Genomic DNA, 54554 nt, shown 5'->3' with positions numbered 1-54554 from the left:
AGCCGCGCGTACCGCTGGTGTCCCTGCTGGCGCCGATCGCGCCGCTGCCCGGGGTGGCGATCGCGTGGAGCCGGCGGCACGATCCCGCCTGGGAGCTGATCGCCGGCACCCCCGCGGCCGGGTTCGCGCTGCTGCTCCGGCGTACGGCCGCGGTCCTGATCGTGATTGTCCCCGCGCTGGCCCTGGCCAGCAGCCGGACCGGCGTCTCCCTGGCCCTGACCCTCCTGCCGTGCCTGGCCTTCACGGCCGCGACCATCGCTCTCGGCGCCCTCATCGGCGTGCGTCGCGCCGCCGCCGGGCTCGGGATCGCCTGGACGCTGGCCGTGCTGGTGCCCGCCGTGCTCTCCGCGCACACACCGGCGGTCCTGCGGCCCGGCAGTTCCCTGGTGTGGGCGCTGCTCACCCTCGCGCTCGCCGGTCTCGCGGCGACCCGCGCCGCCGACTTCCGCCGGCTGTCCAGCCACAACTGAGGAGAATCGACATGCGTACGGTGAGCGCGGCCGAGACCGCCCCCACCACCTACCCCTGGGCGGTCGACGCCGAGGGGCTGACGGTGCGAGCCGGCCGGCACCTGGCCGTCGACGGTCTCGACCTGACCCTCGGCACCGGCGTCCACGGCCTGCTGGGCCCGAACGGCGCCGGCAAGACCACCCTGATGCGCGCGCTGGCGACGGTGGTGAAACCGGCCGGCGGGCGGCTGACCCTGCTCGGCGAGCCGGTCGGCGGGCGGGCCGACCTGCGCCGGGTGCGCCGCGGGATCGGCTACCTGCCGAAGCAGTTCGGCTTCTACCCGCGCTTCACGGTGCGCGAGTTCGTCGAGTACCTGGCGTGGCTCAAGGAGATGCCGAAGGCCGAGGTGCCGGGCGCGACGCAGCGGGCGATCGACCGGGTCGGGCTGACCGCCAAGGCGGACGCGCGGATGAAGACGCTCTCCGGCGGCATGCTGCGCCGGGCCGGGATCGCCCAGGCGATCGTGAACGACCCGGCGGTGCTGCTGCTCGACGAGCCCACCGTCGGGCTCGACCCCGAGCAGCGGCTCGACTTCCGCGAGCTGCTGCGCGACGTGGGCGTCGACAGCTGCGTCGTGGTCTCCACCCACCTGGTCGAGGACGTGGTGGCGGCGTGCTCCGACGTGGTCCTGATCAACGAGGGCCGGCTCGTGCACCAGGGCACCCCGAACGATCTGGCGGCCCAGGGCGGCGACGGCGACGCCGGCGACAGCCCGGCCGAACGCGGCTACTCGGCGCTGCTGCGCAAGCACCGGGCGGGGGAGGGCCGGTGACCCGCGCCTTCCGCATCGAGCTGCGCCGGTCGGCGGCGCTCGGATCGGCCCTGATCCTGCTGGTCGTCGGCGTGCTGGTGCTGTTCTTCGCCGGCGAGACGTCGTTCACCACCGGCTGGATGCAGCTGGCCATGTCGCAGCGGCTCTTCCTGGCCCTGCTGTGGCCGCTGGCGCTCGCGGCCGGCGCCTGGCAGGCCCGCCGCGAGACCCGGTCGAACGTCGCGGAGCTGTTCGCCACCACCCCGCGCCCGCGGGCACAGCGCACGCTGCCGACGCTCGGCGCGATGGGCGCCGGGGTCGTCGCCGGCTACCTGGCGATGGCGCTCGTCGGCGGCCTGTGGATCGTCCGGACCGCCCGCTACTTCCCGGTCCAGGTCATCGCCGTCACGGCCGTCGGCCTGCTGGCGCTGATCGCGGCCGTCTGGCTCGGCCTGGCACTCGGCCGCCTGCTGCCGTCGCCGGCGACCGCTCCCGCGCTCGGCGTCGCCGGCCTGGGGCTGCTGCTGGTCATCCCCGGCGCGACCCGCCCCCGCGGGTGGCTGGCGCTGGTGTTCTCGCCGATCTACGAGATGAACCTGCCCGACGCCTACACGACCGTGCCCGGCCGGGTCAGCTTCGCGCAGGCGATCTGGCTGTTCGCCCTGGCCCTGGCCGCCGTGCTGCTGTTCGCGGGCCACGGCTGGCGGACGCGGGTGGCGGCGGTGCTGCCGGTGGTGCTCGGCGCCGCGCTGGCGATCGCCGCCATGCCGCACCACAAGCGGGTCGTCATCGACGCGATCGACCCGGTCGCGCGGGAACTGGTGTGCGAGCCGCAGGTCTGCGTCAGCCGGGTGCACCGAGGGCTGCTCGGCGAGGTGGCCCCGCCGGCCCGGGAGGGGCTGAGGGTCTTGGCGAAGCTTCCGGCGGCGCCGGCCGAGGTGCATGAGGACACCACGACGTACGGGCCGACGATGTACCCGCCGTGGCACGACGACGTCGTGTTGCTGCGGGTGAGGACCGACGCGAGCGCCCACCTCGACAACCGGGGCGGGACGGTGGCGGAGGTGGTCGCCGGCGCGTTCGCCAGCAAGCCCGACTGCGACCGCTTCGCCGGCCCCGCCGAGCGGCTCGCGGCGGCCTACTGGCTGATCGGGTCCGAGCCGGTGGCCCGCGGCGACTACGACCCGGCGGCGATCGGCGAGGCCGTCCGGCTGTGGCAGGGCCTGCGCCAACTGCCCGAGGGCGAGGCGCTGGCCAAGGTGGCGGCCCTGCGCCGGGCCGCGCTCACGTGCACGGTCGAGCCGGGGCAGCTGGCCCGATGAGGTGGCTCACGCTCTACCTGCGCTCCCGCCGCGCGCCGCTGGCGCTGGCCGTGACGATTATCGGCTCGGCGACGATGTGGACCCTGTGGTCGGTCTTCTCCGACAGCCGCGAGGTGGCGGTGGAGCTGGTCGTCCTGACCGTGCTGCTCCTCGTGACCACGCTGACCGCCACGCTCGGCGGCCCCGACGACGCGCTCGAGCGGACCGCGGCGCTGCCCTGGCCGCCGCGACGGGCCGCGCACGTGCTGGCGGCGTTCCTGGTCGTGGCCGGGCTGCCGCTGGTCACCCTGGCGACCGGGGCACGTTTCGGCCCGGCGTGGCTGGTGCTGCGGGATGCGGCCGGGCTGATCGGGCTGACCGCGCTGGGCGCCGCGACGATCGGGGTGGCGAAGGCGTGGTTCGTCCCGCTGGGCTGGACGCTCGCGGCCACCCTCTTTCCGCAGTCCGAGCCGGTGGTCGCCCGGATCCTGACGTGGCAGACCCAGCCCCGGGCGAGCACGGCCGCGGCGGTGACGGCCGGGTTGCTCGCCGTCGGCGGGCTCGTCGCGTACGCGGTCGCCGGCCCGGCCCGGCGCGCCCCCGCCGAGGCCGGCCAGCCGTAACGCCCCAGCGGGGTCGCTGCTCCTCGGCGCGGTGACGCCGGTCCGCGCGGCCCGTCCCTAGGGGGCGGCGTTCAACAGGTCGAGGGCGCTGTGCTGGCAACTGTGGTTGGTGCCGCGGAACGGTCCGGCCCAATGCGACCCGTACGCGTCGATGGTGTCGCGGTCGTTGGCGTAGGCGCTGTCGGCGTTGCGCCGCAGGTAGGCGTCGTAGGCCCCGCCGGTCGCCGCGTTCAGCGCGCCGAGCCCGCGGATCGCGGCACCCTTGAAGGACACCCCGTCGCCGGCGCAGGCGTCCGGCTCGTTGGGTTCGCGCAGGATGCCGCCGGGCGACAGATAGCCACCGGCGGTCATCGCGTCGCCGATCCGCCGTGCGGTCGCGAGCAGTCCGGAGTCACCGGTCAGCCGATTCAGCTCGACCAGCGCGTTGATCAATGCACCCTGGTTGTACGTCCAGGTGACGTCGCCGTTGTTCGCGCACGTGGCCAGGTCGATCCCGTCGTTGACCAGGTTGCCGCTGTTGAGCATGCCGGTGCTCCGGAACCAGGCCCATCCCGCCTGCGCCCGTTGCCGGTAGACGGTGTCGCCCCCGATACGCCGGCTGAGCGCGGCGTTGAGGTGGATGTAGAGGCTGTTCGGGATGGCGTTCTTCACGCCGCGGGCCGTGCTCCAGTAGACGCCGCCACCGCACCGCGAGTCCCAGTAGCTGTGCATCCAGTCCGCGTCGGCGCGGGCCGTGTTCAGGTACCGGCTGTCGCCCGTCAGGTCGTAGGCGGCCACCCACGCCAGGCCCCACCAGCCGGTGTCGTCGAGGTACTCGTTGCGGAACTGGCCCTGGTGGGTGCCGACCTGCTTGTCGTACGTGCTCGCGATCGCGTACCGGTAGCTGTTCATGCCGCTGCGCCGGATGTTGTCGATGATCGCGGTGAGCGCGTTGGCCCCGGTCCACCAGCCGTCGGTGTCGAACAACCCGGTGCCGCGGTCGAAGCGCATCATCAGCGCGGTCGCCGCCGCCGTACGCCGGTCCCACGCGTTCCACGTGCTGCGCGTCCACGCCGTGCAGACGATCTCCGGACGGTCTCCCGCCTTCCCGCAGGCGCGCAGCGCCCCCACCCCGTTGCTGCCCCAGTCATCCACATTGAACTGGCCGGTGCGCCGGCCGGTTGACCCGGAGGGAATCGTGCCGTCGCCGAGCTTCGAGCCGCCCGCCCAGCTCCGCCCGCCGTCGAACGACCGGTCCATCCACACCTCGTCGCCCGGCGACCCGTTCTCCACCGAGCCCCACGCCATCGCGTCCGTGTCGTTGACGTGCATCCGGAAGGTCCGCCCGTACAGCCCGGCGCTCACCGGGACCCGGTCCGCCGGCGCGAGCCCCGCGTCCCGCCCGTCGCAATACCTGTTGCAGATCGCGGCCGCCGCCTGCACCGCCGGCGCCGCGCCCACCTGCGAGATGACGGTCATCGCGATCGCCAGCGCGGCGGCGGAGAGCCTTGTCCTCATGAAGTAAACAAAGCTTCGATATTTGAGCTTGTCAATGAAACGTGCCCGTAAGGGCAGCTCACTCCGCCTCCGGGAGCAGCTTGCGCAGCAGTCGGTCGAGCGTCTCGCGCTCCCGCCGGGTCAGCGGCGCGAGCAGATCGGTCTCGTCCCGGTTCTCGGCCTTCGCGTGCCGTTCGAACGCCTCGTGCCCGGCGTCGGTGAGCCGCACTTCGACCCGGCGGCGGTCGGCGTTGTCGTGGGTCCGGACCAGCAGCCCCGCCTCCTCGAGCGGCGCCAGCCGCGCCGACAGCGCCCCGCGGGTCAGCCCCAGCTCGTCGGCCAGCCGCGACGGGCTGGTCGCGTAGGGCGCGCCCTGCCGGCGCAGCGTCAGCAGGATCTTGTACTGCCAGAGCTTCAGCCCGCTCCCGGCGAGCGCCCGCTTCCGCGACTGGGTCAGGTAACGCGACGCCGCCGCCAGCCGCACCGTGATCGCCTCGGCGAGCGGATCCAGCCATTCGAGCTCCCGCGTCCACGTCTGCACATGCCGATCGACCGATCCCCGCACGCCCGCTCCCCAGGTAGTTTTCTTGTGGATAGTTTTTCTGAAAACTACCGTCCCGGCCATGACGAATTTCCAAGCTTTGCGGGACGGGGCGGCTTTGCGGGACGAGGCGGCTTTGCGGGACGGGGCGGCTTTGCGGGACGAGGCGGTGGCGTCGGCCCTGGAGCTGGCGAACGGCGGCCGCTGGGAACGGGCGCTGGCCCTGCTGGACGCCATGGATCGCGACGTCCCGAGCGCCCTCGCGGCCGCCGAGGTGGCGCTGGACCAGGACTGGTGGGCCGGCACCGACACGGCCGGGGAGCGGCTGGCCGAGGCCGAGAGGGCTGGCGCACACGGCTGGGCGCTGGACTTCCTGCGCCTGCGCCACGACTACCTGCGGCTGATCCACCCGGCGGGCGAGACGTTCCAGCCCGGCCCGTGGGGCAAGGACCCGGAGGCCATCGCCGCGATCGAACGCCAGGGCGAGCTGCTGCGCCGCACGGCCCCGGGCCGGATCGAGGCCGGCTGGGCCGAGATGTACCTCGGACTCATCGCCGACAACGTGCGCGCCGATCGCGAGGCCGCCCCGCCCCACTACGAGGCCGCCCTGGCCGCCTCCGGCAAGGACGCTCCCGCGGCGTCCGCCGGCGGCAAGGTGTCCGGCGGCGCTGCGTCCGGCGGCGCTGCGTCCGGTGGTGTTGCGTCCGGTGGTGTTGCGTCCAGTGGTGTTGCGTCCGGTGGTGTTGCGTCCGGCGGCGACGCCCTGCTCGCCCGCGAGGCGTTGCGGCATCTCGGCGACCACGATCACGACCGCGGCGACCACGCCCTGGCGCTCGACCGGTGGCGCCGGGCCACCGCGCTGGGCGCCGGGGCGGGCCGGGTGACGGGCACGCTCTCCCAGCAATTGCTGCTGGCAGTGCTGGCCCGCGACGCCGGCGACGAGGCCGGCGCCGTGGCCCTGGCCACCGAGATCGAGCGCTGGGCGGATGCCCTCGGCGCCACCCGGATCCGCGACAACGCAACCGCCTTCCTCGCCGGCGTCGACCCCACGGCCGCGCCGGAAGACGCCGCATCGTAGGCGCCCCGGAAGACGCCGGATCGTGGGCGCCCCGGAGGACGCCGAATCGTGGGCCCCCGCAAGAGGCTGCGGCGTAGGAGCGGCAGCGTCGGTAGGGACCGTGGGCCTTGATGGGGTGGGGCGCCGATGGGGTGGGGCGCCGATGGAGTGACGGCACTGATTGGCCGACGAGAATGCGGCTGCGAAAACCATTCTGGAACCGTCGGTGCAAGACGTGGGTAGCCGTTGCGTACAGCGAGCGGCGGATCGCGCGTGGAATGGCTCGCCCGGCCTGCCGGAGAATCGCTTTCCGCGCGAGCCGGAACAGCCCGGTGTGTTTCCCACCGTAAAACACGAGCTTGCGCGAGCACCCGCCGAGGTTGCGGTGTCCGCATCAGCTTGCTCCGGCTCCGTCTGCTCCGGCTTGATCTGCTCGGCGTCGGCTTGCTCGGCGTCGGCTTGCTCGGCGTCAGCTTGCTGCGCATCGGTCTGCTCCGGTTCAGCCTGCACCACCACGCTTTGCGCCGGTTCAAGTGGGACCGCCGGATGGTTGTGCGCCGGCTCGGGGGTTCCGGACGGGGACGCCCGCGTGTCCCGGTGGTGCCACCTGGCGGCCAACTCCTCGTCGCTGGGAAGGTGGCCGTAAATGGACCGCAGTTTCCGGGTATGGCGTTGCGTCAATCCCCACGCGCGATGTCGCTGATGTTCCCGGCGGAATTCCTCGGCCTCGGCGGAATAGTTGCGGCGCTTCGTCGTGTCGCGCATCGTGGCTAATTGTTTCGAGGTGAACAACTGCAGCTGCCGCATGAATCATTCTCTCGCATGCCTACACCGCCTGGCCACTATTCGATCACCTCGATGTGCGGCTGTTTTGAGGCCGATTGGTGAACTGAGAGGAGGCAGAAACGCGCCCGGTCATGCCGGTGTCATCGCGCGCCGGCTGGCCTGGCATCCACTGTCCGTGTCGGTCGGCCGATGATCGCCAGGGCGGTTCCGGAGGCGCCTCACCGTTGTGCCGTAGTGAACGTGCCGGATGGGTTTCGGCGACGACGGCGGGTTGGTGGCCGTTGCGGCTGCGGCACGCTCGCGCATGGGCGAGACTGTCGGCGGGCGTCGCCGGCGTCGCGCTCGACCGGCTTGGCCGCACGTTCGCCGGCGGATCCCCGACCGGGCCGCGCTCTCGAGGGACACGGATGACAATCGAAGCACTCGGCGCCAACCAGCCCGAGACGTTCTATCGTGGCGCCGGGGGGATCGCCGCGTTCCGCAACGTGCCGGCGCTACCCGATCGGCCCGAGGACTGGGTGGGGTCGACGACCAGCCGGTTCGGGCTCGCGCCGTCCGGGCTCTCCACGCTGGCCGACGGGCGGGTGCTGGCCGACGCGATCGCCGCCGATCCGCGGTGGTGGCTCGGGCCGGATCGCGCCGACGCCGGCGTGCTGGTCAAGCTGCTCGACGCCGGCCAGCGCCTGCCCCTGCACGTCCATCCGGATCGCCGGTTCGCACGGGCGCACCTGGCCTCGCCGTACGGGAAAACCGAAGCGTGGGTGATCGTCTCAGCGCGCCCCGGCGCGTACGTCCATCTCGGTTTTGCCCGTGATGTCGTCGCCGAAGAGCTGGCCGGATGGGTGCGCATGCAGGATGCGGCGGGCATGCTGGCGGCGACCAACCGGATCCCGGTGACGGCCGGTGACGCGATCCTCTGCCCGGCCGGCCTGCCGCACGCGATCGGCGACGGGATCCTGCTGGTCGAGGTGCAGGAGCCGACCGATTTCTCGGTGCTGCTGGAGTACGCGGAGTTCGGCCTGCCGGACGGCCACCTCGGTCTCGGCTACGACCTGGCCCTGCAATGCGTCGACCGGGGCGCCTGGACGCCGGCGCGCCTCGACGGACTGCGGGGCACGCCGGACCGCCTGCTGCCGGCGGCCGCGGACGAGTTCTTCCGGGCCTCGCGCCACCGCGGCGGCGATCGGCTGGCGCAGGGCTTCGGCGTGGTGGTCGCGGTGGCGGGGGAGGGCCGGCTCGGCGACCGGCCGGTCCGGCGCGGGGACACCTTGCTGATTCCGTACGCGGCGGGCCCGCTCGCCCTGGACGGCCCGGTCGAGGCGATCCGCCTGAGCGCCGCCTGACCGGCCGTTCCTCGCTGTCGTCCGCTGCTCGGCGCCGGTCGCGATCGCCCGCGACGTCTCGGTCACGACGCCCGCGCGTGGCGGCGGCGGGCTCGCTGGCGACAGGTCGGGCCGCAGTAGCTGGCGGGCCGGCCGGTGGCCCGTGCGCGTAACCGTGCGCCGCACTCGAGGCAACGCCGCGCGCCCGGCGCCGCGGTTTCGTGATCCGGACGGGTGGCGCCGTCACGAAACTCGGCGTGTTTCGTGACGCGGGGACGCAGGCCGTCCAGCAGCGTCCACACCAGCTGTCGGCCGCGGGCCGGGTCGCGGTGGGCCGATCCGAGCGCCGCGCCGCCGATCAGCACCGCGGTCAGGTCGTCGGTCCGCACGTCGGGCCGGATCGCGCCGGCCTGTTTCGCGTGCTGCAGCAGGCGTTCCAGAGCCTCGCCGAACCGGTGTACCGCGGCGCCCAGCGTGGCGTGCGGCCAGCTGCGGTCGGCGGCGAGCGCGTCGCAGACCAGTTTGCGGCCGGCCGACCTCTCGATGACTTCCAGCATCAGCCCGAACAGCGCGTCGCCCGGCCGGGCCCGGAGCGACCATCGATCGGCCGCGGCCACGAAGCTCGCCACGTGCTCGGCGAGCACCGCCTCCAGCAGGACCTCCCGGCTCGGGAAGTGCCGGTACACCGTGCCCGCGCCGACACCGGCGCGCTGAGCGATCCGGCCGAGCGGCACCTCCGGCCCCTCCTCGGCGAACAACTGCATCGCCGCCCGCAGCACGGCCGCCCGGTTGCGGAGGGCATCCGACCGGCGGAGAGCGCGCGTGTCACGGAAGCCTTCCGGCGGCGGCGAAACGGGAGAAGCATTCCGCATCGTGCCAGTATCCACCACCTCCGGAACGGATGTCCCATGACCAACCCTCCGATCCTCGTCACCGGCGCCACCGGCAAGCAGGGCGGCGCCACCGCGCGGCGGCTGCTCGCCGAAGGCCGGCCGGTACGGGCTCTCGTCCGTGACCCGGCTGCCCCGGCGGCGGCCGAGCTGGCCGCCGCGGGCGCCGCCCTGGTGACCGGCGACTTCGACGATCCGGCGAGCCTGCCGGCCGCGTTCGCGGGCGCCGCCGCCGTTTTCGCGGTGCCGCCGGTGGCGTTCGGCCCGGGCGGACCGCTCACCGAGCTCGAGGCGGCCCGCGGCCGGGCGCTGATCGACGCGGCGGCGGGAGCGGGCATCGATCAGGTCGTGTTCAGCACCGTCGCCTCGACATCGGCGCACTCTCCCGGCTCGGCGGGCAAGGCGCTGATCGAGCAGTACCTGCGCGACCACATCGCGCGGCCCACCGTGCTGCGCCCGGTCCGGTTCATGACCAACTATCTGGGCGCCGGAGTGGCCGGCATCGAGGGCATCTCCGGCGGCGTGCACCGGCACCTCTTCCCGCCGGACGAGCCGATGCAGGTCATCGCCCTGGAGGACGTCGCGGAGTTCGCCGCGCTCGCGTTCGCCGACCCGGCTCGGTTCGCTGGGCGCACGCTGGAACTGGCCGGCGACCAGCCGACCCCGGTCCAGGCCGCCGCCGAGATCACCCGCGCCACCGGCATCCCGGTCCGATACGAGCAGCTCACCGACGACGAGGCCGCCGCGCTGGGCCCGGTCATCGCCGACACCAGGAAGCGCTGGCTGGCCGGATATCGCTGGCACGCCGACATCGAGGCGCTGCGGGTCATCCACCCCGGCCTGCGCACCCTCGCCGACTGGCTGACCGAGTCGGGCGCCGCCGCGATCCGCGCGCACCTGGGCCACGCCGGCCCGCCCGCCGGCCGGCGTGCGTGATCGGCCGGCGTGCGTGGCCGGCCGGCGTGCGTGATCGGCCGGCGTGCGTGGCCGGCCGGCGTGCGTGATCGGCCGGGGGAGCGGCCGCCGGGATATGGTGTCGGCATGAGCGTTCCGTCGGCGCACCAGCCCGCGTGACGAGTCCGCGGAGGTTCATGAGCATCGATTTCGCGCCGGCCCAGCGGTCGCGCCTGGGGATCGAGTGGGAGCTCGCCTGCGTCGACCGGCGCAGCGGCGAGCTGTCCCCGGCGGGCCCGGAGCTGCTGGCCAAGCTCGGCACCTCCGACGCCTTCCCGCACGTGACCAGCGAGCTGCTCACCAACACGGTCGAGCTGGTCAGCGCGCCGCACCCACGGGTACGCGACGCCGTCGCCGACCTCACCCGGCTGGCCGAGCGGGTGAGCGAGCTGGCCGAGCCGATGGGCGTCGACCTGATCTCGTCGGGCACCCACCCGTTCGCCCAGTGGTTCCAGCAGCACGTGACGCCGGGCAAGCCGCGTTACGCCACGCTGATCGACCGCACCCGGTGGTGGGGCCGGCAGATGCTGATCTGGGGCGTGCACGTGCACGTCGGGGTCGAGGACCGCCGCAAGGTGTTCCCGATCATCGACGGCCTGCTTACGTACCTGCCGCACTTCCAGGCGCTCAGCGCGTCGAGCCCGTTCTGGGGCGGGGAGAACACCGGGTACGCGTCCAACCGGGCGCTGATGTTCCAGCAACTCCCGACCGCCGGCCTGCCCCCGCAGTTCACCGAGTGGGAGCAGTTCGAGTCCATGGTGGCCGACCTGCGGCACATCGGCGTCATCGAGGACCTCGGCGAGCTGCGCTGGGACATCCGCCCCTCGCCACGGCTGGGCACGATCGAGGTGCGTACGTTCGACGGCATCCCCACCACGCGCGAGATCGGCGCGGTCGCGGCCCTGACCCAGTGCCTGGTCGAGCGCTTCTCCCGGGATCTCGACGCCGGCCGCGAGATCCCGCAGATGCAGCCGTGGTTCGTCCGCGAGAACAAGTGGCGCACGGCCCGCTACGGCATGGACGCGATCATCATCCAGAACGCCTCCGGCGACGAGCTGCTGGTCACCGAGGATCTCGGCCGGCTGCTGCCGGCGCTGGCGCCGATCGCCGAGTCGCTCGGCTGCGCGCAGGAGCTGGAGCATCTGCGCGACATCGCCCGGTGCGGCGCGAGCTACCAGCGTCAGCTGCGCGTGGCCGCCGCGAACGACGGAAGTCTCAAGGCCGTCGTCGCGTCCCTCGTGCACGAGCTGCGCGAGGGGCGGCCGACCTGATGCCGGAGTTGCCGGAGGTCGAGTTCGCAAGATCGGTCATCGAGCGCGCTGCTCTGGGCCGGTTGATCGCCGACGTGGATGACTCCGACACGTACGTGTGCCGCCCGCACCGCCCGGGTGACATCCGTGCCGCCCTGGCCGGCCACCAGCTCACCGCGGCCCACCGGCGCGGCAAGACCATGTGGTGCGACACCTCCGGCGGCCCCGTGCTCGGCATCCACCTGGGCATGTCGGGCAAGATCGTCATCGCCGACCCCGGCGGCCACGAGATCGACGGCGGCGACTACTGGGAGGGCCGGCGCGTCGCCGGCGACTATCGCTGGGCCCGCTTCACGCTCGCCTTCGCCGACGGCGGCCGGCTCATGCTCGTCGACCCGCGCCGCCTCGGCCGGATCCGCTTGGACCCGGCGCTCGACGCCCTCGGCCCGGACGCGACGACCATCACCGACGAGGCCTTCCGCCGCGCCGTCACCGGCGGCACCGCGCCGGTCAAGGCCCGGCTCATGGATCAGCACCTGATCGCCGGCATCGGCAACCTGCTGGCCGACGAGATCCTGTGGCAGGCGCGCGTGCACCCGGCCCGCCCCGGCGACGAGCTCACCCGCCCGCAGGCGAAGCGGCTGCTCGGCGCCACCCGGGAGGCCGTGGCCGCCGCCCTGCGCGACGGCGGGGTGCACACCCTCACGATCATCGCCCAGCGCCGCCCGGACGGCCGCTGCCCCCGCGATGGCGCCCCGATGACCCACGGCACGGTCGCCGGCCGGACCACGTGGTGGTGCCCGGCCGAACAGCGCTAGGAACGCCCGCAGGGCCGCGGATCAGGGGCGCCAGGCCGCCACGACGTCGTCGGGACCCCAGACGACGTCGACCGCGCCGGCCGGAATGTCCGCGCCCGAGCGGGTGACGGCGAGCAATCCGGCGGCGTCGTCGAAGCCGGGGACCTGACGGGCGCCGTCCCGCAGGTGGTGCAGGTCGTGGCTGTCGAACGGCGTACCCAGCCATTTCACCGAGCCACAGAAGTGGATCCGCGACGCGACCGGCGCACGGTCGGCGCCGACCAGGTCGATCTCGGGGTTGAACTGCCGGTTCCACCAGCCGCCGACGACCTGGGCGTCCGGCCAGGGCAGCGCCCCGGTGACGGTGGCCTGCTCCGCCGACGTACGGATCAACGGCTCGACGGCTCGGCCCCGCCAGCTGCTCCACCGATTCTGAAACAGCGCGTATCCGGCGTCGGGGCGGCCGCGCAGAACGAGATTGTGAACGTCGCGCATGATGGCCAGGTAGAGGCGCAGGTTGCTGTCGGCGACCCGGTAGAGGACCGGTTTGCCGCTACTGGTCGACAGTGGCTGGTCGGCCGCCAGGACCTGCTTGTCCTCGGTGAGTTGGCGCAGCAGCGGGGACAGCGTCCCGGACCTGACCGGACCACCGCGGCCGCCGGCGATGCCGGCGATGTTCGCGAACGCGCGGGCGTCTCCACCGACGGCCTCGAAGACCCGCCGGGCGACGTCCGGATTGGGGAACTCCGCGGCCAGGGACTGCTCGGGCACCGTGAACAGTGGCGAGGCCGGATCGGCGCACTCCTCGCGGAGGTGGTCGGCGGCGCGGGCGCCGGCCGGCCAGCGCAACAGGATGCCGGGGAGGCCGCCGGTGATCAGGTGCGCGTCGATGGCGTCGGAACCCGCCAGCCCGGCCGCGTCGGCCGTCTCCGCGAGGTTGAGCGGCCCGAGGACGAGGTTGTCGGCACGGCCGTAGAACGGCTGGTCGTACGCGGTGAAGCGGCGCATCATGTGCAGGTCGCTGCCGAGAAGCAGCAGCAGGACCGGCCGGCGCGAGAGCAGGCGGTCCCACACCACCTGCAGCTGCGCGTCGAACGTCTCGTCCTGTTCGGCGAGCCAGGGCAATTCGTCGAGCACGACGATGCAGGGCCGGTCCGGCAGCGATCCGGCCAGAATGCGAAGCATGTCGCCCCAGCCCCCGGGCGGCGAGGTGCTGGGCAGCAGCGCGTGGTCGTTCGGCAGATCCGACTCGGCCAGAGTCGCGAGGAACTGGGCCGTCGACTCGGTCGCCGACGCGCCTTTCACCGCGGTGAAGTACACATAGGGCAGGCCGGAACGATCGCAGAGTTCCTGGACCAGGCGCGACTTGCCGACCTGGCGACGGCCGCGCAGCGCGACGGCGAGACCCGTCCCGGTCCGCCTGATGTGCTCTATCCGTTTTGCCAGGAGCGACAGCTCGGCACCTCGGCCGACGAACACGGGTCCTCCGGAGGTAGACGGCATCTAGGTAGATTCAGTCTACCTAGACCCGGGGCCCGGCAGGTCAGACCCGGAAGCGGGACACCACCGACTGCAGCTCCGCCGACATCTGGGCCAGCTCCTGGGCCGACCGCTGGGTCTCGGCCACCGTGGCGGTCGTGGTGCGGGCGGCCTCGGCGACGCTTGCGATGTTGTCCGAGATGCTCGCGGAGCCGGTGGAGGCCTCGCTGATGGAGCGGCTCATCTCGTTGGTCGTGGCGGTCTGCTCCTCGACCGCGGAGGCGATGGTGGTCTGGTAGTCGTTGATCTGGGCGATGATCTCGGAGATCCGGCCGATCGCGGCCACCGCGCCGCCGGTGTCGGCCTGGATGGCCTCCACCCGCTGGGAGATGTCGCCGGTGGCTTTCGCCGTCTCCTGGGCGAGGTCCTTGACCTCGCTGGCCACCACGGCGAAACCCTTGCCGGACTCGCCGGCCCGGGCGGCCTCGATGGTGGCGTTCAGCGCGAGCAGATTGGTCTGCTCGGCGATCGCGGTGATGACCCGGACCACGTTGCCGATCTCGGCCGACGACTCGCCGAGCTTGGCGACGCTCGCGTTGGTGGCGGCGGCCTCGGTGACCGCCTGCGAGGCGACCCCGGCCGCGTCGTTGGCCGACTGGGAGATGTCGCGGATCGCCGACCCCATCTGCTCGGTGCCGGCGGCCACCGTCTGCACGCTGCGCGCCACGTCCTCGGACGCGGCGGCGAGCAGGCCGGTCTGGGCCGAGGTGTCCTGGGCGTTGCCGGCGATCGCCTCGGCCGACGTCGACAGCTGCCGGGACGACTCGGCGAGCGTCCGCGACGAGCCGGTCAGCGCCGCGACGGTCTCCCGGATCGCGGTCGTGGCCTGGTTGACCGAGTGTGCCATCAGCCCGACCTCGTCGCGCCCGACGGCGGCGGCGTGCCTGGTCAGGTCGCCGCCGGCGATGGCGTCGAGCACGTCGCGGACGCCGGCCAGCCGGCGCGAGATGCCGCGACCGATCACCAGCGCCAGCGTGACCGCGACGATGACCCCGGCCAGCACCAGGATGATGATCAGCCGCCGGGCGTCGACCGCGTTCGCGTGCGCCTCGGTGCTGTCCACCGCGGCCTGCGAGCGCTCGAGATCCATCAGCTTGTCGACGGCGGTGTTCATCGTGTTCTCGGCGTCGCCCCACACCTGGTACTGCTCGGCGACGGTGGTGGGCAGGGTGACCCCGGCCGGCGGCGCCTCTTTGAACATCAGGAAGTTGACCAGCGCCTTGTACTGGGTCCAGGCGGCGCCGAAGGCCGCGGTCTGGGTCTGCCAGGTCTCCGACGGGTCGGGGGCGGAGACGTACTGCTGGCCGGCGGTGTCGACGGCGGCCTGCCCGTCCCTGGTCTGCTTGGCGTAGTCGGTCTTCTCGGCGGCCGACTGGGCGCCCTGGTAGAGGAAGAGCGCACGGTACATGTCCGACATGCCGTTCTGCACGCCGACGAGCGCGTCGAGCCGCGTGATGTTGTCGCTCTTGAGGCCCTGCACGCGTACGTCCAGCGAGCCCAGCCGCGCCCAGGCGACGCCGGCGGTCACCACGGCCACCAGCGCGACCACGGCCACCGCTAGAACGATCTTGGCGCTGACCCGCATGTCGTTGAGGCGGCCGTTCATGGTGCTCCCTGGGCGTTCGCGGAGTGATGCAATTTCCCGTTCGGCCGGATCACAAAGTTGCTGAGCGGTTGCCGGCCGGCCCGGCCTCTCGTGCGAAGAAGGCGGCCAGGCGTACGGCCAGCCCGGCCGGGTTCTGCAGGTGCATCAGGTGGTTCGCGCCCGGCAGCACGAACGGCTCCGCCCGCGGAAGCCAGGAGCGCAGCAGGGCGTGCCGCTCGGCGAAGGCCGCACTGACGTCCGCGCTGCGCTCGCCGAGCACGAGCAGGACCGGCCGGGTGACCGCCCCGGCCTCGGCCGGACCGAAGGACCACGCCCGCACCGCCGGGAGCTCCTGCCCGAAGAACGTGCCGGCGTCGGCCGCCGCGCGGTCGATCGCGCCCGGCAGGACGGCGTCGAAGACCTCGCGGTAGCGCGGGCCGCAGACGCCACGCATCCAGATGTCGACTGCCTCCGGCCGGTTGCCCGCGGCAAAGGACCGCAGGGCGTCCCCGGCGAACGAGCCGCTCGGCACGGCGAGCAACGCGGTCTCCAGCAGCGCCAGGCTGTGCACCACCTCGGGATGGTCGATCGCGAGCTGCAGCGCGATCACCGCGCTGGACGAGTGCCCGACGAGATGCGCCCGCTCGACGCCCAGGTGGCGCAGCAGCGCCCGGCAATGCTCGGCCATCCGCGCGACCGTGACCGCCCCCTCGACCGGATCGCTGCCGCCGTACCCGGGCCGATGACAGCGGATCAACCGGTACGCGCCGGCCAGCGCCGGCTCGGCCATCAGGCCGGCGAACCAGTCCGCGCACACGCCGGCGTGCAGCAGCACGACCGGCGGCCCGGCTCCGCGCTCCTCGTACGCGATCTCCCCGCCGTCGATCCGGATCCGGCGCACCTGATCACCCCACCCGCAGCCGGACCAGCAGCCAGGGGAACCGCCAGCGTCCGGGACCGCCGGGCGGGGCCGTGTTCTCGGCGGCGAGCAGGCCGACCAGGTCGCGGTCGAACGCGGCCCGGGCGTCGTCGCCGAGGGCGGCGCGCGTCGCCATCACCGGCGCGAATGAGGAACGGTAGAGGTCGGCCAGCTCGGCCGGCGTGCCGGTGAAGGCATATTCGACCACCCGCTGCTCGGTGTGCACCGGCAGGCCCGCGAACAGCGCGCCGACCTGGGCCGGATCGCCCCACCGCGTCGGCGGCGGGCCGGCCGGCGGCTCGGGCGCGTACCGGGCGAGCAGGGCGAAGAACCGGCCCACCCCGCCGTCCGGCGTCCAGTTGGCCATCGCCACCAGGCCGCCCGGGCGGCACACCCGGGTGAGCTCGCGTGCCGTCGCCTCCTGACCGGCGGCGAACATCGCCCCGACCGCGGAGAGCACCACATCGAACTCGCCGTCGGCGAACGGCAGGTCGGTCGCGTCGCCCTCGACCCACTTGATCGGCAGATCGCCCGCCGCGCGCCGGCCGGCGTCCAGCAGTTCCGGGGTGATGTCCACGGCGGTGACCTCCGCCCCCGCCCGCGCGGCCGGGACGGCCACGTTGCCGGTGCCGGCCGCCACGTCGAGGACCCGGTCGCCGGGCCGCAGCTCCGCCGCGGCGACCAGATCGCGGCCCATGTCCGTGATGAGCTCGGCGACCCGAGCGTAGTTTCCCAATTCCCACATGCGACCAGGCTGCTCCCCGGACGCCGGGGCGCGAGGTTCGAAGAATGGACTTTCCTCGGCCGCCGACCGGCCGGACGATGGGTCATGCGCAGCTACGGACAGTACTGCCCGGTCGCGCTCGGCGCGGAGGTCTTCGCGGAGCGCTGGACCCCGATCATCCTGCGCAACCTGCACCTGGGATGCGAGCGCTTCGCGGAGATCCTCGAGGGCGCGCCCGGCCTGCCCCGCAGCGTGCTGGCGGCCCGCCTGCGCACGCTCTGCCGGTACGGCGTCGTCCGGCAGACCGGGTCCGGCCGGCGCACCCGCTACGTGCTCACCGACTGCGGCCACGAGCTCGCCGAGGTGTGTTTCGCGCTCGGCGTCTGGGGCGCCCGCTGGCTGGAGGTGCGGCCCGAGGACCAGGACCCGTACCTGGCCCTATGGACCGTCTCGCGGATGATCGACCCCGGCTCGCTGCCCCGCGACCGCGTGGTGGTGCGCTTCGACCTCACCGGAGTGCGCGGTCCGCACCGGTACTGGCTGGTCGCCGCGCGCAGCGGCAACGAGGTGTGCGTCGAGCCGCCGGGTTACGCCGAGGACGGCGTGGTCACGACCGACACCGCCGCCCTGGTCGGCTGGTATGCCGGGGAGCTCCCGCTGGGCGCGGCGCAGCGGACCGGCCGGATGACCGTCAGCGGCCCGCGCTGGCTCGAACGGGAGCTGGCCCGCTGGGGACGGCTCAGCCCATACGCCGGCGTCGAGAAGCGCCGGCCCGAACGGCAACGGGGCTGATCCGGCCCACCCGCCCGGGTGGTGGACCAGCAAAGCACCCGGGTGCGACAATTCCCGCCGGTTGTCCACAGTCGGGTTTCCTGCGCGCGGTTTTTTCAGCCGGCGGCGCGGGGATTTCAGCGGGCCTTCGAGCGGCCGGCCGCCGGCGGCCTCGGCCGGGTCCGCGGGGGCAGCCTTTCGGGCAGCCGTTGTCCGCGGCCTTGTCGGCGCGGGTGCATCGGCCGATGCTGGGTGCCGGTCGCCGGTGCGGCCGTGGCCCACAGGGGGGCGGATCGGAAGGGGCCGGTGAAGGTCGCGGTGAGGCCGAGATGACGTACGGGCTGGGCGTGGACCTCGGAACCACGTGGACGGCGGCCGCGGTCCGGCGTGGCGACGCGGTGGAGGTTCTGCGACTCGGCGGGCGGCGGCCCGAGATCCCGTCGGTGGTCTACCTGCCGACCGGCGGTCCGGTGCTGGTCGGCGAGCCGGCCGCGCGCCGCGGCGAGGAGGATCCCGGCCGGCTGGCCCGCGAGTTCAAGCGGCGGGTCGGCGACCCCGTGCCGTTGCTGGTGGGCGGCTCGCCCTATCCGGCGCACGCGCTGCTCGCCCGGCAGATCGAGCACGTGCTCGCGGTGGCCACGGCCGCCGAGCAGGGTCCGCCCGGGTCGGTGGTGCTCACCTGCCCGGCGAACTGGGGACCCTACAAGCGCGACCTGCTGGAGCAGGCCGCGCGTCTGGCCGACGCGCCGCGGGTGGTGCTGCGCAGCGAACCGGAGGCGGCTGCTGTCTCGTACGCGGCGAGCGAGCACATGGCCGCCGGCGACGTGGTGGCCGTGTACGACCTGGGCGGCGGCACCTTCGACGCGGCCGTGCTGCGCCGCACCGCCGCCGGGTTCCAGCTGCTCGGCACGCCGGAGGGGATCGAGCAGCTCGGCGGCGCCGACTTCGACGAGGCGGTCTTCGACCACGTGACCCGGCTCCTGCCGCCCGACCGGCTGACCGGGGACGACGCCGAGCTGCTGCCGGCACTCACCCGGCTGCGGCGCGACTGCGTGGACGCCAAGGAGGCGCTCTCCTTCGACACCGAGGTGATGATCCCGGTGGCGCTGCCCGGCCTGCACACCCGGGTACGCCTGACCCGCCGTGAGTTCGAGGAGATGATCGCCCCGGCGTTGCAGGAGACGGTGCGGGCGCTGGGCCGCGCGCTGCGCTCGGCCGGCGTGGCGCCCGAGCAGCTGCGGGTGATCCTGCTGGCCGGCGGCTCGTCGCGGATCCCGCTGGCCGGAGCGCTGGTGGGTGAGGCGTTCGGGCGCCCGGTCGTGGTCGACCCCGACCCGGAACACAGCATCGCCCTCGGCGCCGCCCGCCTGACCGGCTCCCTGCCTGCCCCGGCCCCGGCCGCACCGACCCGGAATGCGCCGACTTCAGCCGCACCGACTCCGGCTGCGTCCGCCCAGGGTGCATCGCATCCGGCTGCGTCCGCCCCGGGCGCACCGCCTCGGGGCCTGCGCGCCCAGCCGCCGCGCACCCAGGCTGTTCCCGGCCAGACAGTGTCTGCCCAGTCCGCTCCGCCCACCCCGGGCACCACCGCCGGGGCTCCCCGTGCCTCGGCCGCACCCGCAACGGTGCCGGTGGTCTCCCCGAGACCGCTGACATCGCCATCGCCGCCCGTGCCGCCGACCGAGCCGGCCACGCCCGTGTCGTCGTCGCCCCAGCGGCCACCGGCCGGACCGTCGTCGTCGCTGCCGTCGCCCCCGCCGTCCGCGGCCTCAACGCCATCGCCCCCGCCGTCCGCGGCCTCTGCGCCGTCGATCCAGCCGTCCCCAGCCTCAGTGCCGTCGACGCCGCCGTCCCCAGCCTCAGTGCCGTCTCCCCCGTCGTCGCTGCCGCGGTCGGGTGGGACGCCGGCGACGCAGCCCCTCGCGATGGGGCGGGCCACGCCGGCCGAGGCCACCGAGGCGCTGCCGGGCGGGCCCGGCGCACAGCAGCGGCGGCGCCGGAGCCGCATCCTGGTCGCCGCCGCGGCCGTACTGCTGATCGCCGTCGCCGTGCCGGTCACCGTCCGGCTGCTGCGTGACGACGGCGGCCGGGCCGGGGCGCAATCGCCGCCGGCCGTCAGCGCCAGTGCGCCGGCCTGCGGCTTCACCGAGGATTTCGCCGGCACCACGGTGGACAGCGCCTGGGAGCGCAACCGCGCGGATCTGCCCATCGCGGTCAGTGGCGGCACGGCCGAGCTGGACGCCCCGGACGGGACGGACATCTTCCAGTCCAACATCACCGCGCCGATGCTGCTGCGGCCGGTCGCCGGCGACTTCGTCCTGGAAACCACCGTGGAGGTGTCCCCGGCGGTGTTCTACCAGGCCGCCGGCCTGTTGCTGTGGAACGGCCCGACCAGCTACGTGCGGATCGAGCGCGGCTTCGGCGGCGGCAGCGGGACGATCAGCTTCGAGTACCGCGACGGCGGCCCGCATCAGCGGGTGCACGGGCCGCTGCCCAACCAGAATCCGATCAAGACCGAGGCCACCCGGATGGTCCTGCGGATGGTCCGGTCGGGCGGCCGGGTCGTCGGCTCCTGGCGGCCCATCGACAAGCCCGGTTTCGCCGAGCTGGGCAACGTCCCGATGACGCTGCCGCAGACGGTGCGGGTCGGCGTCTCCGCCCTCAACCGGGCCCAGTTCGGGGCGAAGCCCATCCCGTTCCAGGCCCGGTTCGAGCGGATCGCCGTCACCTGCTGACCGCGCTGTCCGGACAGCGGGGCGGCGGTCAGATCGCTTGCGGGAAGTCGAAGAACCGGCCGGGGTCGTACGCCCGCTTGACCGCCCGCAGGCGGCGGTGGTTGCCCGCGTGGTACGCCGCCGCCCAGTCGTCGAGGGCGGGGTCGGGGAAGTTGGGATAGACTCGCCCCGACCCGTCGGCGTGGGCGACCGCCCAGGAGCGGTCCACCCACGGGTCGTCCGGGCCGGCCACGTGCTCGAGGAGGAACCGCTCGCCGCGGTGGGCGAACGCGGTGGCGTCCTCGGCAACCCGGTTGTAGGCGCCGCCCATGGCGGTGAAGGTGAGCCGCCGGCGGCCGTCCAACCCCGTCAGCAGCGACGCGATGGTGGCGTCGGACAGGCCGCGCGAGAAGAACTCGGAGCGGGTCCGCTGGGGCGGCTCGGGCGGGCCGGCGAAGGTCTGCTTCAAGCGGTGATAGGGCAACCCGCCGCGCAGCTCGAAGGGCTGATCGGTGAACTCCCGCAGCACCTGCCGAGTCTTCGCCTCGTCCAGAGTGGACGCGCCGAACAGGACGGCCCCGGACGACTCGACGGTGAGGTTGAGGGTGAGCTCGTCGGGCGCGTCCGGCGCCCACGCCTGCCATGCGCGTACGAGATCATCCAGCACGGCCGCCGGCCGGCGTGCCTCGATCCGGGTGGTCAGCGGTTCCGCGACCGTGTCGAACCGCAGGGCGGTGACCACCCCGAACTGGCCTCCGCCCGCCCCGCGCAGCGCCCAGAACAGGTCCGGATCCCGGTCGTGGTCGCAGTCCACCACGCTGCCGTCGGCCAGCACGACCCGCGCGCCGGCGAGGCGATCGCAGGTCAGGCCGTGCGTGCGGCCGAGCAGGCCGATCCCGCCGCCGAGGGTGAGGCCGGTGATGCCGACGGTGGGACCGCAGCCGGCGGGCAACGTCCGGCCGTACGCGTGCAGGCCCTCGTACACCTCGCGGAGGCGCGCGCCGGCGCCGATCTCGGCGGGGGAGACGCTGTGCAGGCCGGACAGGTCGAGCACGATGCCGTCCGTCGACGACCGGCCGGCGAAGCAATGCCCGCCGCCGCGCGGGACCAGGCGTTCCCCGGTGGACCGGGCGTAGGCCAGCGCGCCGGCCACGTCGGCGTCCGAGCGGCACAGCACCACGAACCGGGGCCGCACGTCGCGGTGGGGCGTGCCGGCCGGGCGGCGGACCGCGTCGTAGTCGGGCGACGCCGGCGTGAGCACCTGGCCGTCCGGCACAAGAAAAGGCACGGGTACGAGGCTACGAACGGCGGGGACGCCGGGTCTTGAACGAAACGCGCGCGGACGGGCCGGCACGGTTACGTGCGGCGGGACGCCCGGTCTTGACCGAAACGCGCGAGGAAAGGCTGGTACGAGGCGGAGTGGTCGTGGCCGCAGGCGCAGCGGTCGACCGTGCCGCCGAGCAGCTGGGTCGGTGTCTGGCCGGTCAGGCGCAGGCACTCGCGGCTGAGGTGCGCCTGGTCCGCGTACCCGACGTCGACCGCCAGGCCCGCCACGCCGTCCGCGCCGGGCCGGCCCGACGCCGCCGCGCCGGCCTGGGCCAGCGCGAGGAAACCCTGGAACCGCAGCGTCCGCTGCAGCACCTTCGGGCTCACCCCGACTGCCTGCAGGCAACGGCGGCGCAGCTGGCTGCCGGAGAGCGCCAGGTGACCGGCCAGCGCGTCGATGTGGACCGCACGCCACGGCATCAGCGCCCGCACGGCCGCGCGGACCAGCGGATCCACCGGGGCAGCGCGGCGATACTCGCGCAGCAGGTGGGATTGCAGGGCGAGCAGCGCCCGCTCGGGTGTCTCGGCCCGGGCCATCGCCTCCACCAGGCGGTCGGCCGTGCGTCCCCACAGTTCGGCCAGGCTCAGCCGCTGGTCGACCAGGTCGTCGAGCATCGCCGGCAGCGGCGGCGCTGTCCCGGGCAGGAACCGCACCCCGACGATCGTGGTGCGCGGCGGGATCACCTCGACCTCGGGGCCGGTCAGCGGGCCGACCAGCTGCGCAGCGCCGCCGATCGGGAAATGGATCTCGACCCCGCCGGTCGGCAGGTTGCGCTGCACCTGCGCCGCCGCGCCGGTGCGCTGGATCCAGACGGTCCGCACCACGCCGGCCAGGCCGGGCCGCGGTGGCCGCTCGATGTAGGAGTCCATCAGGCGATCACGGTAGCCGGATTTCTGCGATCCGGGGACAGCGCCCGGGACAGCAGCGGCCCGACCAGCGCCAGCGTCGCCGTCACGCCGAGGCCGGAGATGATCAGCAGCCAGCGGCCGCCGACCGCGCCGAGCAGCGCGCCACACGAGCACGGAGGCTGATCCGGCGATATTCGCTTGGCGACCCGGGCCCGGGGAAATACGTTGCCGCGCATGACCCTTCGCATCGAGCAGGCGCAGGACCGGGACGCCGTGGCTGCCCTGCACCGGGCCGCGTTCGGCGGCGAGCACGGCGACACCGTGGCCCGGCTCGTGGACGCCCTGCGCCGCGACGACCCCGGCGCCCTCTCGCTCGTGTGGGAGGAGCCGGGGCAGGTCGTGGGCCACGTCATGGTCAGCCGGGCGCTGCTCGACGCGGCCCGGCGGCTCGTGCCGGTCCGGACGCTGAGCCCGCTCGCCGTCCGGCCGGGGTGGCAACGCCGCGGCCTCGGCTCGGCACTGGTCCGGGCCGCCCTGAGCCGGAGCGACGAGCAGGGCGTCCCGCTGGTGTTCCTGGAGGGCGATCCGGCCTACTACGCCCGCCTGGGCTTCCTCCCGGCGGTCGAGCAGGGCTTCCGCAAACCGTCGCTGCGGATCCCCGACCCGGCGTTCCAGGTCGTCCGGCTGTCCGCCTGCGAGCCCTGGATGACCGGCACCTTCGTCTATCCGGACGCCTTCTGGGAGCACGACTCCGTCGGGCTGCGCGACGCGGACTGAGCCAAGACTGAGCTAGGCGTGCAGCGTCGGCCGATAGACCAGCTCCTGGGTGCGGCCGTCGAGCGTCCGGCTCTCGAGCAGCTCGAGGTCGAAGTCCTCGGCGCCGCGGAAGATCGGGCTCGAGCCGGTCCGCCCGGTGATGACCGGGAAGAGCGTCACGTAGACGCGGTCGACCAGCCCGGCGGCCATCAGCGCCCGGTTCATCGCCAGGCTGCCGTGCGAGCGCAGCGGCACGTCCGACTCCTGCTTGAGCCGCGCGACGACGTCGACGGCGTCGCCCCGGACGAGGGTCGCGTCCGGCCAGTCGAGCTCCCCCTCCAGCGTGTTCGACACGACCGTGGCCGGCAGCTGGTGCAGCCGGGTCACCCAGGCGTCGTGCACGGTCGGCTCGTCGCCGGCGGCCAGCAGGTGGGTGAAGTCCCGGTACGTGTTGGCGCCGAGCACCATCCGCTGCGGCTCGCTGTAGACGGCGAGGCGGTGCTCGAGCAGCTCGGGCCCTTGCTTGCCCCAGTAGCCGCCCCAGCCGCTGACGGCCGTGCCGAACCCGTCGAGGCTGGTGAAGAAGTCGAAGGTGTAGGTGGCGGTCATCGTTCTCTCCTCCGGTCGGGTACGAACAGGCAGACCACCGGCGGAACCGGAACTGAGCGGTCCCCGAGCTATCTTGCATGACAGGCGCAGAGCGAGGGTCCGGCTGACGATGACTTTGATCGACCTTGGCGACCTCGCCGGGGCCGCCGCCGAGCCGGCCGCCCCGGTGAATCTGCCGCGGCTGCGCCGGCTGGCGCTGACCGTGGCCGCCGTGGCCGGCCTGCTGGCCCTGGCGGCTTCCGCGGGACCGCCGCCGGCGCTGGTACGCCCCGTGTGGGCGGCCGCGTTCGGGCCCGGCGACACCATGGCGCTGGACGGCCGGACGGTGTACCTCAATCGCGCCGGCGCCGCGGGCCGGCTCGCGGTGAGCGCCTACGACCTGGGCACCGGCGAGCTGAGATGGAGCACGCCCGACGATGCCGAGGTCGCCGACTACGGCGTGCTCCCGGCCGGGGACGTGGTGCTGGTGCCCACCGCCGACCCCGGGTCCGGGCGCGGCACGGTCGCGGTCGACGCGGCCACCGGCGCCCCGCTGTGGCGGTCGGCGGGCGACGCCACGCCGTCGGTGGCCCGCGGGGACGCGCTGCTCGCCCGGACGGATCAGTTCGGGGTGACCACCGAGCTGCGCCTGGTCGGGCTGCGCGACGGCCGCGAGCGGTGGCGGCGCGCGATCGCGCCGGCCACGCAGTGGACGACGCTCGCCGAGGACGGCCGGCCCACGACGATCGTCGCGGTCACCAAGACGGGCGACGTGACCGTGTACGGGTACGCGGACGGCGCGGTGCGGCACCGGGGCCGCATCCCCTGGAACGGGGTGTACTCGTCGACGCTCTTCCCGGCCGACCCGTACCTGGTGGTGGTGCGCACGGCGTCCGCGCAGACCGTCGCGACCGTCTACCGCGCCGCCGACCTCGCCCCGCTGTGGCGGTCCGACGAGCTGATCGGGTACGTCACCGGCTGCGGCGAGCTGATCTGCACGGCGGGCGTGCGGGGCGTGGTCGGCCGCGAGCCGGCCACCGGCCGCGAGGTCTGGCGGCGCACCGACATGAACTTCGTGTGGAACCTCGGCGCCGGGCGCCTGCTGCTCTCGCCCGCCGCCAACCTGGCCTCGGCGACGACGGTGCTGGTCGACACCGCCACCGGCCGGACGATCGGCCGCCCGTTCGGCGGGCAGCAAGCGTTCTCGGCCGACGGCGCCGGCTCGTTGCTGCTGCTCCGCGGGACGCGTACGCCGCCGTATCGCACCGCGGTGAACCGCCTCGACCTGGCCACCGGCCGGCAGACCGTGCTCGGCACCGTCGACCGGTTCGCCGCACAGGACTGCCGGGGAGCGCCCGGCTACCTGCTCTGCCCGCGCGGGGACACGCTGACCGTCACCGCCGTGGCCGCCGCGCGATAGAGCCGCACACGGGGCCGCGCGGTCATTTGCCCAGGGCGGTCATCTGCACTGGGCCGTCATTTGAGCAGGGCGGCGATCGCGGAGTCGTCGAGGGCGGCCAGCAGCGCGGCGGGGTCGTCGTAGACCGCGACGGCGCCGGCCTCGGTCAGCTCGTCGGCCGAGGTGCCGCCGCAGGTCAGGCCGATGCATGGGATGTCCAGGCGGCCGGCGGCCTGCACGTCCCAGACCGAGTCGCCGACGAAGACCGCGGCGTGCGGGTCGACGTCGGACTGGTCGAGGGCGGCCTGCAGGATGTCCGGCGCGGGCTTGCTCTGCTCGGCGTCGGAGGACGACGTGGCGGCCGTGATCACCTCGTCCGCGCCGATCACCCGGCGCAGCTGCTCGAGCTCCGGCTCCTTGGCCGACGAGGCGAGCACGACGGCGAGGCCGCGGTCGGCGATGGCCCGCAGCAGGTCGGCCGCCCCGGGCAGCGGGCGCAGCCGCTCCCACCAGGCGCCGTAGAGAACGTCGTGCGCGGTGGTGGACTCGTCGTCCTTGTCGCGGTCGCGCGATTCGCCGAGCAGGTGGTCGAGCAGCTTGTCGGAGCCCATCCCGATGCCCCGGTGGATCGTCGCCATCGGGACGTCCACGCCGCGCTGGCGCAGCGCCTCCCACCAGGCGACCGCGTGCAGGTACGTGGTGTCGACCAGGGTGCCGTCGACGTCGAGGAGAACACCGGATCTCATCGCCGCGGAGTACCCCGCGATCACGAGCGCGAACCGCTCAGACCCCGATCGCCGCCCCGGCGCGATGATCGGACGAGCCGGTCCGCGGGCGTCAGGCGGCGGCTTTGCGGTGGATCGTGTAGTGCAGCACCAGGAAGGGCAGACCGAACAGCGAGAACGCGTGCTCGGCCCGCAACTGCCCGCCCTCGGCGTGGACGTCGAGCTGCTCGGCGAAGCCGTGCACGGCCAGGGTGGTCAGCTCGCGCGTCGCCGGGTCGATGTAGCTCAGGTAGTGGCCGGGGTGCGGCAGGTCGCTGCGGCTGCTCAGCACCAGCCCGCCGCCGGGGCGGGGCTGGGGGAGCAGGGTGGCGGTGAAGTTGCCCTGCGGCACCGGGAACCCGACGCTGACGTAGCCCCGGCCCTCGTGCCGGTAGGTGGTGTAGACACCGACGTAGATCGGCTCGTCGGTGTCGGCGAAGGAGCGGATCCAGCCGCGTACGCCGATCAGGCCGCTGCCCTCCGGGGTGATCGTGTCGATGCGGCTGCGGACGCCGCGCAGGGTCTCGCGCTGGTTCATCGGGACGTTGGCCTGGCCCACCGGGCGGGCCACGAGCGTGCGGTAGAGCAGGTAGCCGGGGCGCACCCAGAGCCGCCACTCGGGGACGATGTCGAGGCGGAACCGGGTGGTGTGCTCGTAGAACTCGCGCACCAGGGGATCGACCGCCGCGGGGTCGAACTGCGGACCGGCCAGGTCGTCCAGGGAGGCGACGATCCCGACGTCCTGAGCGTCGGCCTCGTACGTCCCGCCCAGCACCTCGGCCAGCCCGCGTACGTAATCGGTGCCGACGTAGCGGGTGCGCGCCTCCAGCGGGACCACGAAGGGCAGCTCCGCGGCCGGGACCTGCTCGGCCAGCAGGCCCACCTGCGGGTCGCGGAACAGCACCGCGGACAGCGCGCGGACGCCGACCACGGCGCTCGCCGCGACGGCGGCCGGCGGCGCGGACGGGCCCGCCGCCCGGCGCCAGGCGGCTCCCACGGCCGCGCCCACGACCGGACCGAGCGCCACCTTCTGCGGGCGCAGGCCGAGCGCGCCTGCAACCGACCCGGCGGCCAGGCCCACCGCCACCGGGCCGGCCTTGGTGAGCCGGCCGCCGAGCCAGCCGGCCTGCGCCGCCAGCGCGCCGCTCATCACCACCCGCGACCACCAGGCCGGGATCTCGCCGGGCCGCTGCCGTGCCCGCGCCACCGCCTCGGTCGCGGCCAGCGCGGCCGCGCCGGCGAGCGCGCCGGCCGTCGCCGCCCCGGCGCCCCGGCGACCGGTGAGCGCGGCGCCGGACAGCGCCCCCACGGCCGCGGCGAAAGCGATGCCGGATGCGCGTTTGCCACTCGTCATGGGCGCACGCTAACAGGAGCCCGCGGGCGGAACTCAGAGCGTGCGCAGCGCCTCCGTCGGGGAGAGCCGGGCGGCGCGCAGGGCCGGATAGAGCCCCGCGCAACCGCCGATCAGAACGGCGGCTGCCAGGCCCGCGCCGACCGCGTACGCCGGGACGAGGGTCTGCCAGCCGCGGGCGGCGGCCATCGCGTACGTGACGGCCGTGCCGAGCACGACGCCGGCGAGGCCGCCGGCCGCGCCCAGCAGGACCGACTCGACCAGGAACTGGACGGCGACGTGGCCGCGGGTGGCGCCCAGGGCCCGGCGCAGGCCGATCTCGCCGCGCCGCTCGAGCACCGAGATGACCAGCACGTTGGCGATGCCGATGCCGCCGACCAGCAGCGCCACCCCGCCGAGACCGAGCAGCAGGACGGTGGTGCCGCCGGTGACGGCCAGCCGGGCGGTGAGCGCCTCGGACGGGCGGCTCACCGCGACCTCCTCCGGGTGCTCGGGGGCGGCGGCGCGGGCCAGCATGGCGGCGACCTCGGTGGTGCGGTCGGTCCGGGCGCGTACGAAGATCCGGGTGGGGTGGCCCTGGTAGCCGAAGTCCTGGGCGGCGATGGGCGCCCCGATGAACGCGGCGGTGTCCAGCTCGGGCGCCAGGTCCACCGGCGCCATCACGCCGACCACGGTGTACCAGCGGTCGCCGACCCGGATCCGGGGGCTGCCGTCGACGTCGCCGATGCCCAGGACGGTGGCGGCGTAGTTGCCGAGCACGACCGCCGGGTAGCGGACCAGCGCGGCGTCCAGGAACCGGCCGTGCACCAGCGTGCCGTCGAGGGTGGCGAGCAGGGTGGGGTCGGTGACGCGCACCGACAGGCCGCCGGTGCGGCCGGCCGGGATCCGGTCGCTGCGATAGACGTGGACCGGCAGGGCCGCGGTGGCGGCGGCGGAGAGGACATTTTCCGTACGGGCGACGGCCGGTCCCGCGGTGTCCGGCAACTCGGCCTCCCCGCCGCGCAGGGTCTTGCCGTTCGCGACGGTCAGCAGGTTGGTGCCGACCCGGTCGATCCGGGCCAGCACGTCGGCCTGGCTCGAGCGGGTCACGCCGAGCACCGCGACCATGGCCGCGATCCCGATGGCGACCCCGAGCACCGACAGGGCGGCCCGGCCCGGCCGGGACCGCAGGCCCACCGTGCTCACCGGCAGCAGGTCGGCGAGGCGCAGCCGCGATCGGAGGGCAGCGGGGCTCATCGTTCCTCCTTGACGACCCGGCCGTCGCGGATCTCGATGCGCCGGCGCATGGCCGCCGCGATCCGCTCGTCGTGCGTGATCACGACGATGGTGACGCCGTCCGCGTTGAGCTCGTGCAGCAGCGCGACCACCCCCTGCCCGGCGACCGAGTCCAGGTTGCCGGTGGGCTCGTCGGCCAGCACCACGGCGGGCCGGCCGACCAGGGCGCGGGCGATCGCCACCCGCTGCCGTTCCCCGCCGGACAGGTGCGCGGCCGGGAAGCCGGCGCGATGGGCGAGGCCGACCCGATCGAGGGCGTCGGCGGCGGCCCGGCGGCGCTCGGCGGCCGGCACCCCGCGGTAGAGCAGGCCGGTCGCCACGTTCTCCGCCGCGCTCAGCCGGTCGAGCAGCATGAACTGCTGGAAGATCACGCCGAGCCGGTGCGCGCGGACGCCGGCGAGCTGCCGGTCCCGCAGGCTCTCGACCGGCTGCCCGGCGATGCGCACCGAGCCGGCCGACGGGCGGTCCAGGCCGGCCGCGAGATTGAGCAGCGTGGTCTTGCCCGATCCGGACGGCCCGACGACGGCGACCAGCTCGCCGCGGCGGATGGTGACGCTGACGCCGCGCAGCGACTCGACCGGCGGGGTGCCGGGGTAGACCTTGCGCACGTCGATCAGTTCCAGGACCTCGGTCATGCGGCCGGCACCTCCACGGACTGGCCCTCGGTGAGACCGCTGACGATCTCCACCCGCCCGGTGCCCTGGTCGAAGCGGCCGGGCTCGACCGGGACGAGGGCGCCGCCGGCCAGCCGCACCTGATATCCGCCGCCCGGCCGCGCGAGGAGGGCGGCGATCGGGGCCAGCAGCACGCCGGACCGGGTGCCGACGATGACGTCGACGGTGACCGGGACCTGGTCGAGGGCGAAACCGCGGGGCAGGCGGACGGTGACGGTCACCGGGACGGTGGCCGCGTTCGGGTCGCCCGGCCCGTCGGACGAGCCGCCGGTCGGCGCGGTCGCGACCCGGCCGATCGCGGCCACCCGTCCGGGGATCGGCTCGACGTCCGGCAGGGAGACCTCGACCTTGTCGTTCACGTGCAGCGTGGCGGCCTGTGCGGTGTCGACCTGCGCCACCACCGCGCGGTTCGTCGACGTGCCGGTGAGCACGGTGGTGCCGGGCGCCACCGCCGCGCCGGCGCGGACCTGCTGCGCGGTGACCCGGATCGTGGCCGGCAGGAAGACGACCTGGCCCAGGGCGAGCCGGCCGGTGCGCCGGTAGGACGGCCGCCCCCAGGAGGCCTCCCAGCGGCGGATCGCGGCGGCGGTGGCGGCGCTGAAGTGGCGGTCCACGGTGATCCGGCGGTGCGGGTCGAAACCGAGGGCGACCAGGTTGGTCTCCAGCTGGCGCACGTCGGGACCGTCGCTCATGCCGTACCCGAAATCTCGAAAGGCCGGGACGGCACCCAGCAGAAGCCGGACCGGCGCGTCGGAGACGCGGAAGAGGACGCCGCCGCGGCCGATCGCGGCGCCCGGCGCCGGCGCCGACGTGAGAATGCCGGGCGCGCCCTGGTAGTCGGCCGAGTACGACCCGGTGTACCGGAGCATGCCGCTGAGCTGGGTGGTCTGGGTGAGCGTGCCGCGAGCCACGGTGGCGGTCCCGGTGGAGATCTCGGCGGCCGGCGCATCGGCGGCGGTGGGCTGGGCGCGGGCGGCGTAGGCGACACCGGCGGCCAGCGGCGCGGTCACCGCGATGGCGACCACGGTGATCGCGCCGCGCCGCCGGCTCACTTCTTCACCCCGGAACCACCGGTGATCTTGACGCCGCCGCTCCAGATGCTCTTGCAGGCCTCTTCGGCCTGGTCGCGCAGGTTGGCGGGGATGCCGTTGGCGAGCGGCGTGCCGCTGAGGTCGAACTCGCCGGCCTGGTTGGGGTCGGGGAAGTCGGGGAGGCCGTGCGCCCGGACGCACTTCGCGAACTCGGCGAGCTTGCGCAGGTCGTCGGCGGAAACCTGCTCCTTGGGGCGGAACGCGTTCGGCGGGTACCGGTCCTCGATCGGCTGGCACGCGTCGATGACCGACTGGCGGTTGCGGAGGTCCTCCTTCCAGTTGTAGCCGTCCGACGCCGCGAACTGCAGGTAGCCGTCGGTGCTGAGCTCCGCGTCCGGCATCCGGGTCAGGCCGTGGTCGCGCAGGCATTTGACCCATTCCTGGCCGAGGCTCAGCAGCTGCTGGCGGTCCGTTCCGGCGGACGCCGTGGTGGCCGGCGCGCCGGGGTCGTCGCCGGCGTCGCAGCCGGCGAGACCGAGGCCGGCGGCAAAGATCGCGATGAGAAGCACGGTGGGCGATTTCATGCATTCACCGTCGCGATCGGGACGGCCCGGCTCGTCCCACCACGGTCGGGACTTCGGGCGGCGGCGGCACTTCCGAAGTAGTACCTGGGTCTGACGCTTCCGGCGGCCTCGGTTCCTACGATGGGCGCATGTCCCGGTTCACGCGGCGCCGCCTGCTGACCGACGCCGCCCTGGCGCTGGGCCTGCTCGCGCTGACCCTGGGGCCGCAGCTCGTGACGGGCGCGCTGGCCGAGAAGAAGACGGCCGAGAGCCTGATCCCGGTGTCCTCGGGCTGGTGGCTGTTCTCCGGGCTGATCCTGGCCGGCCTGCTGATCAGGCAGCACCGCCCGGTCCCCGCGCTGGTGCTGGTCGCGGCCGGGGCGTTCGGGCACCTGGTGATGCAGACCAAGCTCCAGCTGCTCGACCTGGCGTTGCCGCTGGTGCTGTACACGGTGGCGGCGGCCGCCCGGCGGCGGCGCCTCGCGCTCGCCCTCCTCGGGCTGACGCTGATCCTGACCTATTTCGCCATGCTCGCCGGCCGGCTCGGGGTGCAAGACCAGGAAAAGCGGGCGGCGGCCGAGAAGGAGGGACAGACCGTCGAGAAGCAGGGGCAGATCCTCGACAAGCAGGCCCAGATCCTCGACAAGCAGGCCCAGATCCTGGCGGAGCAGGGGCAGCTTCCCGCCGGGGACAAGGGATCGCCGCCCGGGGTGGTGATCACGGCCGACGTCCTGGCCGACACCGGCCAGGCGGTGCTGGAGGTCTGGCTGCTGTCGATCGCGGCGTTCGCGGTCGGCGACGGCATGCGCAGCCGCCGCGCGCACCTGGCCGCCGTCGAGCAGCGCACCGCCGACCTGGCCCGGGAGGAGCGGCAGCGGGCGGCGCTCGCGGTGGCGGCCGAGCGGGCCCGGATCACGCGGGAGCTGCACGACGTGGTGGCGCACGGCATCTCGGTGATGGTGGTGCAGGCCCAGGGGGCGGCGGCCGCGCTGGAACGGCATCCCGACCGCTCGGCCGACGCCCTGCGGCACGTGATCGACACCGGGCGGTCGTCGTTGGCCGAGATGCGCCGGCTGCTGGCCGCCGGCCGCACCGACCCGGTTTCTCTTGTCGCCGAGCCGGCCTCTCCCGCGGCCGGGCTCGGCTCTCCTCCGGCCGGGCCGGGCTCTCCCGCTGACGGGCTGGGTTCTCCTGCTGACGGGCTGGGTTCTCCTGCTGACGGGCTGGGTTCTCCTGCGGCCGGGTCGGTCTCTCCCGCTGCTGGCCTGAGTTCTCCTGCTGACGGGTCGGTCTCTCCTGCTGACGGGTCGGTCTCTTCTGCGGCCGGGCCGGTTGCCGCCGCCGGGGTGGCCGGCGACGCTCGGCTCGCGCCGTTGCCCGGCGTCGGCGACGTGCCCGCGCTGGTCGATCGGTTGCGCTCGGCCGGCATGCGGATCGAGCTGGTCATCGAGGGCGTGCCCGAGACGGTCCCGGCGGCGGTCGACCTGTCGGCGTACCGGATCGTCCAGGAGGCCCTGACCAACACGCTCAAGCACGCCGGGGCGGGCGCCGCGGCGCGGGTCCTGCTCGAGTTCCGCCCCGACCGGATTCGGGTGGAGGTCGCCGACGACGGCGTGGGGCTCACCGGTGCGGCCGACGGGCGGGGCAACGGCTTGCGCGGCATCGCGGAGCGCGTCGCCATGCTGGGCGGCGCCCTCGAGACCGGACCGAGGGACGCCGGCACGGGATTCCGGGTGGCGGCCACGCTGCCGCTGGCGGCGGTTCCGGCGGGGTCATGACGCTGCGAGTCGTGCTGGTGGACGACCAGACCCTGGTGCGCACCGGCTTCCGGCTCGTGCTCGACGAGACCGACGACATCGAGGTGGTGGGCGAGGCGGCCGACGGCTTCCAGGCCCTCGATGTGGTGGCCCGCACCCGGCCCGACGTGGTGCTGATGGACGTACGCATGCCCGGCCTCGACGGCATCGAGGCCACCCGCCGCATCCGGACCGGCCCGCACCCCGCCAAGGTCATCATCCTCACCACGTTCGACCTGGACGAGTACGTGCTGTCCGGCTTGCGCGCCGGGGCCAGCGGTTTCCTGCTCAAGGACGCCCTGGCCGCCGACCTGGTCAATGCCGTACGCGTGGTAGTCGCCGGCGAGGCCGTCGCGGCACCCAGTGTGACCCGCCGCCTGTTCGCGCACTACCTGGGCCGCTCGCCCGCCCCGCCGCCGGCCGACGAGCGCCTGGCCGCCCTCACCGGACGCGAGCGCGAGATCCTGACACTGGTCACGCGTGGCCTGTCCAACGCCGAGATCGCCGTGGCACTCTCGCTGGCCGAGAGCACGGTGAAGACGCACCTGGGCCGGATCCTGGCCAAGCTGGACCTGCGCGACCGCGTGCAGGCGGTGATCCTGGGCTACGAGTGCGGCCTCGCCAAGTAGCCCGTGCACCGCGACTCGCTCCGTTACGTGCACCCCCACTTGCTCCGTCGTCACATGCAGCGCGGCTCACGCCTTTCGCTGCATCGCGGCTCGCGCCAGTGCACCGCGGCTCACCGTGCCCGCCGCACAGCGACTCACTCGTCCAGTTGCATCGCGACGGCCCGCACCGGGGCGCCGTCCGCGTTCTCCAAGGCGATCGGAAGGCAGGACACCAGCGGATCGGGGAAGTCGACCAGCTCCAGGTTGCGAAAGTTCTCCCCGATCACCCCACCGGCCGCCGCGATGAGGAGGTGCACGGGGAAGCCCGCGCCCGGGTGCGTCGCGTCCGGCGTCTCGTCGATGCTGATCGCGTCGAGGCAGAAGGTGCGCACCCCAAGGTCGAGCATCCGCCGGCACGCCTCGGCGTCGAGGTAGGGGTGGTCGAAGTAGGCGGCCGTGCCATAGTGTGCCGCCCAGCCGGTGCAGATCAGCGCGAGGACGCCCAGCCTCAGCCGCCCCGCGTGCGGCGCGATGCGGCGCCAGGTGATGGGTTCCCGCGCGCCCACCCCGCGTACGTCGAGGAGCACCCCCGGCCCGGTGAACAACTCCAGGCCCAGCTCGTGCAGCCGAGGCGCATCGTCGCGGAAGTGGTAGGGAGCGTCGACGTGCGTGCCGGTCTGCGACCCCAGCTCGAGGTGCAGCAGGTTGAACCCGTCCTCCGGCACGGTCGCGTGGACGGCCAGCCGGGGCACCGGGTCGCCCGGATAGACCTGCGTATCCGCCCCGACCGGCACGGACAGGTCGACGATGCGGCGCACGCGCATGTTGCCCCCAAACAGAACGTCCAGCGCTCCGGCGGCGCAGGCGCCGTAACCATTCCCGCCGCAACAGGAATCCGGTGCCCACGTCGGAAACCATAGCCGCCCCGGGATTCGTAGCCGCGACAGGAATCCATAGTGCTGCCCCCGCGCCGAATTGCCCAGAAACGGCGAATTCCGGCCGCCCGCACGAAACGCCGTGCCGACAAAATGAATGCGCGGCAACCTCCGGCCACGCACGGGAAGCGCGACCGGCGGGGAGGGCGGCACGGCTGGCGGTGCCGACCCGGCCGGCGGTGCCGATACGGCCGGCGGCGCTACCGGCGGCGGGACTGGTGGTGCGACCGGCGGCGCGGGCTGGGTCGGAGGCTGGTCCGGGGATGCGCCTCGGGCCGCCCGGCGGGGGCCGATCCCCTTGAGCATCTCGCGCACCTCGTCGCTGCTGTGCTGCCGGCGCAGCTTGCGCGCATGCCGTTGAAGCAGGCCCCAATCCCGGTGCCGCGCATGCTCGCGGCGGAACTCTTCTTTCTCCGGCGAATAACGCCGCGACCCCGTGCGATCGCGCATTTCCGCCAATTGAGACCTGGTGAAGAGCTCCAGCTGCCGCATACCGAATTATCCCACCCGGAAGAATGCGGCGGTAAGCCCGAACAGGCGTTCGATCATGCCATTTCAAAAACGAGTGGCACCGCTGAGCGCGACGGGCCGCACTCACCGCGACCGGGCACCGCCGGGCCGTACGGCCGCGGCCATCCGCTGAGCGCGACGGGCCGCACCCACCGCGACCGGGCAGCTCCGGGCCATGGCTGCTCCGCTTGACCACCACAACGCGGGCGCCGGACAACATGGCCGCCGGGCAACCCGGTCGCCGAGGCGGCGGGCTTGTCCCTATCAGCGGGCCCGGACGCCGCTGCTGGCGGGCGTCGGCGCCGCGGTGACCGGAGAAGACGCGCTCGCCGAATTGAGCCCAGGCGCCCGCCCGGACGATCAACCCAGCCGGTTGCGCAGGAAATGGAGGGCGCGTTCCTCGTCCTGGATGGCGCCGCCCTCGTGCCCGTTGTACTCCCAGACCTGCATCTCCCGCTCGCCGCCGTAGGCGTGGAAGGCGCCGTAGACCGTGGACGACGGGCAGGTGGCGTCGCGCAGCGCGACCGAGAACAGGGCGGGCGCGGTGGCGCGCGGGGCGAAGTTGACGCCGTCGAAGTACGTGAGGGTGCGGTGTACCCGGTCGATCTCGTCGCGGTGGACCTTGAGGTAGTCGATGATCTCGCGGTAGGGGTACTCGTCGGTCACCTGCAGGGCGCGCGGGAAGTCGCACAGGAACGGCACGAACGCCACCACCGCGGCCACATCCGGGCGCAGCGCGGCCGTGGCCAGTGCGGTGCCGCCGCCCTGACTGCCGCCGAGGACGGCCACCCGCGAGGCGTCGATGGCGTCGATGGCGCGGGCCGCGTCGACGGCGCGCGCCGCGTCGGTGAAGAAGCGGCGGTAGTAGTACGTGGCCGGGTCGAGCACGCCACGGGTCATGACGCCCGGCACCTGCGGCGAGGCGGGCGCGTCGTCCGGGGTGTCGCCGAGGCTCCAGGACGAGCCTTGCCCGCGGGTGTCCATCTGGAAATGGGCGAAACCGGCGGAGGCCCACAGCAGGTTCTCCAGGGCGTGCCCGCGACCGCCGCCGTACCCCACGTACTGCACGACGGCGGGCAGCGGCCCGGTGGCGCCGGCGGGGACCCGCAGCCAAGCACGTACGTCCTGGCCGGCGTACCCGCGGAAGGTGACGTCGTAGGTGGTGATGGTGGTCAGCCCGGTCGCCACCTCGCGCAGCCGCACGTCGATGTCGTGCCCGGCCGCCTCGGCCAGGGTCTTGGCCCAGAACGCGTCGAAGTCGGCCGGCGCGGTCTGCGAGCTGCGGTACGCCGCCAGCTGGTCGGGCAGAAGGTCGACGATCATTCCGGAAGCGTAACCGGGCCCGCCCCGATCGATACCGCGGGACACCACGCGGATCCGGGGCGGACTACGCTCGCCCGCATGGAGCTGGACACCACCCGGGCGCACGTCGCGCGGGTGTATGACTACTGGCTCGGCGGCAAGGACAACTTCGAGGCCGACCGGGCGTATGGCGATGACCTGGAGCGCCGGGTGCCGGCCATCCGGGTCGCCGCCCGGATGAATCGGCTGTTCCTCGGCCGGGCCGTGCGGTACCTGGCGACCGAGAGGGGCATCCGGCAGTTCCTCGACATCGGGACGGGCCTGCCGACCGCCGGGAACACGCACCAGGTCGCGCAGGAGGTCGCGCCGGAATCGCGAGTGGTCTACACCGACAACGACCCGCTGGTGCTGGTGCACGCGCGGGCCCTGCTGACCAGCTCGCGCGAGGGCCGGACGGCGTACATCAACGCCGACGTGCGCGATCCGGAGGCCATCCTGCGGGCGCCGGAGCTGGCGGCGACGCTCGACCTGAAGCAACCGGTCGCGGTGCTGCTGGTGGCCGTGCTGCACCTGGTGAGCGCGGACGAGGTGGCGTACCCGGCGATCGAGGCGATCGTGGGCGCGCTGCCACCGGGGAGCTACCTGGTGATCACGCACGCCACCGGCGACTTCTGGCCGCCCGAGCAGGTGGCGGCGGCGGACGCGACGAACCGGGCGCACAACGTGGACTTCCGGTTCCGGGACAGGGCGGAGGTGGCCCGGTTCTTCGACGGGCTGGAGATCGTCGAGCCGGGCATCGTGCCGGTCGCCGAGTGGCGGCCCGACGGCGGCCCGACCGCGGATCGGCGGGACGCGAACATCTGGGCGGCGGTCGGCCGGGTGCCGTGACGGCCGACGGACGTCGTTACTCGGCGCAGTCGAGGAGCAGCTCGAGCAGGTGGTGGTAGGTCCGGCCGGTCGCGCGGGTCAGGCCGATCTCGCACGTGCGGTTGACCGAGGCATGGGCGGCGAAGTCGCCGCGACGGACCGCTTCGGCCTCCTCGCGGGTGGCGGACGCGGTCAGCTCCGGGTGCAGCAGGCCGCGGTCGCCGGCGAAGGCGCAGCACTGCCAGCCGTCGGGGATCTCGGCGCGGTCGGCGATCGCCGAGGCGATGCGGCCGATGGCGTCGTCCAGGCCGAGGCGCGTCGAGCTGCAGGTGGGGTGCAGCGCCAGCGACGGCAGGCGACGGGTGATGGTCAGGCGCGGGAGCACGTTGCCGGCGACCCAGGCGACGGCGTCGATCGCCTCGATGCCCATCCGGTGGAAGCCCTCGGTGCAGGAGGCGGCGTCGGTGATCACGGGCAGCTCCGCGCCGGCGAGGGTGTCCACGACCCGGGCGCGCATGACCTCGTAGCCGTCGGGCAGGCCCTTCGAGGACCACGGGGTGCCGCAACAGAGGCCGGCGATGCCGTCGGGCACGGTCAGGCGGAGGCCGGCGCGGGTCGCGAGCCGCTGGACGGCCGCCAGCACGCCGGGTCCGCCGTCCGCGGGGGCGAACATCGTGCTGAGGCACGACGGGAGATAGAGGGCGTCGGCTTGCGCCGACAGCCGAGGGCGGCGTGGGGTTCCGCCCGGCGGCAGGTCACGGGTCCAATTTGGTACGCCCGGAGCACGCGTGGCCGCCTCGGCCAGCGAGGGTGGGGCGGCCGAGGCGGCGGAGAGCGCCACGCCCAGGGCGCGGGTGGTGGCCGGCCAGTGCCGCGCGGCCGACTTCCAGAGCCGCTGGGTGGCGCGGCCGTTCGCCTCGGCGCGCAGGCGCTTGGTCAGGTCGCCGGTGTCGATGAGCACCGGGCAGGCGGTGGCGCACATGCCGTCGACCGCGCAGGTGTCCACGGCGTCGTACTGGTATTCGCGTGCCAGCTCGGCGGCCACCGCGGGATCGCGGGCGGCGGCGAGCTCGCGGCGCAGCACGATGCGCTGGCGCGGGGTGGTGGTCAGGTCGCGGCTCGGGCAGACCGGCTCGCAGTATCCGCATTCGACGCAGTGGTCGACCTCGGGCTCGACGGTGACCACCGGCTTGAGGTGGCGCAGGTGGGCCCGGGGGTCGTCGGTGAGCAGGACGCCGGGGTTCAGCAGGCCGTCCGGGTCGCAGGCGCGCTTGATCGCGAGCATGACCTCGTACAGCTCGTCGCCGTACTGGCGGCGGACGAAGGGCGCCATCACCCGGCCGGTGCCGTGCTCGGCCTTGAGGGTGCCGCCACGGGCCAGGACGGCGTCGACCATCTCCTCGGTGAAGTCGGCGTAGCGCTGGACCTGGTCGCCGGCGCCGAAGCGCTCGTTGAGCATGAAGTGCAGGTTGCCGTCCTTGGCGTGGCCGAAGATGACGCTGCGCTCGTAGTCGTGCCGGTCGAAGAGCCGGGTGAGTTCGTCGCAGAGGTCGGCCAGCACGGGCACCGGCACGGCGACATCCTCGAGGAGGGCGACGGTGCCGCTGGGGCGGTTGCCGGCGACGGTGGCGTAGAGGCCCTTGCGGATGTGCCACAGGGCGGCGCGGCCGGCCGGGTCGCGGTTCAGCCGGGCGGGCAGGTTCCACGCGTCGAAGATCTGCTGGGCCGCGCTCTCCCGCTCGGTCAGGGCCTCGGCGTCGTTCTCCTGCCATTCCAGGAGCAGCGCGGCGTGCCGGTCGATGGGCAGGCCGCGCAGGGTGGCGTCGGCGCGGTCGTCACGCTGGGCGACCCGCAGGGACTCGGCGTCGAGCAGCTCGACCGCGGCCGGCGCGAGGGCCACCAGGTCGGGCATGGCCGACATGGCGCGGTGCAGGGTGTCGAACACGACCAGGCCGGTGGTGGCGGCACGGTTGACGGGTACGGTGCGGAAGACCGCCGAGGCGACGAAGCCGAGTGTGCCCTCGCTGCCGATCGCGAGGTGGGCCAGGATCTGGGCGGGCGTGTCGTGGTCGAGGAGGCTGTTCAGCCCGTACCCCATGGTGTTCTTCATCGAGAATTGGGCGCGGATCACCCGTACCGAATCGGGATTTGACCGCACCCGGTCCCGCAGCCGCAGCAGGGCCTCGGAGAGCGACGGCTCCGCCTCGCGGAGCCGGGCGTCCGCGTCGGGCCGCGCCGTGTCCACGACGGTGCCGCTGGGCAGAATGAGCACCATCGATTCCAGCGTGCGGTACGTGTTGGCGTGGGTGCCGCAGGTCATGCCGCTGGAGTTGTTCGCGATCACACCGCCGATGGTGCAGGCCGACTCGCTGGCGGGATCGGGGCCGAGCTTGCGCCCGAAGGGGGCGAGGCGCGCGTTGACCTGCCGCAGCACGGCGCCGGGCTGCACCCGCACGCGCCGGCCCTCGTCGAGGACCTCGATCTCGCGGAAGTGCCGGCGGGTGTCCATCAGCAGCGCGTCGGTGCCGGCCTGGCCGCTGAGGCTGGTGCCGCCGGAGCGGAATGTGACGCCCAGCCGCAGCCCGGCGGCGGCGCGCATCAGCGCCGCGACCTGACCGGCGTCGCGCGGCACCAGCACCGCCCGCGGGGTGAGCAGGTAGTGGGACGCGTCGTGGGCCATGCCGAAGCGGTCGGTCACCCTGGTCCGCACCGTCCCGGGTGCCGCCTCTTCCAGCGACTTCATCCCTCGACCGTAGGCCAGCGGCCCCCGTTCGGCGACCGGCGGCTCAGCGGGACCCGCAGAACTTCCGCAGCGCGGCCGAATCCACCGGGTCGATCCACTCGTAGGTGCCGCGCAGTTGGTCGGAGATCTGGTCGACGGTGGTGACGGCCGCGGTCATGTCGCCCCACGGCATGCTGACGTGCAGCAGGGTGCGCACGATGCGGGGCGGCAGGTGCGGGCGACCGGCGGCGGTGGCGCGCAGCAACAGGCCGCCGGTGGAGACGTCCTCGACGTGCCCGCGCACCGGCACCAGGCGCCGGCCCGGCGCGGCGTCGATCTCGGCGGTGCCGGTCGCCGCGTACGCCCCGGGCCGGCGCGCGGCCTCGCGCCGCTGCACCATGTCGGTGGTCAGGTCGCCGGCGATGCTGAGCCGGCCGCCGCGCAGCTCGGCCTCGATCCAGGTCACCCCGGCGTTGGTGACCAGCTCGACGGTGCCGGCCCGCCGGGCGGCGGGATCGTCCAGGCTGAGCACCGGGATCGGGGGAAGGGCGGCCACGAAATCGGCCCGGATGTCGTCGAGCACGATCAGGGGCAGATCCGGCTCGCCCGGGCAGCGCAGGGTGAGGGTGCTGCCCGCCGGCACCACGATCATGCCCTCGACGCTCTCACATCCGCCGCCGCCGCGCGGCGGAATGCCGCCGATCAACCGTGGTCCCGCTGGATAGGTCGAAGATCGCTCCGGTCCGCAGGACGCATCGCCGCCCGCGGGAGCCCACGATGGAGAACGCTGTTCGGCGTGGAGCGAGTGGACGAGATGATCGGTGGCGTCGATTATCGGGCTATTCGATGTGTGCCGCCACATCGTCAAGGAAGGCGACCGTCTCGTGCGGCGCTGTTGCAATCTCCTCGAGCTCCCAGAACAGCGTCAGATACGGCTCGGTCTCGGCTTTCGTATCGCGGGAAACCAGTCCTCCGGAGTCGTCGTCGAGATAGAGAACATAGTCCTCTCCTTCCGAGAACTCCAGGATTTGGAACGGCCCGCGAATGCCACCGTACGAGCCGCGTTCGAACGGAACAATTTGAAGAGTGACCCGGGGCATCCTGCATACTTGCTTCAAGTGCCCGACTTGATCTCGCATCACCCTCGGACCGCCCATCCATCGGCGCACGGCGGCCTCATCGATGATGAAGTAGAGATCGGGACGATCGTTGCGATCCAGCAGATTCTGCTGGTCCATGCGCGCCGCCACGCGATCGTTGACGTCGTCCCGCGACATGTCGGGCGTCGAGTAGGCAGCGACTACTTCCCGCGCGTAATCCTCGGTCTGCAGGAGCCCGGGAACCAGGAGCGTCTCGAACTGTCGGACTCGCACGGCGCCGGCGCGCAGATTCCAGAACGTGATGGCGCTGCCCGGAACCGACTTGCCGTAAGCTGCTGTTGGCAGCTTGAGGGACAGCGATGCCAGGCCGGTCAGCTCCTCGACTCGTTCCTGGTCTTGCGCGCCGTAGCGATTCAGCAAATGTCGCAGGTCGGCAGCCGTTACGCCTTCCGTTCCGTTCTCAATACGAAGCAACTTCGATGCTGGCCAACCCAGCGAATCCGCGACTTCTTTCTGTGTAAGGCCTGCCCTTTCCCGGGCCCTCCGCAACTCGATCTGGAGGCGGCGGCGTGCAACCGCGGGGTGAGCACCTTCAGCCATGTCTCCATCCCTCCGCAGCTCTCGCGCTGGTGCCTGCTTCTTGCGGTACGTCGACGGTTAAAGATCCACGAGGTTGCCGATCCGAGGGGCCGTGCCGCTCGCGTCCGTGCAGGGTGGTCACCTCGAATTAATGATTAATGATCCAATCAGCAGCAGCAATGCCAGGATCACCAGGAGCAGTCCGAGCCCGGCTGCGGCGACCGCGGTCAAGATCTCTCGGAAGGGCATGACGGCCCGGCGCATCGCCGCGAGCCCTGCCAGTAGGACGATCGCGGCTAGGATCGTGAGAATGGACGGGTCGAGCTCGCCGCGGAAGGCCTCGGCCTGGATTGCGAGCGCTGGCAGATTCATGGGCTTGTCCTTCCCTCGGCGACGGTGCCTTGAAGCTCCGGGGTGCGTGTGGTCGATCGCGGACGGTCACTCCTCGAATCCGACCAACTCCTCTGAGTCACCGTGCTCATCAGCGTGCAGCATGCCAAGCGGCATGGCAAGTTGCCACCGAAAATTGGCACGTCATCGCTGCCGTCTGGGCTAAGTGCTGGGAGCGTGCGGCTAGGCTGTCCTGGCAAATTGTCCGAGATTAGGCTAATTGGTCGAGCAGTACGCAACCTGACCATCAGCAGGCTGATACCTGCTGCCTTGCGTCGTGGCAAGTTGCCAAGTGTCGTCGGAGACACTAGGGTTCGTTCCCGAGGCCGACGGCCAGCGGTCAACTTGCCGTGACGCGACCGAACGGTTGAGGTATGGAGGCGCAAAATGGCCAGGCAGCCCTATATACCTCGCATCCAGCACAGGCTGCTTGTGGCGCGGCTCAAGCAGTTGAGAGAAGATCACAATCTTTCTCCAACTGAGCTGGCCGCCAAGAGTAAAATCAACGCGACTCAGATCAGTAGGCTGGAGTCGTTGACCCGGCCACCAGTTCCATCGCAGGTGGTCGCGCTCTGTCGATTCTACAAACTGGACGAGCGGACTACATCGGAGTTGGAGGCGTTGGCCGCGCCGGTCAAGGGAGACAACGATTCCTGGTCTCGGTATGACCTCGAGACCGGAACGGCGAAGTATCTTACCTTCGAGAGCGAAGCCAAAAGCGTCGCGACATTCCAGGCCCAGTTGATCCCTGGGCTGCTTCAAACGGAACTATACGCAACGGCCGTGGTCAGTTCGCTACGCCGGTATTTCAGTGCCGACCAGATCAGCCAGACGGTAAGCGCGCGGATGGAGCGTAGGAAGAACCTGACGCCGCCGCGGAGCCTGGAATTTCGCGCCGTCATGGACGAACCGGTGATCAATCGCGTCCTCGGCGGTGTGAAGGGTATGCAGCAGCAACTGCGTCACCTCTTGGCTGCCGGCGACCTGCCGAATGTGACGGTACAGATTCTTCCAATGGATGTCGGCCCGCATCCGGGCCTCGATGGAAGCTTCTCGATCTTTACGTTTGGGCAGGCTCTGCTGGATGACTTCGTGTACGTCGAGGACCAAGTTGGCCAAGCCTTCGATGACCAGGAAGACATCGTTCGCCGCTGTAAAGAGAAATTTGAACTGTTGTCGAAGCTGGCGGCACCGGAAGATGAATCAAGAGCCATCATCGAGAGACGTCTGGACGCCTTGGCTCGTAAATCATAAGGAGAACAAGTGAACAACCCTGCGCAGGACAATGGTGTCGCGTGGCGCATTTCCACTCGCAGCGGCGGTGGAGATTGTGTAGAAGTCGCTTTTATTGAAGATGCGGTAGCGTTCCGCCATTCGCGGCGTCCCGATGGGGAAGTCATTCGATACACGATTCCGGAGTGGGACGCCTTCATCGCGGGCGTGAAGGCAGGGGAATTCGATGATCTTGTGAGTCGGCAGTAGCGGTCGATCCGCCGCTGGTGTGAGCCCAGCATGGGTCGGCGCTGCTGAGCACCGAGCGTGCCGGGTCAGGGTCGATGGCCCTTCGATGGCCAAGGCCCCGATCCGGCGCCTGCCAGGCAGTCGACGTAGTCCGGTCCTCGGCATTACCCCGCGCGGCGGTCGTCGAACATCCTGCTGATTCCGGACACGTCTTCCACGGCACACCTGCGGGAGAACATCGCCGGGGCGGGACTCGAGCTCTCGGACGACGACCTGGCCGAATTGGCGCCGATCATTTGCCGAAGGCGGCGCCCAGCCCGGTGAGGTCGATCGGGCGGCGGGCGCCCGGCGGCACCACGCCGACGAGCGGGCGCAGCACCTCGAGCGCGGCCAGCACCTCGCGGCCGACCTCCTCGACCGGGCGCATGGCGTCGACCGACACGAGGATGCCGCGCTCGGCGTACCAGTCGACGATGGGCGCGGTCACTTCGTGGTACACCGCGAGCCGGCGGGCGATGACCTCCTCGGTGTCGTCGGAGCGGTGCTCCAGCGCGGCCCGGGCGAGCAGGCGGCGCACCACCTCGTCGTCGTCCACCTTGAGGTGCAGCGCGACGTCCGCGGTCATGTCGAGCTCGAGGGCGGCTTCGTACAGCGTGCGGGCCTGCGTGATGTTGCGGGGCACGCCGTCGAGGACGTAGCCGAGGCCCGCCGCCTTCGCCTTGGCGATCTCGTGCTCGACGATCTCCAGCACCACCTCGTCGGGCACCAGGCCGCCCTCGTCGAGGTGCTGCTTGACGGCCCGCCCCAGCTCGGTGCCCCGGGCGACGTGATCGCGCAGCAGGTCGCCGGTCGCGATGTGCGGGATGCCGAAGTGGGTGGCGATCAGCGCACCCTGCGTTCCCTTGCCGGCGCCCGGCGGTGCGACCAACAGAATTCGCACGGCGCCTCCTCGTCCGACTGGGTCAGACAGACCCTAGCGCTGGATGGACTTGATCTCCAGGAACGCCGCCAGCCCGTAGCGGCCGGGCCGACACATGGACAACGTGGCTCATGACCATGCGACCGCTCCGGCGAGTGCCGCCGGGCCGGGTCGTGGTGGTCAAGGCCCCGGTGATCCTGGCCGCGATCGTGCTGGCATTGGCCGGGCTGGTGGCCGCCTGCGGGCCCGAGCAGGCCGCCGACCGGCGGTCGAGAATCGCGGCACGGGCACGGCGCCCGCCACGATCACCCGGCTGACCGTGGGGGACACCACCCTGACCGTCTGGCGACCGACCACGACCCGCAGCCGTTCGGCGGGACCACGCTGATCGCCAACAACGGCCTGTACCGGGCGGGCGGGAAGTTCTGGGCGGATGGGCAGGAGTTCGGCGCGATCACCCTGCTGCCGTCGCGGGGCATCACCGGCGTCGTCATCCGGGCGATGACCGGCGCCAAGGGCAGCGCGACCCGCACCGGCGTGACCGTCACGAATCCGGCCGACGGCGACATCGTCGTCCAGCCCGGCTCCAAGTTCGTGATCAACTAGGGCAGGCCATCGGTTCCGCTTTCGCGGCTCGGACCTCCCGTCGCGTCACATCCGGGAGGGCCGAGCCGTGCGGGGAGGCCGCCGGCCGTCGTTCCTACCGCGTGGGCGTCGGCTGCGCCGGCCCCGCGACCGGCGGTGCACCGATCGGGGCCGTGCCCCGGGTCCGCCGGAGGATCCCGATCGCGAGCACCGCGAGCGCGGCGGCGCCCGTGACGGCGACCAGGCGCTCGAACAGGCCGGAGTAGCCGGGGCCCTGGGTCAGCACGCTGGCCACCGCGAAAGCGATGATCAGGACCGCGGTCCAGCGCGTCGGGCGTGCCCAGCCCTCCCAGCCGGGAGTGCGGCGCATCGCGGCGGCCAGGAAGAACGCGGCGATCACGAGCAGCAGCACGCCGATCGAGCTGATGATGTTGTCCAGCTTTCCGCCCATGTTGGACAGCTGTTGCGTGGGGGTGCATCCCAGGTCGGCCATCCGGCAGGCCAGCCTCTCGACCGGAGAGAGCAGGTCGCCGAGCCCGACGATGGACAGGGCGAGCAGCACGGAGCCGGTCGCCGCCCGCCAGCCACCCGTACGCAGCTCCGGCCACACCGAGCCCAGGGCGAAGCCGATCGTGGCGGCGCCGCACAAACTCAGGACCACCACCAGGAGAGCGCCGTGCGGCGCGGTGACCGCGAACATGTCGCTGATGCTGTGGGCGACGGAGCTGTAGCGCGGCCCCTGCCAGGACGCCGCGACCAGGCAGCTCGCGACGAAGACCGCCTGGGCGACCAGGCCGAGCCACGCCCATCGCCGCACCATGGCGCGCCTCCCGGGTGAACTGGCCGTCCGGCCGGCGTCTGCTTCGTCGAGGTCTCGAGCCGAGGAAGTCATCGTGACGCTCCCTCGGGGTGGTGGATGCCGATGCTGCTCATGAGTTGTCTTCTTCCTGTTCCTCGATCTTTCGCTTGTCCGGTCCGTGCGCGGTTCAGCCCATTCACACCGCTCGGGTCGACCGGGGCGAAGGACGTTGAAGGAAACTGGATGGTGTACGTAACCTATCCGTTGCCCGGCGTGCGCGCAAGTTATGTGCACCGATCGGTACCGACCGAGTTATGCTCGCGGCATGACGGCGTTGGAGAAGGGCCCCACGGGCCGGCGCCGCGGCCGGGGCGCGCGCGAGCGCATCCTCAGCGCGGCACAGCAGCTGTTCCGCGAGCAGGGCATCAACCGCACCGGCATGGACCAGCTCTGTGCCGTGGCCCAGGTGTCGAAGCGCACGGCCTACCAGCACTTCGCCAGCAAGGACGAACTCGTCGCCGAATACCTGCGCCGCTTCGATCCGGAGGTCATGCCCGGCGTGTTCGACCGCACCGACCTCACGCCCCGGGAACGGCTCCTCGCCGCGTTCGACATACCCGCGTCCATGCCCCTGTGCCCGTACATCGGCGCGTCCGTCGAGCTCCACGACCCCCAGCACCCGGCGTCCGAGTACGCGCGCGACTACAAGACCGCCCTCGCCGCGCGGCTCACCGAAACGGCCCGCGAAGCCGGCGCCACCGACCCCGAACAGCTCGGCGAACAACTGGCCCTGCTCATCGACGGCGCCGCGGTCCGCACCCGGGTCCTCGGCAGCGCATCCTTTCCCACCGCCGCCGCCATCGCCGCGGTCCTCATCGACAACGCCATCCCCGCCTCACCCCCTCGCCGGCCCGGCGGCGACGGCGGAACTACCGCGACTGCCCCCGTTCCGGTGGCCGGAGGCGGCCGGACGGCCAAGAGGCGCGTCTTCTGACGCAGCTGCCAGGAGGCGATCGGGCTGCGCCGGCACCGGCAGCCTCGTGCCCTCCGATGCCGGATCAGCCCAGGTCGTCGAGGATGGCGGTGCAACTGCGCAGCACCACCTCGGCCGCCCGCCGCCCGCCCGCCGTCGCGGCCGACGTGGTCAGCGCGTGCCATCGGGCGGCCGCATTCTCGGCGGCCGGCCACAACCGCTCCGGCGGCGTCTCCGGGTCGAGCCCGAGTCGCTCGCAGTGGGCGCCGCCGTCGCCGCCGGCCAGCCGGCGAGCCTCGATCGCCAGTTCGCCCGGCAGCGAAACCCGCCCGGTGCGCAGCGCCGACAGCAGCCGCAGCTCCCGGAAGGAGTGCGCCCCGGCCACCACCTGCTCCAGCGCGGCGCTCAATTCCGGCCGCGCCTCGGCCCGCAGCAGATGCTGCAACCCCATCAGCGCGCTGCGTGCCTTGAGCACCCCGCGCCGCGCGGTGAACAGGTCGCTGATCGCCGCCTGCAACTCGGTCAGCCCGCTCTGCCGCACCAGCTGCTCGCCGAGCGCCGCCCGGGTGCGCGCCCCGGTCCGGGTCAGCGTCACCGCGAGCCGCACCCCGCCGAGGCCCAGCCGGTCGAGCAACCCGGCGCGCCGCGAGACCGGCACGTCGAGCGGAAAGGCGGCGCCGGTGAAGCGATCCGCCGACAGCAGGTGCGCGTCGGCGTCGGCACGCGGCATTCCGGCGATCGCGGCGATCGTCGCGTACTCGTCCTCGCGAAGCGTCCGCCCGGCGTGCGCGATCCGCCCGGAGATCGCCAGCACGTCCTGGCAATGCGCGGCCACGCGCGGGTCTTTCCGCCTGCGGCGGGCGATCCGCTTGGCGTTGAGCAAGGCATCCGGCTTGCCGCCGGCGAGCTCGTCGGCACGCGAGAGCAGGACCATGACGTGTACGGGCTGAGCACCGCCGGCCGGCAGCGCGGGCGGCTCGCCGAGGTGGCGCACGAGATGCAGAACCGCGTCGGCCTCGTCGAAGGCGGGCGCGCCGGTCTCCAGCAGCCGGGTGTGCCGCAGCGCCCGGCACGGCCATTCGACGACGACCGACGCCGCGTCGTCGTCCGGCACCGCGACGGCGTGACCCGGCCGGGAACGGTGCAGGGGAGCCGCGAATCCCGGCCCGGACTGCGGCTGGACCCGGGCGAGCGGCTGGGCGCCGTCGTGGAACCAGACCGGGGCGCCGCCCGCCCGCACCGGCGCCACCTCCTCGCCGATCAACGCGTTGACCACTGTGGACTTCCCGGTCTCCGGCCCGCCGGTGACGGCCACGCGGAGCGGCTCGTCGAGGCGTACGCGATGATGCCGCAACCATTCCTCGGCGCGGGCGTGCCCGCGGAAGGCCAGGGCGGCCCGCTCGAGCAGGTCGCGCGCCCGCCGTTCGAGGTCGTCGTCGCTCATGCCGGGGCTTGCAGCAGGGCCAGCGACTGTTTCTGCAGCCCGGCCAGGCGGATCAGCTCCTGCTCGACCCGCCGCGCCCGGGTCTCGCGGGCCGAGGCCTCCTGGTCGGCGGCGGCCTTCGCGGTGCGCAGCGACTCCACGATGGCGTCCTGCAGGTCCTCGGTGACGGCGGTGAAATGGTCGCGCAGGGCGCGCTGGATGCGCCTTACGGAATCCTTGGCGTCCTTGGCCATGCCGATGTAGATCTCGTCGACGTGCCGCTGGACGGCGGCGCGAGCCGTCGCCTGCCGGCGCTTGAGCAGCGAGCGGCCCTCCTCGCGGATGCTCTTGCCACCGAACAGGGCGCCGCCGCTCAGCGAGATCGGATTGATCAGCGACATCCCGGTGAGGCTGGTGGCCAGCCCGAACATCAGCACGCCGCCGTACGAGCCGCGCAGGCCGGTGAAGACCTTCTGACTGAGCGTGAACCGCTCGACCGGCGGGCTGCCGAGATCGGTCACCCGGTCGGGCAGGTCGCCGGGGACGGCGGGCACCCAGGACGGCAGCACCTGGCCCAGCTCGGGCGGGAACTCGGCCGCCACCGACCGGGCCAGCCAGGCCGCGCGCTCGCTCAGCCAGCCGAGGCTGGTGCGCGCCGTTTCGAGGAGCGCGTCGCGCAGCCACGGCTCGAACTCGTCCCAGACGCGCAGCGGGTCGGACTCGGTGAAGATCTCGTCGGAGCGGGCGATCACGGCCCGGGTGCGCTCGCGCAGGTCGTGCTCGATGTCGGACATCAGGTCGCCGACCTCGTCGGCCAGCCGGCTCTGCCAGCGGGTGGTGCACTTGCGCAGGCCGTCCATCCGCTGCTGGGCCTCGTGCAGGCGGGCCGCCGCGTCCGAGTGGGCGGTCTCGGCCCGCTGCGCCGCGACGCTCTCGCGCAGCGGCACGGCCAGCTCGTCGGTCACCGCCCGGCCGATCAGCGCGACCGCGGCCCGCGACAGCCGGTCCGGCTTGGCCGCGATCAGCGTGCGCAGCAGCGTGATGAGCTGCGGAAAGCCGGACTCGCCGTTGAGCGCGTGGTCGCCGGTCCGGGCCGCGTGGGCGCGCAGCGCTGCCGAGGTCGGCACCACCGTGGCGGGAACGCCCGCCTGCACCAGCCGCATCCGGTTGGCCTCGACGTCGCGCCGCCAGTCCGGGGCGTAGTCGGTCTTGGTGAACGCCACCACCAGCCCGGGCCGCAGCGCCGACAGCTCGGCCAGCACGGCGAGCTCGGCGCCGGCCAGCTCCCGGCCGGCCTCGCAGGCGAACAGCAGCACGTCGGCCCGCCCGGTGTCGGCCAGCTCGCGGACCCGGCCGACCGCGGCGCCCTGCTCCCAGGGCAGCGGCGGCGTGTCGATCAGCGCGAGCCCGGCCGCGAGCAGCTCGCGGGGCAGGCCCACCTCGGCGTGCAGCCGCTCGAACGATCCCGGGGCCATGTCCGCGAGGGTCTCGGTGAGCGCCTCGGCCGGCCGGTCGGCGGCCAGGGCGAGGCGGTCGTGCGGGCCCGCGCCGGCCTCGTCCCCGCGGATCAGCTCGGCGGTCGGCCGCGCGGCGTGCCGGACCACCGTCGGCACCGCGGTGCCCCGGTCGTCGCCGGTCACGCAGACCGGGGCATTGATCAGGGCGTTGATAAGCTGGCTCTTGCCCTGCCGCTCGCGGCCCACGACGAGCACGCGCAGGCTCGGGTCGAGCAGTTGGGTCCGGCGTTGCCACAGCCGGCCGGCCAGCTCCGGGCGGCCGTGCTCGGTGCACGTGCGGATCGTCGCGTCGAGGACGTCGAGCCACAGCGGGGACAGGGCGCCGAGTTCCGTCCGGCCCGGCCGGACGGGGGAGGCCGGACCCGCATAGGCCGTGGGTCCGGTCTCCCAGCTTTCCATCGTGACGCCCTGCCTCCGTGGTCGTGCCGTCAGAAGTGCAGGCCGGTGAGGCCGCCCAGCAGGTCGTGACCCGCCTCCGGCTCGGCCGGCGCCGGCTGGGTCAGGCCGTCGACCAGCCCGGTCACGCCCGAGACGTGGTGGTCGATCACCCCGGTGGCGTCGTCCACCGTGCCCAGGGCGCCATGCACCGTGCCGCCCAGAGCGCCGTCCAGCGTGCCACCCAGAGCGCCGTCCACCGTGCCGTCGGGCAGCAGCCCGCCGACCGTGTGATCGACGCCGGAGAGGGTCCCGGCAAGCGAAGAGGTTGCCTCCTGGATCCCGGCGACGTCAAGGCCGCCGGCATCGACTCCGAGCGATCCGGTCAGCCCGGTCGCCGTGTTGACGGTGGCGTCCAGGGTGCCGGCGACCGCGGCGTGCGAGACGACACTGTCGGCGCTGTAGGCCACGTCCGCGGTCGGGTGGCCGACCGTCGTGCCCACGGTCGCGTCCAGGCCGGCCGCCGGGTCGTGGATGAGGCCGAGCCCGCCGGTCACGTCCACCGTGGAGAGCAGGTGGTCGGCGGTCACGGTGGTGGCCGCCGCGACGTTCAGGTCGGCCGCGTGCGAGTAGGTGCTGCCGCCCACCTGGGCGGTGATCGACTGGAGGTGGGCGACCGCGCCGGCCACGTCGAGGTGCGCCACCCCGGTGGTCAGCTCGTCCACCTGCGCCGGCCCGGCCTGCGGCAGGTTGCTCAGCGGCGCGTAGTCGAGCACCAGCGGCAGCACGTCCTGCACGTCGGCGGCGGTGATGTCGCCGAGGCCGGCCGCCTCGAGGGTGCCGTGCGGGTCGAGCTCGAACGCCGACCGGGCGCCCGGGTCATAGATGAGGTTGAGGACGAAATCCTGCAACGTCGGGGACGAGTCCATCGAAAATTGTCTCCTCACGGGGTCGTGGGTGTGCCACCAAGCTAGGGTCCGGCGGCGCGCCGGGCATCGGGGTTCGTCCCCCTCCGGCGCCGGGGGATAGGGTGCGTCGGGGTTAGGGGGTTAGGGGATCGGTCGCGATGAAATTTGGGGGAAGACCCCCGATGCCCGATCTGGTACGAACATGGGGTCCCGAGATCGGATATTGAGGAGCTTCCCCTTGCCGTACCTGCTAGGCCTCGACGTCGGATCCGCCGCCACCTGGGCCGCGATCTGCCGCCGGGCACCCGGATCGGCCGGTTGGGGGCCGCCGTCACCGGTCGCCACCGACTCGCCACCGGCGGTGCCGGGCCTGTTCCGGCGGTGCGGCGACGACGTGCCGGTCTACTGCGACAACCTCCTCATCACCCCGCAGGCGCTGGTGGTCGAGCAGGCCCGCGCGGCCGGCGACCAGATCTGGGCCCGCGAGGGCGCCGGTCCCGACGGCATCGCGGTCGCTCACCCCAGCACGTGGGGCCCGGGCCGGGTGGGGTTGCTGCGCGCCGCCTTCGACGACGCCGGCATGAGCAATGTGGTGCTGGTGAGCCGGGCCGGCGCGGTGGTCGAGCGCCATCTCGCGGCGGGCCGGCCGGTGGCCTCCGGCCGGCCGGTCGCCGTCTGCCGCATCGGTCGCGCTTCCGTCGAGGTCGCGCTGCTTGTGCCGTACGGGCCGGGGCGCCTCGAGGTCCTCGGCGCGGCCGGGGTGGACGAGCTCGGCGGCGACGACCTGGCCGACGGCGAGGCGCGCGCCGTCCTGGCCGCGATCCTCGATCTGGTACGGCGGACCGCCCGCGCCTGCCGCGCCGAGCTCGACGACCTGGCCGCCGTCCTGGTGGCCGGCGGCGGTTCCGCGCACCCGCTGGTCGTCCCGTCGCTGGCCGAGGCCGTCGCCGCGCCGGTGATCCGCGAGGACGACCCGTGGCTGACCGTCGCCCGGGGAACCGTGCTGGCGCTCCGCTCGCCGGTTCCGCCGGCCGCCACGGCGCCCCCGGAGGCCTCGTCCCCGCTGGCCGACGTCCTCGTCCTGCCGACCGAGCTGCTGCCGATCACGGACAGCCGGCTCGGCGTCTCGGAGCTCGGCCCCGGCGAGATGCCGCCCCGCCCGCCGGTGCAGGTCGCCGCGCCGGGAGTGGGTGCCAAGTGACCGCCGCCGGCCTGCTGACCGAGGTGCGCGCCGACCCGGCGGCACCGCTGTGCGCCGCGATCTGCGCCCCGGGCGGCTACGGCAAGAGCGCCCTGCTCGCCGAGCTGGAGCGGGCATGTCGCCCGGCCGGCGAGATCCTGCTCGTCGACGACGCCCATCGGCTCGGCGACGCGCGGCTGCACGAGCTGCGCGAGCGCGCCGAGCTTCCCGGCGCCCGGGTGGTGGTGGCCTACCGCCCGTGGCCCCGCCCGGCGGCCCTGGCCCCGCTCACCGAGGTGCTGCGGCGCCGGCGGGCGCCGATCGTGCTGCCGGCCCTCAGCGCCGCGCAGATCGGCGAACTGGTCGGCGATCCGCTCAGGGCTCAGCCAGGCCGCCCAACGCCGCTCGCCGGCTACGTGGCCGCGCTCAGCGCCGGCGTGCCGCGCTACGTCGCCCGGCTCGCGACCGCGCTTTCCGGCCCGGCGGTTCCGGCCCGGGTGCCGGCCGCGGCGCTCGCGCCGTTCGCGCCCGAGATCGACGAGCTGGACGCCGACCTGCGCACCCTGTTGCTCGCGGTCGAGGCCGGGGCCGGGCTGTCGTTCGACCTCATCGCCAAGCTGCTCGGCCGGGACCCCCGGGAGGTGGCCGAGCTGGTCGCGGCCGGGCAGGCGACCGGGATGCTGGGCGGGGACGGCACGATGGTGCCGCTGGCCCGGCACGCGCTCGCCGCGCTGGCCCCGATCGCCGAGCGGATCGACGTGCGGCAGCGGCTCGCCGACCTCCAGCTGGCGCGCGGCGGCCCGGTGCTCCCGCTGATGCGCCACCTGCTGCCGGCCGGCGGCGGGGCGCGGTCCGAGCCGGCCCCCGCCGTCGAGCCTGGTGTCGGTGCCCGGCCCGAGCCGGCCCCCGCCATCGAGCCCGAGGCCGGGCACGCGTTCGAGCCCGCAGTCGGTGCCCGGCCGGAGTTGGGGCACGCGTTCGAGCCCGGGATCGGTGCCCGGCCGGAGCTGGGGCCCGCCTTCGAGGCGGCGGGGGAGGAGGCGATGGGCGACGACCCGGCGCTCGCCGCCCGGCTCTTCGCGGCCGCCGCCGAGGCCGGTCGCCCCGCCGCCGCCCGGCACGCGATGGCCACCGCCCTGGCCGGCGACCTCGACCTGGCCGCCCGGCTCGCCGACCGGGCCCTCGCCGACCGGTCCGCCACCGGCGGATCGCCCGCGCAGCGCGCCGAATCGGCCTACGTCTCGGCCGTCGCGATGGCCCACCGCGGCCGCCTCGACAGCGCCGCCGAGCTGGTGCGCTGGGCCGGCCCGGGACCGGCCGCCGGCTTCCGCGCCGCCGCGCTGACCGGCGTCGGCCGCGTCGAGGAGGCCGACGCCGGGCTCGCCGCCCTGGAGGCCGGCGACGACGGCCCGCCGACGCTGCTGCGGGCGTCCGCCGCGCTGATGGCGCGCGGGGTCCGGGAGTCGGTCACCGGCGCTCCGGCCGCCGCGCTGTCGACGCTCGTGCAGGCATCGGCGCTGCTCGAGCCGGCCGGGGCCGGCCTGCTGCCGGACAGCCCCGCGGCGCTGGCCGCGATCGTCGCCCTGCACGACGCCGACCTGGACACCGCCGAGGCCACGCTCGGCCGCGCGATCCGCGCCACGGTGGGCGGCCCGCCGCTGGCCGCCCGGCACCTGTTGCTGCAGGCCTGGTCCCGGATGCTGCGCGGCCGTCTCGGCGCCGCTGCCGCTCCGCGCATCGACGCGCGGAGCGCTCGTGACCTGCTGTTCGCCGCCGGGCTGCGGGTGGGGCTGGCCCGGCGGGACAGCGACCCGGTCGGGCTGCGGGCCGTCTGGCCGGACGCCTGCCAGGTGCTGATCGGCCAGCCGGTCGACCTGTTCACGCTGCTGCCGCTCGGCGAGCTGACGGTGGCGGCGGCCCGGCTCGGCGAGCAGGACCGGGTGGCCGCCCACCTGGCCGACGCCGACCGCCTGCTGGCGCGGCTGGGCGACCCGCCACTGTGGAGCTTGCCGCTGCACTGGAGCCGCCTGCACGCCGCGATCCTGGCCGAGCGGCCCGACGAGGCCGAGCGGCACGCCGCCGCGCTCGCCGGGCTGGCCGGGCGCCGCCCGTACGCGGAAGCCCTGGCCGCGGCCGCGAGCGGCTGGCTTGCGGTGATCACCGACCGGATCGATCCGGAACGGATCGAGGCCGCCGCCCGCGGGCTGGCGGCGACCGGCCTCGCCTGGGACGGCGCCCGCCTGGCCGGACAGGCCGCGATCCGCACCGCCGACCGCAAGGCGATGACCCGGCTGCTCGACTGCGCCCGCGCGCTGGGCGGACCGGCCGCCGGGCCCGGTGCGCCGCCCGCGCCGGCCGCCGAGCCGCTGCTGAGCGAGCGCGAGCAGCAGGTGGCCGCGCTGGTCGTCGCCGGGCTGACCTACAAGCAGGTGGCCGAGCGGCTCTATCTGTCGGCCAAGACGGTCGAGCACCACGTGGCCCGGATCCGGCAGCGTCTCGGCTGCACCGACCGGCGCGAG

At 73.5% G+C, this 54554-nt stretch carries 50 protein-coding genes (2 of these 50 running past the window's edge); 22 read left to right on the top strand and 28 right to left on the bottom strand.

Features of this window, described 5'->3' with window-relative positions:
- The 4 genes in view from ACFQS1_RS03555 to ACFQS1_RS03540 are tightly spaced (at most 11 nt apart) and all read left to right on the top strand, a layout consistent with a single transcriptional unit that may run on beyond the window.
- Positions 1-470, top strand: the 3' portion of a protein-coding gene (locus ACFQS1_RS03555; RefSeq protein ID WP_378964521.1) for a hypothetical protein. The gene continues 313 nt to the left of window position 1, outside the view; 470 of the gene's 783 nt are visible here — the last part of the coding sequence; the start codon falls outside the window, past its left edge; it ends in the stop codon at positions 468-470.
- Positions 471-481: 11 nt separating this feature from the next.
- The gene (locus ACFQS1_RS03550; RefSeq protein WP_378964520.1) at positions 482-1282 is read left to right on the top strand and encodes an ABC transporter ATP-binding protein; all 801 of its coding nucleotides are present in this window, start codon (positions 482-484) and stop codon (positions 1280-1282) included.
- Positions 1279-2583 (top strand): hypothetical protein, encoded by a 1305-nt coding sequence (locus ACFQS1_RS03545; protein WP_378964519.1) that lies wholly within the window; start codon positions 1279-1281, stop codon positions 2581-2583. The genes ACFQS1_RS03550 and ACFQS1_RS03545 overlap by 4 nt, the downstream gene beginning before the upstream one ends.
- Complete coding sequence (locus tag ACFQS1_RS03540) at positions 2580-3185, top strand: hypothetical protein (protein WP_378964518.1); 606 nt, start codon at positions 2580-2582, stop codon at positions 3183-3185. The genes ACFQS1_RS03545 and ACFQS1_RS03540 overlap by 4 nt, the downstream gene beginning before the upstream one ends.
- A gap of 57 nt (positions 3186-3242) precedes the next feature.
- Here ACFQS1_RS03540 and ACFQS1_RS03535 read toward each other — a convergent pair whose 3' ends face one another.
- Together ACFQS1_RS03535 and ACFQS1_RS03530 are read right to left on the bottom strand one after the other, a co-directional pair.
- Positions 3243-4682, bottom strand: a complete 1440-nt coding sequence (locus ACFQS1_RS03535) for a glycoside hydrolase family 76 protein (protein ID WP_378964517.1) — start codon at positions 4680-4682, stop codon at positions 3243-3245.
- Between the two features lie 58 nt (positions 4683-4740).
- A complete protein-coding gene (locus ACFQS1_RS03530) occupies positions 4741-5226 on the bottom strand; it encodes a MarR family winged helix-turn-helix transcriptional regulator (RefSeq protein ID WP_378964516.1) in 486 nt (161 codons plus the stop codon).
- 58 nt (positions 5227-5284) lie between these two features.
- Here ACFQS1_RS03530 and ACFQS1_RS03525 point away from each other — a divergent pair, with 58 nt between their 5' ends.
- Together ACFQS1_RS03525 and ACFQS1_RS03520 are read left to right on the top strand one after the other, a co-directional pair.
- On the top strand, positions 5285-6280 hold the full coding sequence (locus ACFQS1_RS03525; protein WP_378964514.1) for a hypothetical protein: 996 nt from the start codon (positions 5285-5287) through the stop codon (positions 6278-6280).
- A 1172-nt stretch (positions 6281-7452) separates the two neighbouring features.
- Positions 7453-8388 (top strand): class I mannose-6-phosphate isomerase, encoded by a 936-nt coding sequence (locus ACFQS1_RS03520; protein WP_378964513.1) that lies wholly within the window; start codon positions 7453-7455, stop codon positions 8386-8388.
- A gap of 62 nt (positions 8389-8450) precedes the next feature.
- Here ACFQS1_RS03520 and ACFQS1_RS03515 read toward each other — a convergent pair whose 3' ends face one another.
- Complete coding sequence (locus ACFQS1_RS03515) at positions 8451-9239, bottom strand: SbtR family transcriptional regulator (protein ID WP_378964511.1); 789 nt, start codon at positions 9237-9239, stop codon at positions 8451-8453.
- A gap of 36 nt (positions 9240-9275) precedes the next feature.
- Here ACFQS1_RS03515 and ACFQS1_RS03510 point away from each other — a divergent pair, with 36 nt between their 5' ends.
- From ACFQS1_RS03510 to ACFQS1_RS03500, 3 genes are all read left to right on the top strand, one after another.
- Positions 9276-10193, top strand: coding sequence for an NmrA family NAD(P)-binding protein (locus ACFQS1_RS03510; protein WP_378964510.1), 918 nt, complete (start codon positions 9276-9278; stop codon positions 10191-10193).
- Between the two features lie 155 nt (positions 10194-10348).
- The gene (locus ACFQS1_RS03505; RefSeq protein WP_378964509.1) at positions 10349-11482 is read left to right on the top strand and encodes a glutamate--cysteine ligase; all 1134 of its coding nucleotides are present in this window, start codon (positions 10349-10351) and stop codon (positions 11480-11482) included.
- Positions 11482-12279, top strand: a complete 798-nt coding sequence (locus tag ACFQS1_RS03500; protein WP_378964507.1) for an Fpg/Nei family DNA glycosylase — start codon at positions 11482-11484, stop codon at positions 12277-12279. Before ACFQS1_RS03505 ends, ACFQS1_RS03500 begins: the two co-directional genes overlap by 1 nt.
- Positions 12280-12300: 21 nt before the next feature.
- Here ACFQS1_RS03500 and ACFQS1_RS03495 read toward each other — a convergent pair whose 3' ends face one another.
- The 4 genes from ACFQS1_RS03495 to ACFQS1_RS03480 all read right to left on the bottom strand — a co-directional run bounded on the left by ACFQS1_RS03495 (position 12301) and on the right by ACFQS1_RS03480 (position 17046).
- Positions 12301-13737, bottom strand: a complete 1437-nt coding sequence (locus tag ACFQS1_RS03495; RefSeq protein ID WP_378964506.1) for an ATP-binding protein — start codon at positions 13735-13737, stop codon at positions 12301-12303.
- A gap of 64 nt (positions 13738-13801) precedes the next feature.
- The gene (locus ACFQS1_RS03490; protein ID WP_378964505.1) at positions 13802-15403 is read right to left on the bottom strand and encodes a methyl-accepting chemotaxis protein; all 1602 of its coding nucleotides are present in this window, start codon (positions 15401-15403) and stop codon (positions 13802-13804) included.
- A 49-nt stretch (positions 15404-15452) separates the two neighbouring features.
- Entirely contained in the window at positions 15453-16283 is an 831-nt protein-coding gene (locus tag ACFQS1_RS03485; RefSeq protein ID WP_378964503.1) for an alpha/beta fold hydrolase, read from the bottom strand.
- 4 nt (positions 16284-16287) lie between these two features.
- A complete protein-coding gene (locus tag ACFQS1_RS03480) occupies positions 16288-17046 on the bottom strand; it encodes a class I SAM-dependent methyltransferase (protein ID WP_378964502.1) in 759 nt (252 codons plus the stop codon).
- Between the two features lie 84 nt (positions 17047-17130).
- Between ACFQS1_RS03480 and ACFQS1_RS03475 the strand changes: the two genes are divergently transcribed.
- Both ACFQS1_RS03475 and ACFQS1_RS03470 read left to right on the top strand, forming a co-directional pair.
- Positions 17131-17817: a winged helix-turn-helix transcriptional regulator gene (locus ACFQS1_RS03475; RefSeq protein WP_378964500.1), complete on the top strand. Its 687-nt coding sequence runs from the start codon at positions 17131-17133 to the stop codon at positions 17815-17817.
- A gap of 308 nt (positions 17818-18125) precedes the next feature.
- Complete coding sequence (locus ACFQS1_RS03470) at positions 18126-20531, top strand: Hsp70 family protein (protein ID WP_378964499.1); 2406 nt, start codon at positions 18126-18128, stop codon at positions 20529-20531.
- Between the two features lie 28 nt (positions 20532-20559).
- On the opposite strand, the gene ACFQS1_RS03465 is transcribed toward ACFQS1_RS03470, so the two are convergent.
- The 3 genes from ACFQS1_RS03465 to ACFQS1_RS03455 all read right to left on the bottom strand — a co-directional run bounded on the left by ACFQS1_RS03465 (position 20560) and on the right by ACFQS1_RS03455 (position 22921).
- Complete coding sequence (locus tag ACFQS1_RS03465; protein WP_378964497.1) at positions 20560-21798, bottom strand: FAD-binding oxidoreductase; 1239 nt, start codon at positions 21796-21798, stop codon at positions 20560-20562.
- 68 nt (positions 21799-21866) lie between these two features.
- Positions 21867-22706, bottom strand: a complete 840-nt coding sequence (locus ACFQS1_RS03460; protein WP_378964496.1) for a DUF6597 domain-containing transcriptional factor — start codon at positions 22704-22706, stop codon at positions 21867-21869.
- Complete coding sequence (locus ACFQS1_RS03455; protein ID WP_378964494.1) at positions 22706-22921, bottom strand: hypothetical protein; 216 nt, start codon at positions 22919-22921, stop codon at positions 22706-22708. The genes ACFQS1_RS03460 and ACFQS1_RS03455 overlap by 1 nt, the downstream gene beginning before the upstream one ends.
- On the opposite strand from ACFQS1_RS03455, the gene ACFQS1_RS03450 reads away from it, so the two are divergent.
- On the top strand, positions 22920-23462 hold the full coding sequence (locus ACFQS1_RS03450; protein WP_378964493.1) for a GNAT family N-acetyltransferase: 543 nt from the start codon (positions 22920-22922) through the stop codon (positions 23460-23462). The genes ACFQS1_RS03455 and ACFQS1_RS03450 overlap by 2 nt on opposite strands.
- Positions 23463-23474: 12 nt before the next feature.
- On the opposite strand, the gene ACFQS1_RS03445 is transcribed toward ACFQS1_RS03450, so the two are convergent.
- A complete protein-coding gene (locus ACFQS1_RS03445) occupies positions 23475-24050 on the bottom strand; it encodes a dihydrofolate reductase family protein (RefSeq protein WP_378964491.1) in 576 nt (191 codons plus the stop codon).
- 109 nt (positions 24051-24159) lie between these two features.
- Here ACFQS1_RS03445 and ACFQS1_RS03440 point away from each other — a divergent pair, with 109 nt between their 5' ends.
- Positions 24160-25449 (top strand): outer membrane protein assembly factor BamB family protein, encoded by a 1290-nt coding sequence (locus ACFQS1_RS03440; RefSeq protein WP_378964490.1) that lies wholly within the window; start codon positions 24160-24162, stop codon positions 25447-25449.
- Positions 25450-25505: 56 nt separating this feature from the next.
- Here the strand turns inward: ACFQS1_RS03440 and ACFQS1_RS03435 are convergent, their stop codons facing one another.
- The 6 genes from ACFQS1_RS03435 to ACFQS1_RS03410 all read right to left on the bottom strand — a co-directional run bounded on the left by ACFQS1_RS03435 (position 25506) and on the right by ACFQS1_RS03410 (position 31107).
- Entirely contained in the window at positions 25506-26174 is a 669-nt protein-coding gene (locus ACFQS1_RS03435; protein ID WP_378964489.1) for an HAD family hydrolase, read from the bottom strand.
- 91 nt (positions 26175-26265) lie between these two features.
- Complete coding sequence (locus tag ACFQS1_RS03430; protein WP_378964487.1) at positions 26266-27546, bottom strand: hypothetical protein; 1281 nt, start codon at positions 27544-27546, stop codon at positions 26266-26268.
- A gap of 33 nt (positions 27547-27579) precedes the next feature.
- Positions 27580-28779: an ABC transporter permease gene (locus ACFQS1_RS03425; protein WP_378964486.1), complete on the bottom strand. Its 1200-nt coding sequence runs from the start codon at positions 28777-28779 to the stop codon at positions 27580-27582.
- Positions 28776-29453, bottom strand: coding sequence for an ABC transporter ATP-binding protein (locus ACFQS1_RS03420; RefSeq protein ID WP_378964484.1), 678 nt, complete (start codon positions 29451-29453; stop codon positions 28776-28778). The genes ACFQS1_RS03425 and ACFQS1_RS03420 overlap by 4 nt, the downstream gene beginning before the upstream one ends.
- Positions 29450-30544 carry a peptidoglycan-binding protein gene (locus ACFQS1_RS03415; protein ID WP_378964483.1) on the bottom strand — a complete coding sequence of 365 codons (1095 nt, stop codon included), beginning with the start codon at positions 30542-30544 and terminating at the stop codon, positions 29450-29452. The genes ACFQS1_RS03420 and ACFQS1_RS03415 overlap by 4 nt, the downstream gene beginning before the upstream one ends.
- On the bottom strand, positions 30541-31107 hold the full coding sequence (locus tag ACFQS1_RS03410) for a hypothetical protein (RefSeq protein ID WP_378964482.1): 567 nt from the start codon (positions 31105-31107) through the stop codon (positions 30541-30543). The genes ACFQS1_RS03415 and ACFQS1_RS03410 overlap by 4 nt, the downstream gene beginning before the upstream one ends.
- A gap of 128 nt (positions 31108-31235) precedes the next feature.
- Between ACFQS1_RS03410 and ACFQS1_RS03405 the strand changes: the two genes are divergently transcribed.
- The gene (locus ACFQS1_RS03405; RefSeq protein ID WP_378964480.1) at positions 31236-32864 is read left to right on the top strand and encodes a sensor histidine kinase; all 1629 of its coding nucleotides are present in this window, start codon (positions 31236-31238) and stop codon (positions 32862-32864) included.
- Positions 32861-33511 carry a response regulator gene (locus ACFQS1_RS03400; protein ID WP_378964479.1) on the top strand — a complete coding sequence of 217 codons (651 nt, stop codon included), beginning with the start codon at positions 32861-32863 and terminating at the stop codon, positions 33509-33511. The genes ACFQS1_RS03405 and ACFQS1_RS03400 overlap by 4 nt, the downstream gene beginning before the upstream one ends.
- A 134-nt stretch (positions 33512-33645) precedes the next feature.
- On the opposite strand, the gene ACFQS1_RS03395 is transcribed toward ACFQS1_RS03400, so the two are convergent.
- Together ACFQS1_RS03395 and ACFQS1_RS03390 are read right to left on the bottom strand one after the other, a co-directional pair.
- Positions 33646-34314: a cyclase family protein gene (locus ACFQS1_RS03395; protein WP_378964478.1), complete on the bottom strand. Its 669-nt coding sequence runs from the start codon at positions 34312-34314 to the stop codon at positions 33646-33648.
- Positions 34315-35295: 981 nt separating this feature from the next.
- A complete protein-coding gene (locus ACFQS1_RS03390; RefSeq protein WP_378964477.1) occupies positions 35296-36258 on the bottom strand; it encodes an acetylxylan esterase in 963 nt (320 codons plus the stop codon).
- Between the two features lie 78 nt (positions 36259-36336).
- Between ACFQS1_RS03390 and ACFQS1_RS03385 the strand changes: the two genes are divergently transcribed.
- On the top strand, positions 36337-37125 hold the full coding sequence (locus ACFQS1_RS03385) for an SAM-dependent methyltransferase (protein ID WP_378964475.1): 789 nt from the start codon (positions 36337-36339) through the stop codon (positions 37123-37125).
- A gap of 16 nt (positions 37126-37141) precedes the next feature.
- On the opposite strand, the gene ACFQS1_RS03380 is transcribed toward ACFQS1_RS03385, so the two are convergent.
- From ACFQS1_RS03380 to ACFQS1_RS03365, 4 genes are all read right to left on the bottom strand, one after another.
- Positions 37142-39847, bottom strand: a complete 2706-nt coding sequence (locus ACFQS1_RS03380; RefSeq protein WP_378964474.1) for an FAD-binding and (Fe-S)-binding domain-containing protein — start codon at positions 39845-39847, stop codon at positions 37142-37144.
- A gap of 43 nt (positions 39848-39890) precedes the next feature.
- Positions 39891-40478, bottom strand: a complete 588-nt coding sequence (locus tag ACFQS1_RS03375; protein ID WP_378964473.1) for a hypothetical protein — start codon at positions 40476-40478, stop codon at positions 39891-39893.
- Between the two features lie 187 nt (positions 40479-40665).
- Positions 40666-41526, bottom strand: a complete 861-nt coding sequence (locus ACFQS1_RS03370) for a helix-turn-helix domain-containing protein (RefSeq protein ID WP_378964471.1) — start codon at positions 41524-41526, stop codon at positions 40666-40668.
- Positions 41527-41643: 117 nt separating this feature from the next.
- Positions 41644-41877: a hypothetical protein gene (locus ACFQS1_RS03365; protein ID WP_378964470.1), complete on the bottom strand. Its 234-nt coding sequence runs from the start codon at positions 41875-41877 to the stop codon at positions 41644-41646.
- 405 nt (positions 41878-42282) lie between these two features.
- Here ACFQS1_RS03365 and ACFQS1_RS03360 point away from each other — a divergent pair, with 405 nt between their 5' ends.
- Together ACFQS1_RS03360 and ACFQS1_RS03355 are read left to right on the top strand one after the other, a co-directional pair.
- Positions 42283-43149 carry a helix-turn-helix domain-containing protein gene (locus ACFQS1_RS03360; protein WP_378964469.1) on the top strand — a complete coding sequence of 289 codons (867 nt, stop codon included), beginning with the start codon at positions 42283-42285 and terminating at the stop codon, positions 43147-43149.
- Positions 43150-43158: 9 nt separating this feature from the next.
- Positions 43159-43377, top strand: a complete 219-nt coding sequence (locus ACFQS1_RS03355; protein WP_378964468.1) for a DUF397 domain-containing protein — start codon at positions 43159-43161, stop codon at positions 43375-43377.
- Between the two features lie 271 nt (positions 43378-43648).
- Here ACFQS1_RS03355 and ACFQS1_RS03350 read toward each other — a convergent pair whose 3' ends face one another.
- Positions 43649-44296: an adenylate kinase gene (locus tag ACFQS1_RS03350; protein WP_378964467.1), complete on the bottom strand. Its 648-nt coding sequence runs from the start codon at positions 44294-44296 to the stop codon at positions 43649-43651.
- 110 nt (positions 44297-44406) lie between these two features.
- Here ACFQS1_RS03350 and ACFQS1_RS03345 point away from each other — a divergent pair, with 110 nt between their 5' ends.
- On the top strand, positions 44407-44592 hold the full coding sequence (locus tag ACFQS1_RS03345) for a hypothetical protein (RefSeq protein ID WP_378964465.1): 186 nt from the start codon (positions 44407-44409) through the stop codon (positions 44590-44592).
- Between the two features lie 383 nt (positions 44593-44975).
- Here the strand turns inward: ACFQS1_RS03345 and ACFQS1_RS03340 are convergent, their stop codons facing one another.
- Positions 44976-45680 (bottom strand): DUF998 domain-containing protein, encoded by a 705-nt coding sequence (locus ACFQS1_RS03340; protein ID WP_378964464.1) that lies wholly within the window; start codon positions 45678-45680, stop codon positions 44976-44978.
- Positions 45681-45984: 304 nt separating this feature from the next.
- Here ACFQS1_RS03340 and ACFQS1_RS03335 point away from each other — a divergent pair, with 304 nt between their 5' ends.
- Complete coding sequence (locus tag ACFQS1_RS03335) at positions 45985-46653, top strand: TetR/AcrR family transcriptional regulator (RefSeq protein ID WP_378964463.1); 669 nt, start codon at positions 45985-45987, stop codon at positions 46651-46653.
- Between the two features lie 64 nt (positions 46654-46717).
- On the opposite strand, the gene ACFQS1_RS03330 is transcribed toward ACFQS1_RS03335, so the two are convergent.
- From ACFQS1_RS03330 to ACFQS1_RS03320, 3 genes are read right to left on the bottom strand one after another with little or no spacing between them, the layout of a single operon-like run.
- The gene (locus tag ACFQS1_RS03330; protein ID WP_378964462.1) at positions 46718-48076 is read right to left on the bottom strand and encodes a hypothetical protein; all 1359 of its coding nucleotides are present in this window, start codon (positions 48074-48076) and stop codon (positions 46718-46720) included.
- Positions 48073-49971 carry a dynamin family protein gene (locus tag ACFQS1_RS03325; RefSeq protein ID WP_378964461.1) on the bottom strand — a complete coding sequence of 633 codons (1899 nt, stop codon included), beginning with the start codon at positions 49969-49971 and terminating at the stop codon, positions 48073-48075. The genes ACFQS1_RS03330 and ACFQS1_RS03325 overlap by 4 nt, the downstream gene beginning before the upstream one ends.
- Before the next feature lie 29 nt (positions 49972-50000).
- On the bottom strand, positions 50001-50876 hold the full coding sequence (locus ACFQS1_RS03320) for an IniB N-terminal domain-containing protein (RefSeq protein WP_378964459.1): 876 nt from the start codon (positions 50874-50876) through the stop codon (positions 50001-50003).
- A gap of 217 nt (positions 50877-51093) precedes the next feature.
- Between ACFQS1_RS03320 and ACFQS1_RS03315 the strand changes: the two genes are divergently transcribed.
- Complete coding sequence (locus tag ACFQS1_RS03315) at positions 51094-52056, top strand: hypothetical protein (protein WP_378964458.1); 963 nt, start codon at positions 51094-51096, stop codon at positions 52054-52056.
- Positions 52053-54554, top strand: the 5' portion of a protein-coding gene (locus ACFQS1_RS03310) for a helix-turn-helix transcriptional regulator (protein ID WP_378964457.1). Its footprint extends 69 nt past the window's final position; 2502 of the gene's 2571 nt are visible here — the first part of the coding sequence; it begins with the start codon at positions 52053-52055; its stop codon lies off the right edge, out of view. The genes ACFQS1_RS03315 and ACFQS1_RS03310 overlap by 4 nt, the downstream gene beginning before the upstream one ends.

Source organism: Paractinoplanes rhizophilus, from assembly GCF_042664765.1.
GTDB classification, from domain to species: domain Bacteria; phylum Actinomycetota; class Actinomycetes; order Mycobacteriales; family Micromonosporaceae; genus Actinoplanes; species Actinoplanes rhizophilus.
Note: the sequence above shows the minus strand (reverse complement) of the source record. Positions and strands in the feature narration are given on the sequence as shown.

What these genes read in the sequence shown, in the direction of transcription:
- ACFQS1_RS03340 (WP_378964464.1), bottom strand. Translation starts at nt 45,680, where the DNA reads ATGGTGCGGCGATGGGCGTGGCTCGGCCTGGTCGCCCAGGCGGTCTTC.
- ACFQS1_RS03380 (WP_378964474.1), bottom strand. Translation starts at nt 39,847, where the DNA reads ATGAAGTCGCTGGAAGAGGCGGCACCCGGGACGGTGCGGACCAGGGTG.
- ACFQS1_RS03325 (WP_378964461.1), bottom strand. Translation starts at nt 49,971, where the DNA reads ATGGAAAGCTGGGAGACCGGACCCACGGCCTATGCGGGTCCGGCCTCC.
- ACFQS1_RS03480 (WP_378964502.1), bottom strand. Translation starts at nt 17,046, where the DNA reads ATGTGGGAATTGGGAAACTACGCTCGGGTCGCCGAGCTCATCACGGAC.
- ACFQS1_RS03400 (WP_378964479.1), top strand. Translation starts at nt 32,861, where the DNA reads ATGACGCTGCGAGTCGTGCTGGTGGACGACCAGACCCTGGTGCGCACC.
- ACFQS1_RS03455 (WP_378964494.1), bottom strand. Translation starts at nt 22,921, where the DNA reads ATGCGCGGCAACGTATTTCCCCGGGCCCGGGTCGCCAAGCGAATATCG.
- ACFQS1_RS03430 (WP_378964487.1), bottom strand. Translation starts at nt 27,546, where the DNA reads ATGACGAGTGGCAAACGCGCATCCGGCATCGCTTTCGCCGCGGCCGTG.
- ACFQS1_RS03505 (WP_378964509.1), top strand. Translation starts at nt 10,349, where the DNA reads ATGAGCATCGATTTCGCGCCGGCCCAGCGGTCGCGCCTGGGGATCGAG.
- ACFQS1_RS03440 (WP_378964490.1), top strand. Translation starts at nt 24,160, where the DNA reads ATGACTTTGATCGACCTTGGCGACCTCGCCGGGGCCGCCGCCGAGCCG.
- ACFQS1_RS03420 (WP_378964484.1), bottom strand. Translation starts at nt 29,453, where the DNA reads ATGACCGAGGTCCTGGAACTGATCGACGTGCGCAAGGTCTACCCCGGC.
- ACFQS1_RS03550 (WP_378964520.1), top strand. Translation starts at nt 482, where the DNA reads ATGCGTACGGTGAGCGCGGCCGAGACCGCCCCCACCACCTACCCCTGG.
- ACFQS1_RS03435 (WP_378964489.1), bottom strand. Translation starts at nt 26,174, where the DNA reads ATGAGATCCGGTGTTCTCCTCGACGTCGACGGCACCCTGGTCGACACC.
- ACFQS1_RS03395 (WP_378964478.1), bottom strand. Translation starts at nt 34,314, where the DNA reads ATGCGCGTGCGCCGCATCGTCGACCTGTCCGTGCCGGTCGGGGCGGAT.
- ACFQS1_RS03320 (WP_378964459.1), bottom strand. Translation starts at nt 50,876, where the DNA reads ATGGACTCGTCCCCGACGTTGCAGGATTTCGTCCTCAACCTCATCTAT.
- ACFQS1_RS03525 (WP_378964514.1), top strand. Translation starts at nt 5,285, where the DNA reads ATGACGAATTTCCAAGCTTTGCGGGACGGGGCGGCTTTGCGGGACGAG.
- ACFQS1_RS03365 (WP_378964470.1), bottom strand. Translation starts at nt 41,877, where the DNA reads ATGAATCTGCCAGCGCTCGCAATCCAGGCCGAGGCCTTCCGCGGCGAG.
- ACFQS1_RS03540 (WP_378964518.1), top strand. Translation starts at nt 2,580, where the DNA reads ATGAGGTGGCTCACGCTCTACCTGCGCTCCCGCCGCGCGCCGCTGGCG.
- ACFQS1_RS03370 (WP_378964471.1), bottom strand. Translation starts at nt 41,526, where the DNA reads ATGGCTGAAGGTGCTCACCCCGCGGTTGCACGCCGCCGCCTCCAGATC.
- ACFQS1_RS03500 (WP_378964507.1), top strand. Translation starts at nt 11,482, where the DNA reads ATGCCGGAGTTGCCGGAGGTCGAGTTCGCAAGATCGGTCATCGAGCGC.
- ACFQS1_RS03535 (WP_378964517.1), bottom strand. Translation starts at nt 4,682, where the DNA reads ATGAGGACAAGGCTCTCCGCCGCCGCGCTGGCGATCGCGATGACCGTC.
- ACFQS1_RS03410 (WP_378964482.1), bottom strand. Translation starts at nt 31,107, where the DNA reads ATGAAATCGCCCACCGTGCTTCTCATCGCGATCTTTGCCGCCGGCCTC.
- ACFQS1_RS03385 (WP_378964475.1), top strand. Translation starts at nt 36,337, where the DNA reads ATGGAGCTGGACACCACCCGGGCGCACGTCGCGCGGGTGTATGACTAC.
- ACFQS1_RS03330 (WP_378964462.1), bottom strand. Translation starts at nt 48,076, where the DNA reads ATGAGCGACGACGACCTCGAACGGCGGGCGCGCGACCTGCTCGAGCGG.
- ACFQS1_RS03475 (WP_378964500.1), top strand. Translation starts at nt 17,131, where the DNA reads ATGCGCAGCTACGGACAGTACTGCCCGGTCGCGCTCGGCGCGGAGGTC.
- ACFQS1_RS03445 (WP_378964491.1), bottom strand. Translation starts at nt 24,050, where the DNA reads ATGACCGCCACCTACACCTTCGACTTCTTCACCAGCCTCGACGGGTTC.
- ACFQS1_RS03345 (WP_378964465.1), top strand. Translation starts at nt 44,407, where the DNA reads ATGACCATGCGACCGCTCCGGCGAGTGCCGCCGGGCCGGGTCGTGGTG.
- ACFQS1_RS03515 (WP_378964511.1), bottom strand. Translation starts at nt 9,239, where the DNA reads ATGCGGAATGCTTCTCCCGTTTCGCCGCCGCCGGAAGGCTTCCGTGAC.
- ACFQS1_RS03390 (WP_378964477.1), bottom strand. Translation starts at nt 36,258, where the DNA reads ATGATCGTCGACCTTCTGCCCGACCAGCTGGCGGCGTACCGCAGCTCG.
- ACFQS1_RS03375 (WP_378964473.1), bottom strand. Translation starts at nt 40,478, where the DNA reads ATGATCGTGGTGCCGGCGGGCAGCACCCTCACCCTGCGCTGCCCGGGC.
- ACFQS1_RS03425 (WP_378964486.1), bottom strand. Translation starts at nt 28,779, where the DNA reads ATGAGCCCCGCTGCCCTCCGATCGCGGCTGCGCCTCGCCGACCTGCTG.
- ACFQS1_RS03405 (WP_378964480.1), top strand. Translation starts at nt 31,236, where the DNA reads ATGTCCCGGTTCACGCGGCGCCGCCTGCTGACCGACGCCGCCCTGGCG.
- ACFQS1_RS03470 (WP_378964499.1), top strand. Translation starts at nt 18,126, where the DNA reads ATGACGTACGGGCTGGGCGTGGACCTCGGAACCACGTGGACGGCGGCC.
- ACFQS1_RS03360 (WP_378964469.1), top strand. Translation starts at nt 42,283, where the DNA reads ATGGCCAGGCAGCCCTATATACCTCGCATCCAGCACAGGCTGCTTGTG.
- ACFQS1_RS03450 (WP_378964493.1), top strand. Translation starts at nt 22,920, where the DNA reads ATGACCCTTCGCATCGAGCAGGCGCAGGACCGGGACGCCGTGGCTGCC.
- ACFQS1_RS03490 (WP_378964505.1), bottom strand. Translation starts at nt 15,403, where the DNA reads ATGAACGGCCGCCTCAACGACATGCGGGTCAGCGCCAAGATCGTTCTA.
- ACFQS1_RS03460 (WP_378964496.1), bottom strand. Translation starts at nt 22,706, where the DNA reads ATGGACTCCTACATCGAGCGGCCACCGCGGCCCGGCCTGGCCGGCGTG.
- ACFQS1_RS03510 (WP_378964510.1), top strand. Translation starts at nt 9,276, where the DNA reads ATGACCAACCCTCCGATCCTCGTCACCGGCGCCACCGGCAAGCAGGGC.
- ACFQS1_RS03335 (WP_378964463.1), top strand. Translation starts at nt 45,985, where the DNA reads ATGACGGCGTTGGAGAAGGGCCCCACGGGCCGGCGCCGCGGCCGGGGC.
- ACFQS1_RS03520 (WP_378964513.1), top strand. Translation starts at nt 7,453, where the DNA reads ATGACAATCGAAGCACTCGGCGCCAACCAGCCCGAGACGTTCTATCGT.